Below are 57,184 nucleotides of genomic sequence, written 5' to 3'. Positions count from 1 at the left end.
GGCCATGACCCGCGAGCGGGTCGCGGCGTTGCCCGCCGACGACTGGCGCAAGGAGAAGAACCGCCACTACCAGGAGCCGCTGCTGACGCGCAACCTGAACCTCGTGGACATGCTGAAGGCGATCGGCGCCCGGCACGGGCACGGGCCGGGTGCGGTGGCGATCGCCTGGGTTCTGCGGCACCCGGCTGTTACTGCGGCGATCGTGGGGGCGCGCCGGCCGGGCCAGTTGAAAGAACTGCTCGGCGCCGCCGACTGGCGGTTGACGCCCGCCGAGATTGGTGAGATAGATGTGTTCCTGAAGGCGAACCCGACCTGACCCGCGGAGGCGAACATGACGGTCGTGACGCTCACGGAGGCCCGCGAGCACCTTCCCGATTTAATCCGGCGCGCCGCCGCGGGCGAGCAGATCGTGATCGCGGACAACGGCACGTGGCTCGCTTCGCTCGGCGCGGCTCCGCAGGCGGCGCCCGTAATGGACGAAACCGAGCGCCAGCGCGTCCTGGACGAGTTCGAACGCAACATCGCCCGATGGCACGCGGAAGAAGGGCTGCCTTACCCACCCGAACCGCTCTCGCAAGGGCGGCCGCTGCCGGAGTCGCCCGCCGCATGATTTTCCCGACGTCCGCTCCGGCGAGCGCTCCGCCGGCGTTTGTTCTCCACACGTCCGTCGCCGCGGACTGGGGCATCCCGGCGCGGTACACCGTCTACTCCCACCGCGTTCGTTTTCGATTGGCCGCCGGAACGGCAGCGGTCGTGGCCACGAGCTGGCCGCTTGAATTAGCCGAGGAACTACTGGCCGCGGTCCGTCGGAACGACACGAACTGGCTCCGGACGGACGGCGTTTTTGTGGCGCTGCCGGCCTACCGGATCTACCTCGACGAACGCGCCCCGCACCTAGCTTGGCCCGAAGTGCTTGATCTCGCTCGCACCTACGGCCTTCCGGTTCACGAGGCGGCGAGCCTCGAACTCGCCGTGCGCACCGCTCTCCCGCTCGCGACAACCTCTCCCGCCCTCCTCTCCGCCGCGGCGTCGGCCGCGGTTCCGGTCTTCACCCCCTGACCCGTTCCCCGGTGCCTCATGCCCCGCTGGTTCGCACTCGCGCTCGCACTGGCCTTCGCCCCGCAACCGCTGTTCGCACAGCCCGCGGCCCCGCCGAAGCCCCTCGCGGGGGCGGAACTCAAGGACCACATCCGCGCCAACTACACGAAGTACGAGTACCAGATCCCGATGCGCGACGGGGTCAAGCTGTTCACCGCCGTTTACGTTCCGAAGGACGACGCCAAAACGTACCCCATGATCCTGACCCGCACGCCGTACAGCGTGGCGCCCTACGGCCCGGACAAGTACCCCGACGCGCTCCGACCCGGGGCGCTGTTCGTCCAGAGCGGCTACATCTTCGTGCAGCAGGACGTGCGCGGGCGGTGGATGTCCGAGGGCGAGTACGTGAACGTGCGCCCGCACAACCCCGCCAAGAAGGGCAAGGACATCGACGAGTCCAGCGACACCTACGACACCGTCGAGTGGCTCACCCGGAACGTGAAGGGGCACAACGGGCGCGTGGGGATCACGGGCATCTCGTACCCCGGCTTCTACACCGTGTGCGGGATGATCGACGCCCACCCGGCGGTGAAGGCCGTCTCCCCACAGGCGCCGGTGAGCGAGTGGTTCATCGGCGACGACTTCCACCACAACGGCTGTCTGTTCCTGCCGCACTGCTTCAACTTCATGTCCGGGTTCGGCAAGGCGCGGCCGGAGCCGACCAGGAAGTTCAACCGCGACCGGTTCGACCACGAGACCCCCGACGGGTACAAGTTCTTCCTCGAAATGGGGCCGCTCAAGAACGCCGACGCCAAGTACTACAAGGGCGAGATCGCGTTCTGGAACGAGGTGATGGAGCACGGCACCTACGACGGGTTCTGGAAGGCCCGCAACATCCGCCAGCACGTCAAGAACATTAAGCCAGCCGTGCTGACGGTCGGGGGCTGGTTCGACGCCGAGAACCTGTTCGGGGCGCTGGAAGTCTACAAGCACGCGGAGGCCAACAGCCCGCCGCCGAACAACCACCTCGTGATGGGGCCGTGGGACCACGGCGGCTGGAGCCGCGGCACCGGCGACCACCTGGGCGACGTGCGGTTCAACTCCAACACGAGCGAGTTCTACCGCGAGAAGATCGAGTTCCCGTTCTTCGAGCAGCACCTGAAGGGCGACGGCAAGAGCACGCACCCGAAGGCGTGGGTGTTCGAGACCGGGACCAACGTGTGGCGCAAGTTCGATGCCTGGCCGCCGAAGGCCGCCGAGCCGGTGAAATTCTACTTCGGCGCGGAGCGCCTGCGCCCCGAACCGGGACCGGACGCGAAGGTCGTGTTCGCCGGCACCGGCGAGGAAAAGTTCGACGAGTTCGTCAGTGATCCGGCGAAGCCGGTGCCGTTCGTCAACAAGACCGATGTCGGCATGGTGCGCGAGTACATGACCGCCGACCAGCGGTTCGCGGCCACGCGGCCGGACGTGCTCGTGTACCAGACCGAGGCGCTGAAGTCCGATCTCACCCTCGCCGGGCCGGTCGAGGTGGAACTGTACGCCTCCACGACCGGCACCGACGCCGACTGGGTGGTCAAGGTGATCGACGTGTACCCGGACGACTTCCCCGATCTCGACCCGAACCCCACCGGCGTGAGAATGGGCGGCTACCAGCAGCTCATCCGGGGCGAGCCGTTCCGCGGCAAGTTCCGCAACAGCTTCGAGACGCCCGAGCCGTTCAAGCCCGGCGAGGTCACGAAGGTCAAGTTCACGATGCCCGACGTGTTCCACACCCTGCGCCCCGGGCACCGCCTCATGGTGCAGGTGCAGAGCACGTGGTTCCCGCTCGTGGACCGCAACCCGCAAACGTTCTGCGACATCTATAAGGCCGACGCGAAGGACTTCAAGAAGCAGACGCACCGCGTGTACCGCGACGCCGAGCACCCTTCACGGGTCACCGTGGGCGTGATAAAGTGACCCGCGTTCCGCACAACCAAACCCGGGAGTGAAACTCGCCCATGATCATCATTTTCGGTGAGAAGTCGTACGGGAAGGTCGATCGGGTGCCCGGGGTCTGTTACGTCGTCACCACCTTCGCGCACCTGAACTACCTTCCCCTGTTCCCGCTCCGCTCGTACATCGTGATCGAGGGCACGGAGAGCGGGGGCGAGTTCCGCGGGAAGCAGATCGGCATCAGCTTGAAGTCGATGATCGCCGGCTACGCGCGGGTGTGGATCGGGGCGCTGACGATACTTGCCGGGATCGGCGCCGGGGTTGAACTGAACCAGGCGCTGCGGGCGCGGCAAATGGACGGCGCGCTGATCGGGCTGATCGCGGCCGGCGTACTCGGGCTGCTATCGTTCTTCGTCAACGGAAAAGTCGGAGCCGGGTTCCAGGTGGCCGCCCACGCCGTTTCGGCGGTGATGTGGTTTGTCCTGAGCGGCGGCGCCCCGAACCGTCAGGCCGCGAACGCGACGAACTTCGGGCTGTTCTTACTGTTCGTGGCGAACGTCGGCTTGCTCCTGTTTGGCCTGACGCGGCTCTTCGATCACGCCGGCGCTGAGCGGAAGCGCGAACTGTTCAACCAGCTCGGCGTCGAGGTTCCGGACGATGACGACGACGAGCCTCGCGAGAGCAAGTGGGAGGAGTGGGACGCGAGCGAGGACCGCCGGCGTCGTTAACGCATACGTGCGGCTACGCTGTGTGATGAAGGTCGTGTTTTGAGTGTGGTCCGCTCGCTCCGCGAGCGGTTGCCACATCGCGCAAGGGCCATTGGATGTGGTTAATTGCATGCGCGAAGCACCGCTCGCGGAGCGAGCGGACCACACTCAAAACACCGCACGACGCGAGGGCCGTGCCCGTAACTTGTCGGCTCACGCCAGCACGCCCCTGACCACCTCGCCGTGAACGTTGGTGAGCCGGCGGTTGATGCCGTTGTGGTAGAACGTCAGCTTCTCGTGATCGATGCCCAACAGGTGCAGCACGGTGGCGTGGAAGTCGTGCCACGCCACCGGATGTTCGCTCGCCTTCCAGCCGATGTCGTCGGTCGAGCCGAACGCGGTGCCGGCCTTGCACCCGGCACCCGCGAGCCAGCAGGTGAAGCCGTACTTGTTGTGGTCGCGGCCGGTGCCCACCACGTTGCCGGCGCTCTGCGTGAACGGCGTGCGGCCGAACTCCGTGGTGAAGAGCACGAGCGTGTCCTTCAGCATGTCTTTCTGCTTCAGGTCTTGGATCAGCGCCGCCACGGGCCGGTCGATGCGCGCCGCCTCGGCGCCGTGGTTTTCCCGCACGTTCTCGTGCGCGTCCCAGCTCGTTCGCGGCGTGCCCGCGATCGGCCCGCCGCTGTAGACCTGCACGAACCGCACGCCCTTTTCCAACAGCCGCCGGGCGAGCAGGCATCGCCGGCCGCAGTCCGCGGTTTTCGGGTCGTCGAGGCCGTACTGCGCTTTCAACTTCGCGGGCTCCTTTGAGAGATCCGCGATCGCGGGCACCGCGAGTTGCATCTTGGCGGCCAGGGCGTAGCTCTGCATCCGCGCCGCGAGCGCGTCTTCGTTGCCGCTCCTCTGAAGGTGAAGCGCGTTCAGAGCGTCGAGCGTGGCGCGTGAGGCGCGTTCTTCGCCCACCGGCACCGGCTTTTCGGGGAAGAGGTCACGCACGGGCGCGTCGCCGCCGCGAAAAATGACGCCCTGGTGCTGGGCCGGCAGGAACCCGCTCGACCAGTTCGACGCGGCCCCGTTCGCGTCGCCGCGGCCGTCGGGCAGCACGACGAACGCGGGCAGGTCTTCGGCCTCGCTCCCGAGCCCGTAGGAGAGCCACGCGCCGAGCGCCGGGTAGCCGTTGAACTGGAACCCGCTGTTGAGCACGAACAGCGCGGGGGTGTGGTTCGCGCTGTCCGCGGTCATCGAGTTGATGACCGTGAGTTCGTCGGCAACGCCGGCGAGGTGCGGGAACAGTTCGGACACCCACAGCCCGCTCTTCCCGCGCCGCTTGAACTCCCAGTCGGGCTTGCGCAGGAGCCCGACCTGTCCGAAGAACACGTCCGGTTTGGTGTCGCTCGCGAGCGCCTTCCCGTGCAGCCGCGTGAGATCGGGCTTATAGTCGAACGAGTCGAGGTGGCTCAACCCGCCGACGAGCGAAATTTGGATCGCGCGCTTGGCCTTCGGCGCGTGGTGCGGTTTCGCACCCGCGAGTAGGTGAAGCGCCGCGGTTGCCCCAAGGGCCGACGCGGAGCAGAAGAAGTCGCGGCGGTTCGGAAGCATGGCTATTCTCGCTTCGCAGTGAGGCGCACAGCGTTTCGCTTGGCGGGACTGACTGCCCCCGCAAGGGCACCAGGAGCGTCACTCAATGGTCACAAATTCGTTGCTGTTGAACAGCACGCGGCACAGTGCCTTTAATCCGTGATCGCCGACGAGCTTCGTGGCGAGCTTCAACTCTTCGGGGGTTGGGGCACGTTGGTAGGTTAGCGTCCACGCGCGGCGTGCTTGGCCCTCGGTTCCGTTCGCCTCTTTGGCCACACGATCCGCAAGCGCACCGGCGGCCCGGAGTGCGAACCCGTTGTTCCACAGTGCCAGTGCCTGGAGCGGGGTGGTTGTGGTCGCGCGGCGCGGCGCCGCTGCGGCCGGATCGGGACAATCGAACGTGTCGAGCAGCCCCAGGTTCGCCCCGCGGGGCGTGAACCGGTAAACGCTGCGCCGGTGGAACTCCGGCCCCGCCGGGTCGAACGGGTCGAAGTACGCGGTGCCGTTAAAATCGCGCGTCTTGTAGTCGCTGAACCCCTTCCCGCCCACCGCCGGGTTCAAGAGCCCGCTGGTCGCGAGCATCGCGTCGCGGACCGCTTCGCCTTCCATTCGGTGCGGGCGATAGCGCCACAGCAAGCGGTTGTCCGCGTCCTTCGCGATGGCGTCCTTGCGGGGCGCGCTCGCCTGCCGGTACGCGGTCGATGTCACGATCAGTTTGTGTAGCGCCTTGAGGCTCCACGCGGCGCCGCTCTTGCGGTCGGGGGCTGCCAAATACGCCGCGAGCCAGTCGAGCAACTCCGGGTGCGACGGGCGACCGCCGTTGAACCCGAAGTCGTTGGGGGTTTCGACGAGCCCCGTTCCGAAGTGGTAGTGCCAGATCCGGTTCGCGATGACTCGGGCGAACAGTGGGTTACTCGGGTGTGTGATCCACTCCGCGAGCTTCTTGCGGCGCTCGGCGTCGGGGGCGTCGGGAGGGAGGCCGAAGTCGGCGCTGGCGCCGAGCGCGGGCAGCCCTCCGGGGGGCACGATCGCGCCGGGGCTCGTCACGTCGCCCCGGGCCAGGAACCGCGTCGTGCCCGGCGGTTGGGGCACGTTGGTGTACACGTTGGCGTTCACCACCCGCGTTTTGAGTTGCGCGAGGTCCGTCGCGAGCCGGTCGCGCAACCGGGCCGCCTCGGCGCGGGCGGCCCGTTGTTCGGTCGTGAGTTTCGCTTCGATTTCGGCGGCTGTGGCGAACACGGCCCCAGCGCCGAACGACGCGGCGACTTCTTCCGCGGACAGCGCCCGGTCGTAGAGCCGGGCCGCACTGACCGCGCCCGCGAGCATCCGGTTCCCGCCCGCCGGTTCGTGTCGGCACCCGAACACGATTACGGCCTTATCGGCCTTGAACGTGACCGGCTCTCGCGAGACGTAGCCTTTGCCGTACCGTTTCCCGTTGCGGTAACCCGTGACGGTGCCGTCGGCGGCGAACGTGATGGCGACGTGAACCGGCTCTTTTGTGGCGTCGGTTTCTTCCGTGCCGCCGAACGACTTGTACCGCACGAACCCGTTGCTCCCGGCCATCCAGCGCCCGGGCTCGTTCTCGCCGAACACGATCGCGTCGAACTCCGCCCCGTCGGGCGTTTCAACGGTCATGACGCCCCCGCCGCGCTGAGCGAGTGAGTCCAGCCGCACCCAGGCTTCGATCGTTTTGGCGCGCAGCTCGAATGGGATCGGCGGCGTGCGCAGCAGCCCCGTCTTGCCGTCGAAGGCCGCGCCGGCGGGCGCGAGCGTTGTCCCGCCAACGGGTTTTGCGTGGAGCGTCCCGATGAGATCCGCGCCGCCGCTTCGGAAGTCCCACGCCGCGACCGGCGCGGGAGCGGCCCGTCGCCCGGCTCCCTTCGCCGCTAGAACGGCCGTGCGGGCCGGTTCTTCGATGGCCGTCACTGTTGCAATGGCATCGGCGAGCTGCTGTTGGAGTCGGGCGATTGCCGCGCGCCCGTTCGGATCGGGCAGGCCGCGCTCGCCGAAACCGACCCCGCCGAGCGCGGCCGCGAGCCGGTAGTAGTCCGCTTGTGCGATGGGGTCGAACTTGTGGTCGTGACACCGCGCGCAGTTCGCCGTTAAGCCCAGGAACGTCTGCGCGACCCCGCCGACGATGTCCTCCAGTTCGTCCTGCCGCGCGACGGCGCGCATCTGATCGTTGCCCAGAACGGTGTTGTGGACCCCGGCGACGAGGTAACCCGTGGCGCGAACCGCGTCCGGGTCGTCGGGGCGGAGTACGTCGCCGGCGAGTTGGAGCTTGGCGAACTGGTCGTAGGGCAGGTCGGCGTTCAGCGCGCGGATGACCCAGTCGCGGTAGTGCCACGCGCTCGGGCGCGGGGTGTTGCGCTCGAACCCGTCGCTCTCGCCGTATCGCACCACATCCAGCCAGTGGCGCGCCCAGCGCTCGCCATAATGCGGCGAGGCGAGCAGCCGGTCGATCAGTTTCTCGTATGCGTCGGGGGCCTCGTCGGCCGCGAACGCGCTCACCTCTTCGGGCGTCGGCGGCAACCCGATGAGATCGAAGGACGCCCGGCGGATCAGCGTCCGGCGGTCCGCTTGTGGCGAGAGGGAAAGCCCCTTCTCGGCCAGCTTTGCGGTCACGAAGTGGTCGATGGCGTTCCGCGCGGCCGGGGTAGAGCCGGCTCGGACCGGTTGCAGCGCCCACCAGTCGCGGCCGGCGCGGGACGAGGTGGTGAAGCGGAACGGGTCGATGGGGTCGGTGCCCCACTTCGCCCCGCCCTCGATCCACTCTTTGAGCAGCTTCTGTTCGGCCTCGGGTAGCGGCTTCTTGGGCGGCATCTCGCCCGCGGCCACCCGTTCCCAGAGGGAACTCGCCGCGGGCTTTCCGGGCACCACCGCCGGCGCCTCGCCGCCGAGCATCGCGCTCTTGCGGGACACGTCGAACCCGCCTTTGGGTTTGTCGCCGCCGTGGCAACTCTGGCAGCGGGACGCCAGCACGGGCGCGATGTGGGTGTCGAAGTCGGGCGGGGCGCTGCGACCGGCGCGCGTCGCGCACAGCAGCAGGCACAGGGAGAGCAGGCAGCGCATGGCGCCTCCGGCAAAGGCGGGGGCGCCATTCTCCCCCACCCGCCGCCCGGAATCAACGCCCCGGTGCCCAACTGGTCCAGCGGGCCGGCGGGTCCCACCCCGGGGCCAGCTTCAGATAGCGGTTCAGGTAGGGGTTCAGCGAGTGGTCCATGAACAGGTCGCGCGGGTACGTCGCCGACGGGCGGGCCGTGCGCGGGTCCAGCAGGCCCGCGTACACGCACGCTTCGGTCACCAGCTCGCTACAGAAGTAGCTGTCGTGATCGATGCCGTGGGGCTGGCCCACGAAGAACGTGCGCACCGGGCCGCGGGTGCGCAACGGCGTGAGCTGTCGCGCCAGCCGCTTGATGGCGAACTCGCGCCCGTCCACGGCCAGCGCGAACTCGGTCAGCCGGGCCGACTGCTCGGGCGTGAGCGGGCACGCGCGGCGCCGCACCCACACGCGCCCCTCGTTCTCGTAGGAGAGCATGTGCGGGAGGGCCTCCAGCACGCGACACTTCAGCGTGTCGTGCGGCCCGCCCTCAATGATGCCCATTTTCCCGTCGGGCATCTGGAACACGATCATCGAGTGCGTCGGGTGGCTGGTGCCCGCGAGGTTGTGCATCGTCTTCCAGAACAGGGAGCCGTCGGCGCTCAGCACGATGTCGCCCGGCTGCGGGACGTACTCGCGCACCGGTGCGCGGAGGACGTGGTCCTCCTGAAACGCCGGCTGCCACAGGAACGATTGGGCCGGCGCGGGGCGGCCGGCGCCGACGAGCGCCAGTTGCGCGACCCGCTCGCGCATCCGCTTCTCGATCGGCTTCAGGAAAAACGGCACCCGCCGCGCCGCGACGTAGGGCGGGGTCAGCGGGGGGCCGCTCGGGTACGGGTAAGGCGCCGGGTCGGCGCCGATCGCGCAGAGGGTGACCAGACAGAGCGGCGTCATACCAGAAGCTCCTGGGCGCGCGGGGCGCTAGAAGAGTATCGGGCGCCGACCTGCGGCCGTTTCGCACGCTTCACTCCCGCACCCCCAACAGCTTCGCAGCCGTGCCCGATATTCCGGTTGTAGCGACGCGGCCTCGCGCGCTTTTCGACAGGTAGGCCCCGCATTCTTTACCCAGGCGGTAGGATATTCCTAGTTACCCCAACCTGAATCCGGCGGCGCTCCCCTGCGGACCAGGGCCGATGGCGGCCCGCGCGCGTCCGTTGGCCCGCGACGACCGGACCGGCCTATTCTGAGGTTCCCACCCGATGCGCACCCGCCTTGCGAGCGCCGGCTTCGTCGCCGCGCTCGCCCTCCTCACCTCCCGCGCCGACACGGCCGGCGCGAAGCAGCCGGCCCCGCCGCCCCGGAGCGTCTCCAAGCTCGGCGACCTCAAGAAGTACGACGACGTTATTACCAAGGACTTCACGACCTCCCCGGGCGTGTTCGCGGTCCACCGGCACGAGGACAAGCTGTACTTCGAGATCCCGCAGGACAAGCAGGGCCGGCTGCTCCTCTGGCGCGCCGAGGTGGCGAAGGGGCCGGGCGGCGGCATGGGCGGGAGCTGGGGCGGCGCGGACCTCGGGCACACGGTGCTGAAGTTCGAGCGCCGCGGCAACAAGATGTACCTGTGGAAGGTCGGGTTCTCCAAGCGGTCCGACGGCAAGGCCGTGCAGGCGGCCATCGACGCCAGCGCCACCGACGCCATCGTGGCGGTGTTCAACGTCGAGTGCGAGGGCAAGGACCGGGCCGCGGTCGTCAACGTGTCGGACACGTTCATCCTGGGGCTGACGGACCTGCCCATCACCCGCGCGGCCGGGGTGAGCGGGGCCAGCGTGGACTCCTCGCGCTCGTACCTGTCGGAGGTGAAGGCCTTCCCCTCGAACATCGAGGCCCGCGCGACGATCACGTTCCGCGCCAGCGGCGGCGGCTCGCCGTTTGGCGTGCCGGGGCTGGGCGGCGGGGCGCGGAGCGTCACCGCGCTGGTCCACCACAGCCTCGTGCTGCTGCCCGAAACGCCGATGCAGGGGCGGCTGTTCGACCCGCGCGTCGGGTACTTCACCGAGGAGTTCGCGGACTACGCGCACCCGAAGAACTGGGCCGTGTCCCGCGAGTACATCACCCGGTTCCGGCTCGAAAAGAAGAACCCGAACGACGCCGTGAGCGAGGTGGTGAAGCCGATCACCTTCTACCTGTCGAAGGAGATCCCGGAGAAGTGGCGGTCGTACATGAAGCAGGGCGTCGAGGACTGGGCGCCGGCGTTCGAGAAGGCCGGGTTCAAGAACGCGATCGTGTGCCGGGACGTGCCGACCCGCGCCGAGGACCCCAACTTCGACCCCGAGGACGCGCGACACTCGGTGATCCGCTGGGTGGCCGAGCCGGTGCAGAACGCGATGGGGCCGCACGTCCACGACCCGCGCTCCGGCGAGGTGATCTCGGCCCACATCATCTTCTGGCACGACATCGTGAAGACCTGCCAGACGTGGTACTTCGTGCAGTGCTCGGCGGTGGACCCGAAGGCCCGCAAGTTCCCGCTGCCCGACGAGACCACCGGGGCCATGATGCGGTACGTGTGCGCCCACGAGGTCGGGCACACGATCGGGCTACGGCACAACCACCGCGCCAGCCAGGCGTACTCCGTGAGCCAGCTCCGCGACCCGAAGTTCTGCGCCGAGCACGGGAGCGTGGCGTCGATCATGTCCTACGGGCGGTGCAACTACGTCGCGCAGCCCGAGGACAAGGTGGACCCCAAGCACCTGCTGCCCAAGCTCGCGCCGTACGACTACTTCGCCATCGAGTGGGGGTACAAGCCGATCCCGTCCGCGAAGACCCCGGACGAGGAGCGCAAGACGCTCGACGAGTGGGCCGCGAAGCAGCTCACCAACCCGTTCCTGCGGTTCGGCGGCGAGGACGGCCCGTCGTCCGTGGACCCGACGGTGCTGACCGAGAACATCGGCAGCGACCCGGTCCAGGTGACCGCGCTGGGGCTGAAGAACCTCGACCGCGTCGCGGGGCACCTGCTCGCGGCGACCACGGAGAAGGGCGAGGACTACTCGCTGCTTGAGGAAGTGTACGGCGACATGCTCCAGGCCCGGTTGGGGTGGTTCGGAGCGGTGGCGAAGCAGGTGGGCGGGGTGGTCGAGAGCCGGACCCTCGGCGGCCGCGGCGGGGAGGCGTTCTCCCGCGTGCCGAAGGAGAAGCAGAAGGAGGCGGTGAAGTTCCTGCTCGACCACGCGTTCACCACGCCGACCAAGCTGCTGGCCCCGGGGCTGGTGAACCAGTTCAAATTCAGCGGGACCGGTTCGGACATATCGAACCAGCAGCGGCTGCTGCTGCGCAGCCTGCTCAGCCCCGTCCGGCTCGCACGCCTGACGGACGCGGAACTGCTCGCCCCCGAGAAGGCCTACACCGCGGCGGAACTGGTCGCCGACATTCAAGACGGGGTGTTCTCGGAGCTGAAGGCCGACGTGCCCAAGATCGACCCGCTGCGGCGCCAGCTCCAGCGGACCTACCTCGACACGCTGAAGGCGGAGTTCGCGCCCCCGGCTGCGGCGGCCACGCCATCGATCCCGGGGCTCAGCACGGGGCCAGCCGGCCCGCGCCCGGCGAGCGAACTGCGGGCCGTGGCCCGGCAGTCGCTGGCGAAGCTCGGCGAGCAACTGGAAGCGGCCGAGGGCAAGGCGAAGGACCCGCTGACGGTGGCGCACATCGCGGACCTGCGGAGCGAGATCGCCGCCCTGCTGGCCGCGGACAAGAAGAAGTGACCCGGGCGTTCGGCGCGTGAGCCGAGGGGGTGGCGCTGCGCCCGTTGCGCGGCGCCACCGCTTCGCCACCGGCAACAGCGGGCGGGCAATTTGCGGCGCCACGGCGCGCTAAAGCCTTGACGCCCGAACGCACAACCCTTACGTTTACACTTTCCTGAATTTCCACCCCGCTACAGCGTGGGAAGAGTCGAGGGACAACCGTGGCCGGACCTGCAAGCGAACGCATCCGCATCCGTATGGAAGGTTACGACCACGAGGTGCTCGACCGGACGGCGGCCGAGATCGTGAAGACCGCGCGTGACAACGAGGCCACGGTCCACGGGCCGATCCCGCTGCCCACCCGCATCGAGCGGTACACGGTGCTGCGGTCCCCGCACATCGACCGCAAGAGCCGCGAACAGTTCGAGATCCGTACCCACAAGCGGCTCATCGACATCCTGAAGCCGAACCAGAAGACGATCGAAGCGCTGAACAAGGGGCTCAACCTGCCCCCCGGCGTTGACATCAAGATTCGCGTGATCGCGGGTAACTGAGCAAAACTTTCACGGATCGCTGTTGTCGCTTTCGGTACGAGTGCTACAAAGATTAACTCCCGCCCGCGGCGGACGCTTCGATCGAGGCACCATCGCGGGCGGCTTCATGCGAAGAACGCGACCACGCTTCACCGCCGATCGCTGTACCGCCCGAAAGGGTCTGAGCGATCAACACCGCGGTTACGCCGGGCAAACCGGCGCAGGCGAAATGGTCAGGAGTGGCTGAATAATGGCGGAAAATACTGCGGCATCGGCCCCTGAAAATGGGGTTGCGGCTCCCGTTGCTCGTTTGATCGAGGTCACGGGCACCCTGAAGGTGCCGGTCGTGAACCGGTCCGGCGCGGAGGTCGGTACGGTTGACATCAACCCGTCCGAGTTCGGGGGGAAGATCAGCCGCCAGTTGATGCACGACGTGGTGCTGATGTACCTCGCGAACCAGCGCGCCGGTACCCACCACACGCTCCGCCGCGGGCAGGTCGCGGGCAGCACAAAGAAGCTGTTTCGGCAGAAGGGCACCGGTAACGCCCGCGCCGGCACCAAGCGGACCAACAAGCGCCGCGGTGGCGGTACCGCCAAGGGGCCGAAGCCCCGCGACTACGAGTACCACCTGCCGAAGAAGTCGGTGAAGGCGGCAACTCGGATGGCGATCCTGTCCAAGTTCCTGGACGGGCAGGCGGTCATCCTCGACGAGTTCGCCCTCGCGGCCCCGAAGACGAAAGAAGTCGTCGGCGTGCTGAAGGCGATCAAGATCGGCAAAAAGAAGAAGCAGACGGAGCAGGGCGAGAAAGAGATCGAGCTGACGCTGGCGGACACGACGGTACTGATCGGGACCGAGAAGCTCGACCCGAACGTGTACAAGTCGGCCCGCAACATCGAAGGCGTGAAGGTTCTGCCGGCGGCCGAGTTCAACTGTTACACCGTGCTGAAACAGAAGCGGCTCGTGTTGACGAAGGCTGCGTTCGAGGCGCTGCGGGCGGTGGGTGCCGCCAAGTCGTAACGCGTCGGGGACCGCTGGGCACACACACGAGGTACGCTCCGGCCGGCAGGTCGGGCGGAGATGAGGGCGAGAGATGGCGACCACACGACCGCATCCGAAAAAGTACCGGCGCAAGCTGGCCCTGCGTCAGCCCTGCGTTCACGGCGAGAGCGGCATCGAGCTGCGGCCGTACCAGGTGGTACTCCGCCCGCTCGTCACCGAGAAGGGTACGCACCAGAGCACCCGGTACAACGCCTACACGTTCCAGGTGAACCCGCTCGCCACCAAGACGCAGATCAAGGCGGCGATCGAGGAGCTGTTCAGTGTCCGCGTCGAGGCCGTCCGCACCCAGGTGCGTGAGGGCAAAAAGCGGCGGTTCCGGCAGTCGATCGGCCAGCTCCCGACCTGGAAGAAGGCCATCGTCACGCTGAACGCGGAAGACAAGATCGAGTTCTTCTAACAGGTGGATAGTGGTCAGTGGGCTGTGAACGGTTGAACGCAACTGGGCCGCCGGCTGACTGGTTTTGACTGCACACTGAACACCGACCACTGAGAACTGTGCTATGGGCGTTAAGCAATACAAGCCGACTTCCGCGGGCCGCCGGGCCGGGATGGTCTCCGACTTCGCGGACTGCACCAACCCGCGCGAGAACAGCCCCGAAAAGTCGCTCCTCAAGCCCAAGAAGAAAAAGGGCGGGCGCAACAACCAGGGGATCGTGACCTCGCGGTTTCGTGGGGGCGGTCACAAGCAGCGGTACCGCGTCATCGACTTCAAGCGGAAACGCGATGACGTGGCCGCTACTGTCATCAGCGTCGAGTACGATCCGAACCGCACCAGCCGGATCGCGCTGATCGAGTACCCGCGAGACGACAAGCACGATTTCTCCCGGGCGTACATCCTGGCCCCGAACGGTCTGAAGGCCGGGGACAAGGTGATCTCGGGTGAAGGCGACGCGGTCGAGCCGAAGCCGGGGAACTGCATGCCGCTGTGGAAGGTGCCCCTGGGCATGACCGTCCACAACGTCGAGTTGGTGCCGGGCAAGGGCGGGCAGATCTGCCGCTCGGCCGGGTGCGGGGCGGTGCTGACCGCTCGCGAAAAGGACTGGGCGCAGCTCACCATGCCGAGCGGCGAAATCCGCCGCGTGCCGAGCAAGTGCCGCGCAACGATCGGCGTGGTGTCGAACGCCGAGCACATGAACATCAGCATCGGTAAGGCCGGCCGTATGCGGTGGAAGGGGCGTAAGCCCCACAACCGCGGCACCACCATGAACCCGACCGACCACCCGATGGGCGGCGGTGAAGGGCGCACGGCGGGCGGTCGCAACCCGTGCTCGAAGACCGGCGTGCCCGCGAAGGGCGGCAAGACCCGTCACAAGCGGAAGCCGGGTGGCAAGGCGATCATCCGCCGTCGTCCGGCGGGCCGGTTCCAGAACACTGCCTGAGTGCGCTCTGGTTCGGTAGCGAATTGTTTGCCGGGAAGGCCGGTTAGCTAAAAACAACTGGTCTCCCTCTCGAAGCGTTCATATAGTGATTCTTCCCGGTTTGAATGTGCCGGGTTTTTGCTTTGTTCGGGGCGCCGAGTTCACGAGGCGAAAGAAAGCATGAGCCGGTCGCTGAAAAAAGGCCCGCACGTTGACCTCCGCCTCCTGGCGAAGATCGAGAAGCAGGGCGCGGGTCGGGAGCCGATCAAGACGTGGTCGCGGGACTGCACGATTGTCCCCGAGTTCATCGGCGCGACGTTCCTTGTTCACAACGGCAAGACCTTCGTCAAGGTCTACTGCACAGAAGACATGGTCGGGCACAAGCTCGGCGAATTCTCCCCGACGCGGACCTTCAAGGGGCACTCGGGCGGGAAGAAGGCTGCGGCCAAGTAACGGAAAGTGGGCAGAGGTTGGTGGGCAGAGGGCAGTGCCGACCGACCGAGACGTTGTCGCGTGGTGACAACGGCACCCGATGTCGCGAACAGCACTGCCGACGGCACACTGGCCACTGATTGCTATGGACTACAAAGCGATTCACCGGTTCGCCGATGTCGGCCCGCGGAAGATTCGGCTTTTCGCCGACCTGATCCGCGGCAAGAACGTGGACGAGGCGCTCCAGTTGCTGTCCTTCTACCACAACCGTGGGGCCAAGTTGCTCCTGGCCGTGGTGAAGAGCGCGTATGGGAACGCCGACGACCGCGAGTGCCCGGACCCGGACGGCCTGATCGTCTCCGAGTGCCGCGTGGACGGCGCTCCGACGTTCAAGCGGATTCAGCCCCGCGCTCGTGGGACCGCGTTCGGCATTCTGCGCCGGATGTCGCACATTCACGTGACGCTGTCCGATCCGGCTGACAACACGCCGGCTCCGTCCGTCGCGCCGGTCGAGGCTCCGGCTGCTGCCGCTCCGACGACGTGAGCGGTGTAAAAACGTAGTGCCGGGGGCCGGCCGGTCCGGCCCCTCGCTTGTTTCACTCCAGGCGTCGCGCGGTCGGCGAAAGATAGGAAGACACCGGGGTTTTTGATATGGGCCAGAAAGTTCGACCGACGGGGTTCCGGACCGGCATCATGCGGCCGTGGCGGAGTACGTGGTACGCCCCCAAGAACTCCCCGGCCGCCGACGGCAACTCGTTCGCGGACCTGCTGCTGGAAGATGTCGCCATTCGCGCGTTCATCCAGAAGTACCTGACGAACAAGAAGGACCGCAAAGAGCAGCGGCCCGCCATCGCCGACATCCGCATCGAGCGGACGCGGGAACGCGTGACGGTCGTGGTCGCGTCCAGCCGGGTCGGTGCGATCATCGGGAAGAAGGGCGAGAAGATCGAGAAGCTGACGAAGGCGCTCGAGAAGCTCACCCGCCGGCACATCGAGGTGAAGACCGTCGAGGTGACCCGGCCCGAGATCGACGCCCAGCTCATCGCGGAAGACATCGCGGAGCAGCTCGAGAAGCGGGCGAGCTTCCGCCGGACGATGAAGCAGGCCATGCAGCGGGCGATGGAGGGCGGCGCCAAGGGCGTCAAGCTCCAACTGTCGGGCCGCCTTGGTGGCGCCGAAATGGCCCGCTGCGAGAAGGGGATGGAAGGCTCCATTCCGCTGTCGACGCTGCGGGTGAAGGTGGAGTACGGGTTCGCCGAGGCCGTGACGCCGCAAGGCAACATCGGCATCAAGGCCTGGGTGAACCAAGGCGACTACCTGACCGGCGACATCGCGGACACGACCGAAGCCGGCGCGGGCCAGCAGCAGCGCCGCCGGCCCCGTCGCGGCGGCCGTGGCGGTGAGGGCGGCGGCCCCCGCTAAGGGCTTGGTTGAGTGGACCGATCGAAACTGCCAGTGGTCAGCGATCAGAAGGCTAGAGGTCGGAAAGAGCGCTGTGGGCGGGGCGGGGCCGGGTACTCTGGCCCCCTGCCTTCTGACCTCTGACCTCTCTTGTGTGTGAGGGAGAGCGGCGATGCCACAGATGCCCAAACGGGTCAAGTTCCGCAAGGCGCAGCGCGGCGTCGTCCGCGGTCGCACGACCCGTAAGAAGTACAACGGGCCGATCAAGGGCAACGCCCACCGCGGCAACTACGTTGCCTACGGCGACTTCGGGCTCCAGTCGCTCGAGGGCGGCTGGCTGTCCGCCGAGTGCATCGAAAGCGCTCGCGTGACCATGACCCGGTTCGTGTCCGGGGAAGGTCGGTACTACATGCGGGTGTTCCCGCACAAGCCGATCACCTCGATCCCGGCCGAAACTCGTATGGGTAAGGGCAAGGGCGAGCCTGAGTACTGGGCCGCGGTCGTTCGCTCAGGCCAAATCCTGTTCGAGCTGGGCGGCGTCGCCGAGAGCGTTGCGAAAGACTGCTTGGCCCGCGTGGCGTACAAGATGCCGTTTAAGTGCCGCTTCGTGACCCGGCGGCCCAACGTCTAAGGTCGAATGCGAAATGCGGATTTCGGAGCGCGGGACACAAAGCCGAACGCTCACTGTTCCGCCGCTTTCCGTTCCGCGTTCCGGATTCCGCGTTCCGAATTGGTGAGACGATGCCGAACCGCATGAAAGAGTTCCGGGGCATGAGCGACGATCAGTTGTCGCTCGCCCTGAAAGAAACCGAGAAGCACCTGTTCCAGCTCCGCTTCCAGTCGGCCACGGACCGCCTGGAAACGCCGTCGGAGATCCGGAAGGCGCGGCGCGACATTGCCCGCATCCGGACCCTTCAGCGCGAGAAGGAGTTGACCAAGCTCGGCGGGTTGCCGGCCGAACAGCTCGCGACGCGCATCGTGTCGCTCCAGAAGAAGGAAGCCGATGGGCTGCCGGGCAAGCGCATCGCGCACCGGCAGGTCGCCCGGTTGAAGCGGTTCTACGTCGCGAAGGGCGGCACTCTGCCCGTTGTCCCGCCTGCGGCGCCGGCCCCCGTGGCGGTCCCGGCCGCTGCGGCAAAGCCCGAGGCCAAGAACGACAGCGCCCCGAACAAGAAGAACGCCCCGAAGGGGAGTGGTAAGTAATGGCTGAACCGAACACGCCCGCGACCGCTCCCGCCAAGACGACCGGCCGCCGGATTCTCGAAGGCGTTGTCACACGGGACAAGACCTCCAAGACCCGCCGGGTCGAGGTCGAGCGGCTCGTGCGGCACCCGAAGTACGGCAAGTTCGTGAAGCGCCGCACCGTGTGCTACGCCCACGACGAGAGCAACGACTCTCACCTGGGCGACACGGTCGAGATCCAGGAGAGCCGCCCGCTGTCGAAGCTGAAGCGGTGGACCCTGGTGAAGGTCGTCAAGCGGGCGCCGAGCCGGACCCTCTCGAACCTCGAAGGTGCGGTCGCCGGGGCCGACGCGGTGACCACCGGGGCGAAGGGTAAAGACGAGAAGAAGTGAGTAATGCGGGGTGCGGAACGTGGAGCTGAGGCCCCGTTTCGGTTTCGTTCCGCATTCCACGTTCCGCATTCCGCACTGGTGAGCCAATGATCCAGATGTATACTTACCTCGATGTTGCCGACAACACCGGGGCGAAAGAAGTGATGTGCATCCAGGTCCTCGGCGGCAGCAAGCGCCGTGTCGCGTACCTGGGGGACATTGTGCGGGCGAGCGTCAAGAAGGCGCTGCCCGGCGGCGACGTGAAACAGGGCGACGTGATTAAGGGCGTCGTGGTCCGGACCCGCGTTGCGACCCGCCGCGAAGACGGCAGCTACGTCCGCTTCGACCGCAATGCGCTGGTTCTGTTGGACAACGACAACAACCCGCGTGGCACCCGCATCTTCGGGGCCGTGCCCCGCGAGCTGCGTGCGAAGTTCAACAAGATCCTCAGCCTCGCGGCTGAGGTCGTTTGAGGAGCGTGTTGAGTGTTTGGTGCTCTGTGCCCCGCCGGACGCGGTCGCAGCACGTGACACGAGACGCCGAACACACGATACCAAGCACTAAACACGAAACACGGCCATGTACATCTGCAAGAACGACGTTGTTCAGGTGATCGCCGGCGACGACAAGGGCACCCGCGGGAAGGTGATCCGCGTGCTCCGCGCCGAAAACAAGGTGGTCGTCGAGGGCGTCAACCGCGTGTACCGGCACCTGAAGCCGTCGCGCAAGAACCCGCAGGGCGGCCGGCTCTCCAAGGAGATGCCGGTTGATGTCTCGAACGTCATGCTCATCGACCCGGTGCTGAACGTCCCGACCCGCGTCGGCGTGCGCTCGCTGCCGGACGGTACGAAAGAGCTGTACTCCAAGAAGAGCAAGACCCGCCTCCGCGTTCTGAAGAAGCCGAAGGTGGCCGCTGCGAAGCCGTGACCGGTCGGTGCTCTCCGGCCGCCACGACTGCGACGGAGTGGCTCCTGTCAGCGGTTGTCTTTTTTACCCCGATTATTGACCATTACTATCGACCCGTATCGAGCCCGTTGGAATGGGCTCGTCATTAGGTCGCATGAGGCTGATCCACGATGGCTACCGTGACTGCTGGCCCCACGACTGCGCGGCTCCTGGAAAAGTACAACAAGGAGATCGTTCCGACGCTGTCGAAGAAGTTCGGGCGCGAGAACCGGTTGAGCCTGCCGAAGCTCTCAAAAATCGTCCTGAACATGGGTGTCGGTAAGGCGCTCCAGGACAAGGAAAAGATGAAGATCGCGGCCGAACAACTGGGCTTGATCGCGGGCCAGCGCCCGCAGATTACGAAGGCCCGGATGGCGGTCAGCGGTTTCCGGCTCCGCGAAGGCTACGAGATCGGTTGCCGGGTCACGCTCCGCGGCAAGCGGATGTACGAGTTCCTGGACCGTCTCATCAACCTCGCGCTGCCCCGCATCCGCGACTTCCGCGGGATCAACCCGAAGAGCTTCGACGGGAACGGTAACTACAGCATGGGGCTCACGGAACAGCTCGTGTTCCCCGAAATCGATCCGGACAAGGTGACGTTCACGCAGGGTATGGACATCACCTTTGTCACCACGACCAAAAACGACGACGAGGCCCGCGAACTGCTTCGCCAGTTCGGCATGCCGTTCCGCGACGAGAGCAAGTAACTCAAAAGTAGAAGGTGAAGGTCAAAAGTGTGCTTCAGGGCACAGGACAGTAGCTTTTGACCCTTTGTCCTCTATTTTACCTTAAGAAAAATGTGGAACGGCCGACTCCCCGGGGGGTGTAACCCCGGTCCCGAGACGGAACGCCGCACCGAGAAACCCACGCGATGTCAACCAACGCGAAAGAAGCGAAGCACCGTCGCCAACTGGCGGCGGTCGCGAAGCACAAGGCCGAGCTGAAGAAGCCGGAATCTCAGCGGGACGCGAAGAAAGTTCTTCCCGGGCACGTGCTCGTGAGGATCGTCCGCCGCTGCCAGCTCTGTGGCCGCTCCCGCGCGGTGTACCGCAAGTTCGGCTGCTGCCGCATTTGCTTCCGTAAACTTGCCAGCGACGGGCTCATCCCCGGCGTGCGCAAGGCGTCCTGGTAACCACGATTAGGGGAGGATTCTGACCATGATGACCGACCCGATCGCGGACATGCTGACCCGCATCCGGAACGCCAACAGCATCGAACGGCCGCTTGTCGAAATGCCGGCCACGAAGCTGAAGGTTGCGCTCGCCAAGGTACTGCTCGAAGAGGGGTTTATCCTCGGGTACCGCACCGGCAAGCACGTCGACACCGAGACCGAAGACGGCGGTAAGCAGAAGGTGTTTCAGGACGTGGAACAGCTCGGTGAGCCGCACGTCGTGCTCCAGGTGTTCCTGAAGTACGGGCCGGACGGCGAGAAGGTGATCCGGCACATCGAGCGGTACTCGAAGCCGGGCCGCCGCGTGTATCAGGGCTACAAGGACGTGAAGCGGGTGCTCGACGGCCTCGGCATCGCGATCCTTTCGACCAGCCAGGGCGTAATGTCCGACCGCCAGGCCAAACAGAAGAAGGTCGGCGGCGAGATCCTGTGTACGGTGTGGTGAGTTGTTGGTGCTGGACGTTTTGTGGGATTGATGCTTGCGGGCTCCGCCCCGGCCGTCGCACAAAACGTTCGACGCCTGACACCTTAATACTTGTTGCCGTTTACGGCCGCGATTCGGACCCCGTGTCCGGCGAAGCCAGGAGAAATGAACGATGTCGCGTATCGGTAAGCAGCCGATCACCGTCCCCGCCGGGGTGAAGGTGACGATCAGCGGGACGAACGTGAAGGTCGAGGGGCCGAAGGGCAAGCTCGAACTCACCGCCCACCAGAACATGAAGATCGAGTCGGACGGAAAGGCCATCACGGTCGCCCGCCCGGACGACGACCGCCAGAACCGGGCGCTGCACGGGCTCACCCGCGCGCTGATCAACAACATGGTCGTCGGCGTCACCAAGGGCTACGAGAAGAAGCTCAAGGTGGAAGGCGTCGGGTTCCAGGCCGCCGCGAAGGACAAGGGCGTGGAGCTGACGGTCGGGTACGCGAACCGCATCGTCCATCTGCCGCCCGCGGGCATCACGGTTGCGGTCCCCGACCCCACCACCATCGTGGTGAGCGGCGCGGACAAGCAGATGGTCGGCCAGTTCGCCGCCGAGATCCGCGCGAGCCGCAAGCCGGAACCTTATAAGGGTAAAGGCGTTCGTTACGAGAACGAGGTCGTCCGCCGCAAGGAAGGCAAGTCCTTCGCCGCGGGCAAGTAGTGTGGGTGCGGGTGAGGGGCGTGGGCGAGCCGATCGGTTGCCCACACCCCGCCACGCTCCGACCGGTTGTTACTCACTCACACACGCACTCACACTTACACTGTTGCAGCCATGAACACCCAGAAACTCAAGCGGAAGCAGGCCGAGCGGCGCAAGTACCGCGTCCGCAAGGCGATCTACGGCACTCCCGCGAAACCGCGGCTGAGCGTGAGCCGGAGCAACCTGCACATCTCCGCCCAGCTCATCGACGACCTGAACGGCGTCACGCTCGCCGCCGCCACCAGCCAGGGCAAGAACTCGGGGCTGAAGCACGGCGCGAACGTGGCCGCCGCGACGGAGGTCGGGCGCAAACTCGCCGAGGCCGCCAAGGCCAAGGGCATCACGGTCGCGGCGTTCGACCGCGGGCAGTTCCGGTTCCACGGGCGGATCGCGGCTCTGGCCGTGGCCGCGACCGAGGCCGGGCTCTCCTGCACGGATGTCGAAGCGGTGAAGGCGAAGGCCGCCGCGAAGCCGGCCGCACCGGCGGCGCCGGCGGCTGCGAAGCTCGCCAAGCCGAAGGGCGAAGGCAAGCCGAAGGGCGAAGGCAAACCCAAGAAGTAAAGCAGCGGTTCGCGGCGCGAGGTTGAGCGGGCCGTATCGGTTCGCTCCGTTCGCCCTCGGGACTTTTCGCCACCGAAGCCGCGGTTCCCAATACAACAGGCGATATTTCCAGCGGGGGGCGTCCAGTCCCCCAACGAGGGACATACATGGCGCGCGAGCGACGAGACAGGGGCGAGACCGACTCGCGTGACAACGCGTTGGTCGATTTCGTCGTGAAAATCCGCCGGTCCGCCTGCGTGGTGAAGGGCGGGCGTCGGTTCAGCTTCAACGCTCTGGTCGTCGTCGGCGACCGGCGCGGCAAGGTCTCTTACGGTTACGGCAAGGCCAACGAGGTGCCGCCGGCCGTGGAGAAGGCCATCAAGGAAGGCGAAGGTAACGTCGGCCGGTCGAAGAAGGTGTCCGTCCGCGGCAGCACCATTCCGCACCGCGTGATCGGCAAGTACGGCGCGAGCCGCGTTATCCTGGTGCCCGCCGGCCCGGGCACCGGTGTGAAGGCCGGCCCGGGGGTTCGCGAGGTGCTGCAAGCGTGCGGCATCTCGAACATCCTCACCAAGGTTCACGGCAGCACGAACCCGCTGAACCTCGTGAAGGCCACCCTTAACGGGCTGGCCCAACTGCGGACGAAAGAAGACGTGGCCCGTCTCCGGGGGGTGCAACTCTAATGGATCTCTCAACCGTTTGCTCCCCCGGTATCCAGAAGCGCCGCCTGAAGCGGCGGGTCGGCCGCGGGATCGGCTCCGGCCACGGTAAAACGTGCGGCCTCGGTCATAAGGGCCAGTACGCCAGCGCCGGCGCCCGGCTCCCGAGCGGGCTCTTCGAAGGCGGTCAGATGCCGCTGTACCGCCGGTTCCCGAAGCGCGGCTTCAGCCACGCCACCTGGGACAAGACCGCGGCGGTCGTCAACGTCGGGGACCTCGAAGCGTTCGACGTGAACAGCACCGTCGATGTGGCCGCGCTGAAGGGCCGGCGGCTCGTGGTCGGCACCTTCGATCACCTCCGCATCCTCGGCGAAGGGGCGGACAAGTTGACCAAGAAGCTGACCGTCCGGGCCGACCACTTCTCCGCCGCCGCGAAGGCCGCGATCGAGAAGGCCGGCGGTACCTGCGACCTGATCCCGGCGCCCAAGAAGCCGGTCCGCAACAAGATGGGGTCGAAGAAGAAGGCGCTGGAAGCGGCCAAGGCCGCGAAGAAGCCGAAGGCGTGAGGAACGACTTGGCGGGCGGGGGCGTGAGCCCCTTGTTAAACTCCAGGGCGCCGAGCCGCACGGACGTTTAACAGGGGGCTCACGCCCCCGCCCGCCTGAGCGAAAGGATTACCCATGAATTGGCGCTCCATCAGCCTCGTCGCCGGTGTCGGCACGCTCATCGGCGGGGTGGCCACGTTTTCGTACGGCGGGCCGACCCTGTCCTGGCTCGGGTGGACGCTGATCCTGTTCGGCGCCGCGGCCAGCATCCTGGGCTTGGTCCCCGAACAGCTCCTCACGGTCTTCAAGATCCCGGAGCTCCGGAAGAAGATCTTCATCACCCTCATCTTCCTCGCGGTCTACCGCATCGGGTATTACGTCCCGCTGCCGATGATCGACCAGGCGAAGATGGCCGAGAAGATGTCGGCGGCGCAGCGCGGCGCGCTGGGACAGGTGCTTGGGTTCGTGTCGCTGTTCTCCGGCGGTAACCTCTCGAACGCCTGCATCTTCTCGCTCGGCATCATGCCGTACATCTCGGCGTCGATCATCATCCAGCTCCTGTCGAGCGGGGTGGTGCCCTCGCTCGAGAAGCTTCGCAAGGAGGGCGAGAGCGGCCGCAAGAAGCTCAACGAGCTGACCCGCTACCTGACGGTACCGATCTGTATCGTGCAGGCGATCATGGTCGTTCAGGCGGTCATGAAGCCGGAGGCGAGTGACGGGAGCGGCATGGGGCTCGCGCCCGAGGGCTACAACGCGGGCTTCGAGTTGTGGTGGTTCGGTTTCACCGCTGTCATCACACTCACCGTCGGCACGGTCTTCCTGATGTGGCTCGGCGAGCAGATCGACGAGTACGGCATCGGGAACGGCATCTCGCTCATCATCATGGCCGGGATCGTGTCGCGCATTCCCGATGCGGTCAACATGCTCCTGATCGACTCCTCGACCGGTAAGATCAAGGACTCGGTGTTCACGCTCGGCGGGGCCGGGGCGGACATCACGTTCGAGAAGCTAATCGTGCTCGCGTTCCTGTTCGTCGTGGTGGTTGTGGGCGTGATCGCGATGACGAAGGCCCAGCGCCGCATCCCGACCCAGAGTGCGAAGCACGTCCGCGGGCGGCGGGTCTACGGCGGCACGCGGCAGTTCCTGCCGATGAAGGTGAACGCGGCCGGCGTGATGCCCGTGATCTTCGCGAGCACCCTGCTCATCGTCCCCGGGTTGCTGTTTAACGCGATCTACAGCTTCTCCGATAGCTCCTGGGCGGGTACGCTGTCGAGCGTGTTCAACAACCACAGCGGCTGGGTGTACAACTTCGGCTACGTGGTGATGATCTACGTGTTCACGTACTTCTGGGTCGCGATCACCTTCAACCCGAAGGAAATCGCGGACAACCTGAAGGACCACGGCAGCTTCATCCCCGGGTACCGGCCCGGCAAGAAGACCGCAGACTACCTCGAGCGGGTTCTCATGCGGGTGACGTTCGTGGGGGCCGCGTTCCTCGCGATCATCGCCATCATTCCCAACGTGATCTCGAACGAGATGGGCGTTCCGCTGGTGGTCGCGAGCTACTTCGGCGGTACCGGCCTGCTCATCGTGATCAGCGTGGCGCTCGACCTGGTGCAGAAGATTAACAGTCACCTCGTCATGCGGAACTATCCCGGGCTGACCGACGAATCGTGATTTCGTGGCAACGTCGATAAAGTCAGACCTGCGACGGCAAAAGGCGAGAGCTTTTTGCCGTCGTGCCATTTGGAGGGTAGTGGCTTGGCCGTTGGTGAGGTGTGCCGCTGTGACGCGTTTGCCGCCCCCGCACTGTTGAGGTCACAAAGACAACGCCAAACCGCCAAAGCATATGCCCGAGGCTGTTTGTAACGTTTGAAAACGAGCCGCGACTGCCAAGGAGCGGGTGACGTCACCCGCTCCTTGGCAGTCGCGGCTCGTCAAAACGCGCAGCACAGCCGTGGCCTGCTTAGGCCGCGAAGCAGGCCACGGCTTGGAATCGCCTCAGTCCGCAAGGTTGTAACCGTGAGTCACAGCACCCGTCGGTTGACACTCGATGGGTCGATCGCTGGACATTCGCTGGCGTCGGACTGGTCTGGAACTGGTGCTTCGCTGGCTGATCGCTACCCACGAATCACGCACTGGAACTTGCGTGATGCACGTTGCCATGCACCGGATTTGCGACCGCGGATGTTGATGGTCTCTGTCATAAGGTCTTTAAACGAATGTGTTTAAGGCGATGTGGCAGGGCTGGACAGGTTTTACGTCGCAAATGCGAGTGGGTTGCCGATGGTGTCGTTCATCGCAAAAAGTGGAACGAATCGGATTCCTGGGACTGCCCGCGGGGTACAGGATGGCGGCGTGAGCGATCGGCACAGAGGCGATTTTCACGGTCCTCTTGCTGATGTCCGTAGCGTAGACGACAATACAGTGGTTGTGAAGGATTGGTGTCCGCCACGCCCGCCCCGCGAACTCGGTTCGCAGATGTCGTCAGGCCCGCCGGCGGCGGCGGACATTTGAAGGTAACGGTTCATGCGACTGGTGCTCGTCGGACCTCCGGGCAGCGGCAAAGGTACGCAGGCCGACCGGCTCGTAAGGCGGTTCGGACTGACCGTCATCGGCACCGGCGCAATGTTCCGCGACGCGATCAAACGTAACACGGAGACCGGCCGGATCGTCGGGCCGCTGATCAAGCAAGGGTTGCTGGCGCCGGACACGATCGTGAACGAGGTGGTGGCCGAACTGTTCCGCGGCAAGAGCCGGCCCGAACGGTTCGTGATGGACGGCTACCCGCGGACCTACTCCCAGGCGGTCGCGTTCGACGCCCTGCTGCGACAGGAGTTTCTTCGGATCGACGCCGTTGTGAACCTGCGCATCGACGACGACGAGGTCGTTCGGCGGATCAGCGGGCGGCGGTGCTGCTCGAACGCGGCGTGCGGCGTGTGCTTTCACGTGACTGCTCAGCCGCCGAAAGTGCCGGGCGTTTGTACCGCGTGCGGGGCCAAACTGGTTCTTCGCGACGACGACAAAGAGGAAACGGTCCGGCGGCGGCTCGGCGAGTTCCACAAAAACACGGACCTGTTGCTAGAACATTACCGGCGGCAGGGGCTGGTGGACGACATCGACGCCTCGCAGGCGCCGGAAAAGATCTTTGCTGACATCCTGGCGGGGCTGTTGACGCGCCGGCCGGACGAAACTGGGAACGCGGTTCTGACCGCAGAAGGGAGGGCGCCGTGATACGCGATGGCATACGTCGGAGCGGTTCGCACGCCTCCCGTAACTCAGCGGCAGAGTGCCGATCTTATAAATCGGCTGTCGCGGGTTCGACTCCCGCCGGGAGGACTCGGCCGTGACGCGACCGCGGAACTCGGCTCCGGTCAGGAAATCGTTGTCGCCGTTGTTTTGAACCCGTGTTCCGAATTCCGCACCACGCGCTACCCCGATGATCCGACCCAACGCGAACCGGCCGCCGGAACTGAAATCCGCCCGCGAGATCGCGCTCATGCGCGAGGCCGGGAAACTCGTCGCCCGGGCGCTCCGCATTTGTCGCGAGATGGCGAAACCGGGCGTCAAGACCATCGAGATGGACCAGGCGGTCGAGGCCTTCTACGCCAAGCACAACGCGATCCCGCTGTTCAAGGGGTACCCGGGGAAGACCCCTTTCCCCGCGGTCACGTGCCTGAGCGTCAACGAGCAGGTGGTTCACGGCGTGCCCGGCCAGCGGGTGCTGAAAGAGGGCGACCTACTGAAGGTTGATACCGCCTGCAAGTTAAACGGCTGGTGCGCCGACCGGGCGATCACCATTCCGATCGGGCCGGTGTCGGCCGAAAAGGCCCGGCTCCTGAAGGTCGGCGAGGAGACGCTCCAGATCGCGATCGACCTCCTGCCGAAGCGGAAGTGGTGGAGTCAAGTTGCGAGCGAGATGCAGCGGCACGTCGAACAGGCCGGGTTCAGTGTCGTGACATCGTATGTGGGGCACGGCATCGGGCGAATCATGCACGAGAACCCGCAGGTGCCCAACTATGTCGATCGCGAGACTCGTAAAGCCGACTTCAAACTCGAGCCGGGGCTGACGCTGGCCGTCGAGCCGATGGTGAACATGCGGCGTGCGGAGGTGGATACGCTCGGCGACCAGTGGACCGTGGTGACCCGGGACCGGTTGGCGAGCGTTCACGTCGAGCACACGCTCGCGCTTACGGCGAGTGGGGTGGTGGTCATCACCGCCGACGAGGGGGCGTTCGACGACGAGCCGCAGTCGGTGCCGGGCGCTCCGGCGCCGGCACAATAATTTGGCGGTGCGGCCTTGTCGGTTTTTCAAGCCCGGGTAGATTGAAGGTTTACCCGGCGTGTACGGGCTTTCGGAATTTGGAACAGCCGCGGCGCCAGGCGTTGTGGCACAGGTCTGGCGAATGGGTGCCCCATGAAGGTGCGTGCGAGCGTGCGGCGGATCTGCGACAAGTGCAAGATGATCAAGCGTAAGGGCGTCGTTCGCGTGATCTGCGAAGACCCCCGGCACAAGCAACGGCAAGGTTAACCACCAGAAGACAGACGCCAGAAGACAGAGGTCGGAACCGACTCTGGTCTTTGCTCGCTGTCCTCTGTCCTTTGTTCTCTGACCTCTGGTAGCTGATATGCCCCGTATTCAAGGCGTTGACATCCCACCGGACAAGCCGACCCACATCTCGCTGCGGTACATCCGCGGGCTCGGGCCGACCACCGCGCTGGAAGTGTGCGAGAAGCTCAACCTCGACCCGCAGCGGCGGGCGAAAGAGTTGAACGACAAGGAGATCGCCGAGATCGCGGTGCTCCTCGACAAGGAGTACCTCGTCGAAGGTCCGCTCCGCCGGGTCGAAGGCTCCAACATCGCGCGGCTGAAGGAAATCAAGTGCTACCGCGGCGAGCGGCACCGGAAGAACCTCCCGGTGCGCGGCCAGCGGTCGAAGACCAACGCCCGTACCCGCAAGGGCGTTCGCAAGACGGTCGCCGGCAAGAAGGGCGTCAAGGACATGCGGTAACGTTAGTGTTTGGTGTTTCGTGTTGAGTTGAACACGGTTCGCGAACTGTGGCGAAACACCATGACCGCACGGGTCGGCACTAAACACTGAACACCAACCACCGAACACCACGAACATGGCGAAGAGCAAGAAGAAGAAGACACGGCGTAACGTAAGCCGCGGCGTCGCCCACGTGCAGAGCACGTTCAACAACACGATCGTCACCATCACCGACACGAACGGCGACACGCTGTGCCACTCGTCGGGCGGGGCGGTCGGGTTCAAGGGCAGTCGCAAGAGCACGCCGTTCGCGGCGCAGCGGGCGGCCGAAGAGTGCGCCTCGAAGGCGTCCAAGTTCGGCGTCAAGGAGGTCGAGGTGCGGGTGAAGGGGCCGGGCGCCGGCCGCGAGTCCGCGATCACCGCTCTTCAGGCGTCGGGCCTCAACGTCAAGGCCATCGAAGACGTAACCCCGCTCCCGCACAACGGCTGCCGCCCGCCCAAGAAGCGCCGCGTCTAACCGTTCAAAACGACAAGATGTGATCGGCCACCTGCGGTCAGTGGGGTGTTGCTCCGGCAGCCCCCGCTGACCACACTGTTGTTAGCACGACGCCTGTTCCGACTCTGGGGTTCGCCGGGCGTGCGACTGACGGCCGAGGCCGGTCACTGAAACCGGTTCCGCTCTGCGGGGCCAACTTGACCCCTGGTTCGAGCCCTCACAGGCGACATGGCACGTAACACCGATCCCGTCTGCAAGATGTGCAGGCGGGACCAGATGAAGCTGTACCTCAAGGGCGACCGGTGCTTCGGGCCGAAGTGCCCGATCGACAAGCAAAAGCCGCCGCCCGGTATGCACGGGCTGCGACGCAGCAAGACCTCCGAGTACGGCATCCGGCTCCGCGAGAAGCAGAAGCTCAAGCGGTTCTACGGCGTGCTCGAGGCCCAGTTCCGCCGCTACTACGGCCTCGCGACGAAGGCCGTCGGGAACACCGGCGAGCAACTGCTGTCGATCCTCGAGCGGCGGCTGGACAACGTCGTTCACCGGCTGGGGTTTGCGGTGAACCGCACCAGCGCGCGCCAGATGGTGTCCCACGGACACATCCTGGTGAACGGGGTGAAGTGTGACATCGCGAGCATGCTGGTCAAGCCCGGCGATGTCATCAAGGTGAAGACCCGGGACAGCAGCCTGAAAATGGCCCGCGACACCCTGGCGAAGGGGACCGTTCGCATCCCCGACTTCCTCGAACTGACCGGCACGCAAGACCAGCCCGAAGGGCGGATGAACCGCACGCCGACCCGGCAGGACGTGGACGAGCGGATCACCGACATCCGCGAACAACTGATCATCGAAATCGCCACACGGTAGTGGCGAGAAGACCGTCTTCATCGCAGGCGGTGCGAGAGGACGCAGGGAGAGTTCAGAACAGTTTTTTTCTCTGCGTCCTCTCGTACCGTCTGCGGTGAATGCTCTTTTGCTTTCCGGCCGCGACCGCCGGTGTTGTTCGACACGTCGCCGTCTGGTTCGCTCCCAACTCGGTCGCGCGTGGGGTAGCGGAAAGCCGACGGCAGGAGAATTGAGAATGCGCGTTCGCTGGCGTGGGCTGGAGTTGCCGAACCGGGTTCAGGCTGACCGCTCCAACCTTTCTGACACCTACGGCAAGTTCTACGCCGAGCCCTTCGAGAAGGGCTTCGGGATGACGATCGGCAACAGCATCCGCCGCATCCTGCTGTCGTCGCTTGAAGGTAGCGCGATCACGCGGGTCAAGATCCAGGGCGTGCAGCACGAGATCTCGACCATCACCGGCGTGGTCGAAGACGTCACGGACATCATCCTGAACGTCAAGAGTTTGGTCGTTAAGAACCTGTCCGACCAGCCGAAAACGATCCGCATCCAGAAGCACGAAGCCGGCGCGGTCCGCGGTGTGGACGTGCAGCACGACGAAACGATCCAGATCATCAACCCCGAGCACCACATCGCGACCCTCACGAGCGACGTGCCGTTCGTGATGGAGATGACGGTCGAAAACGGCCGCGGGTACCGCACCGCCGACGACAACGCCGGCAAGGACCGCGAGGTCGGTGTGATCCCGGTCGATTCGAGCTTCTCGCCGGTCGTCCGGGTGAAGTACGACATCGAAGAGACCCGCGTCGGTCAGAAGACGAACTACGACCGGCTCGTGATGGAGATCTGGACCAACGGCACGCTCGCCCCGCAAATGGCGATCGTCGAGGCGGCGAAGATCCTCCGCAAGCACCTGAACCCGTTCGTGCAGTACACGGAGCCGGGGCCGGAGCTGCAACTGGACGACGGCCCCATCGAGATCGGGCCGAACGCGTCGGTGCGCGACCAGCAGGACGCCGAGCTCGAACGCAAGCTCAACATGAGCCTTGCGGAACTTGATCTGTCGGTGCGGGCAACCAACTGCCTGGAGACCGAAGGCATCCAGACCGTCCGCGACCTGGTGATTCGGACGTCCGAGGAGCTGCTCGAAGTGCGCAACTTCGGCGAAACGACGCTCCGAGAAGTGAAGTCGAAGCTGGAAGAGCGGGGGCTGGCGCTTGGAATGCGCCTGCCGCCGCGCCGGTCGTAACTGCGGCCGATGCCGCACGTTTGATTCGAGAGGTCAGCGGACTGAGGGCCGGAAGTTAACGCCGCCCTGGGTTCTGTCACCTCCACCTTCCTTGGCACGGGGTGGGGTTCTTGCTTCTGACCTCTGTTTTCTAACCTCTTTTGATTTGAGGATGAGCCATGCGTCACCGTAAGCGCGGTCGTCACCTGAACCGCAACGCCGCCCACCGGCGCAGCCTGTTCCGCAACCTGACCCGCGCGCTGATCACGCACGAGCGGATCGTCACCACGCTGCCGAAGGCCAAAGAGCTGCGGCCGTTCGTCGAGAAGATCGTGACCCTGGCCAAGAAGGCGAACGTGGTCATCGCCGCCGCCGCCGGCAAGGGCGAGGTCGAAGAGAAGGCGGCTCGCATCAAGGCCCTGCACTACCGCCGGCAGGCGATGGCGCTGCTCGGCCCGACGCACGGCACCGAGATCTGGGACAAGAAGGACGAGAGCACCGGGGATACGGTGCTGAAGAAGCTGTTCCGCGAGATCGGTCCGCGGTTCTCCGAGCGCCCGGGCGGGTACACCCGCATTCTGAAGCAACACTATCGGCGGCTCGGCGACGGCGGTGCGACCGCGGTCATCGAGTTCCTGAAGTCCGGTGAGACGAAGGTTCAGAAGAAGGGACCGGCCCCGGTCGCACCGGCCCCGGTTGTTGCGGAAACGCCCGCATCGACCGAAACGCCCGCCAGCTAAACTGGTACACGAAACGAGCGAGCCTCCCGACACGTGTCGGGAGGCTCGCTCGTTTCGCGTACCAGGGCCAGTTAGGGGATTGTTTCCGGTGAGCGGGAGCCGGTCGGGAAGTTGCTCAGGGCGTCTTGGGTGACTCACCAATAAGGTAGTAATCGAGCGACCAATCCCCGATTGCTTTCATCTGGGATGAGGTTCCGAAGTACAAGCCGCCGAACGGTTTGCCGGACCGGTCATACACGGTCAGGTGCAGCACACCGCGGTGTTTGATCGTCGTCTTCAATTCGAACTCGGTGGCCCCTCGTTTTAAGTCGATCGTTTGGAACGGGTCGATTTCTTCGAGACCGTTGCCCTGGGTTTGGGTGAGGTAAAGCCCAAGTTGGGCACTCGCCCGGCTCGCCAGCCGGGCACGGCCACGCACAGTAACAGAATCGCCCTGTTCGAGTTTGGGGGATGTCGCCCGGACGTCGGTGATCTCGATCACGTCTCCGTTCCAGAACGCTTTGGGGCCGAGGACAGTTGGGACCGGCTTTTGAGTCGGTGGCTCCGAGGGCGTGTTGTGCTCGGCACTGGTCCGTGACACCGGAACCGGTTTCTGAACCAATGGCTTGTCGGGTTGTTCTGCACGGGGGGCTCCTGAGACATGAGGGGCAATACTCGTTCCGGTGACAAGCAACCCAAGCACGAACAGGCCCGCGGTTGCGGCGTTGAGCTTCGTCAGCAGCATGGGTTTCACCATATCTTCAGTGAGATTGAGGGCTCCAGGTGCTGCGGCCCCGCGGGCTGAGTAACCGGCGGCGATACGGGTCGCAGCTCGGACTGTTGAAGTGGCCAGTTGCGGTGGTAGTGCCGGGGCGACACAGTCGGAGAGTAAGGCGGTGGCGAGCACCCCGGACCCGAAGATGCCGCGCCGCCGGAGGCGCCGGCCCAGCGCCGTTCGCGCGTCGTCGAGCCTGTTCCGAAGGGTGCCCTTGCTCCAGCCCAGTTGGCGGGCGGCTTCGTCTTGGGTCCGGCCCTCCAGATGGCACAAAATTAGGGGCAGCCGCCACTTATCGGGGAGCAGACTCAGTTCGGTGTTGAGGATCGCACACGCCTCCCCTCGATCCAGGTCCTCGGGGTACCGCACTTCGGCGGTTGCAACCCCATGCTCGGACCGTTGGCGAGCCGAATTTCGGTCGCGGATGCGGAGCGAGACGCGGTGTGCGACGCCGTGTAGCCAACTGGCCAGTGATGCACGTTTACGCACCGATCTGAGCTTTTCGGCGAGGATGAGAAAGGTCGCCTGGAAGGCATCTTCCGTATCCTGATCGTGCCGGAGAATCTGCTGGCACACGCAGTGGACCATTGCCCCGTGACGGCGGACCAGCGTCCGGAAGACCGTCTCGTCGGGGGGGGCAGGGCCGCGTCCACGAGTTGTTGGTCCGACAGCGACTCGGTTTCCGCGTGTCGCGCGAGTGCGTGCAGGAACGTGTTGAGTTGTGCCGTGCCCATTCCACGCCTCGCAACGGTTCCGGTCCTCCCGAAAGTAGTCCGGCTAGCGAGGAGAAGTGCCAAACAATTTTCAGCAGTGTTCGTGAACGGACCGGGTGAAACGTGGCGCACGCCCACCCCGCCGGATGCGAGGTAGCGAATCACCTTCTCGCAACGGACGCTTCGGGGTTAGAATACGCACCCATGAGCGACGAGGACGCACTGCTGTCCGCCATTGCGGCACATCCGAGCGAGGACACCCCGCGCCTCGCCTACGCCGACTGGCTCGACGAGCACGACCGGCCCATCCGGGCCGAGTTCATTCGCCTCCAGTGCGGGTGGGGGCAGACCGCCGAAGTGCCTGGCGCGGACCAACGGAAGCGCTCGGAACGAGTGCAGTTCTTCATCAAGAACCACCGGCGCGATTTGATTCCCGGCCCGCTGGGGCGCGACCTTACCGTTCCAGATATCGCTTTCGACCGCGGTTTCCTGAGCAAACTCCAGGTCACGGCACTCCAGTTCGTTCAGCAGCCCGGCGAGTTCGTGCGGTTGTGCCCGCCCCCGCAGGTCAGCATCCGGCACCTGACCGCCACTTGGTTCGCGCGGTTTATTGTGCGCCCCGAACTGGTTTGCGTGACTTCGATCGCCGTCAACTCGCCCGGGGTGAACGCCGCGCGGGCGCTCGCGGCGTGTCCGCACCTCGAACGGCTCGAAGCAGGTGCGGCATCGGTGATAGCGGTCTGGGAGCGCTCGCCGGCTCCGGGCCGTTGCGCAAGCTCATTCATCTTGAGGTTCCTCGCAACGAGATCAGCGACGCCGGGATCGAGCGCCTCGTATCGTCCCCGCTCTGGCGGCGTTTGAAACGCCTGAACCTCGCGCACAACGACTTGACCGCTGCGAGCGCGGATCACCTCGTGAATGCCCCGGCCGACCAGCTTGAAGTCCTCGTCCTGCACGGCATCAACTTCGGCTCCTCCGGGGGCCGCCGCTTGGCGGGACGGTTCGGTGCGCGGATCCAGTTTTGATGAGCGGTTGGGACGAGTGGGTTGAGTTTGATGCCTCCGCTGTGGGCGAGGCACGGGCGCGAGAAGCAAGGACCGGAAATGAAGGGGTACCGGAGTCGGCCCGCGTGCCCTTCCACTTTCGGCTAAGGATTGTTCCCTGGTCAAGATCGCATGGGACGCACGTCCCGGTGGAATCCGGGGTTACAGCCCCGAGCACCGTCATGACTGTTCGCGACGGGCGAAAACCCATATCCCATAAGCTGTACCGTCCGCCGCTAACACCGCGTAACCGCACCCGATGACCCACTCGGCCGGCCCGACGAACCGCCCACCCGCGATCGGGTATTGGGCTCCCGATGGGACCCTCCCGTCCGGCTCGTCCGAGGAGTTCCGGACCGCGATCGGCGCGCTCCGCACGCCGGTTGTGGTGCTCCGCGACCGCGACGGGTTTCAAATCGCCCCAGGCGGTGTCGTTTCACTTTCTCTCCCCACCAACCAACCCCCGGCCGGTGCTCGGGAAGTGGTCGCGTACTTGCCCCCGCTGCCGCCGGAACAACTCGGCGATCCCACCTTCCTGCAAGAGCACGGGCTCAAGTACCCGTACATGACCGGGGCGATGGCCAACGGCATCGCCTCGTGCGAGATCGTCGAGGCGATCAGTAAGGCCGGAATGCTGGGGAGCTTCGGCGCCGCGGGGCAGTCGCTGGAGCGCATCGGCGCCGCGGTCGATCGGCTGAAGGCGAACTTGGGCGACGCTCCGTACTGCGTGAACCTGATTCACAGCCCGGGCGAACCGGCGCACGAAATGGCGACCGCGGAGCTGCTCCTTAACAAAGGGGTCACGCACGTCGAGGCCAGCGCGTACCTAGACCTGACGCCCGCGATCGTGAGGTACCGCGTCGCCGGGTTCCGCGGGGGCGTGGGCGGGCTCGTTATCCCGCTGAACCGGATTGTGGCGAAGGTGTCCCGGGTTGAGGTGGCGACCAAATTCCTGTCCCCGCCGCCCGAGAAAATGCTGCGCGAGCTGGTGGCCGCCGGGCACGTCACCGAGCGGCAGGCGGCGCTCGCGGCGAAATTCCCGGTCGCCGACGACGTTACGGTCGAGGCGGATTCCGGCGGGCACACGGACAACCGCCCGGCGATCACCCTTCTGCCAACCATTCTCGCGCTGCGCGACCGGTTGCAGGCACAGTTCCGCTATGACGCCCCGCCGCGCGTAGGATTGGCCGGCGGGATCGCGACCCCGGCGAGCGCCGCCGGCGCGTTCGCGATGGGGGCGGCGTACATCGTTACCGGCAGCGTGAACCAGGCGTGCGTCGAGTCCGGTAGCTCGGACACCGTGCGAAAGATGCTCGCCGAGGCCGGCCAAGCGGACGTAATCATGGCCCCCGCCGCGGACATGTTCGAGCTGGGCGTAAAGCTCCAGGTGCTCAAACGCGGGACCATGTTCGCGATGCGCGCCCAGAAGCTTTACGATCTGTACCGCACGTGCGCCAGTTGGGAAGCGATCCCGGAGGCGGAGCGTGTCCAGATCGAAAAGAACCTGTTCCGCTCGTCGTTTCAGAACATCTGGGATCTGACCCGCGATTTCTGGGCCAAACGGGAGCCGGGGCAGCTCCAACGGGCCGAGGCCGACCCGCGGCACCGCATGGCCCTGGTGTTCCGCTGGTACCTGGGGCTCTCCAGCCGGTGGGCGAACGCGGGCGAGCCGGGCCGCCAGATCGATTACCAGGTGTGGTGCGGCCCCGCGATGGGTGCGTTCAACGAGTGGGCCAAGGGTTCACACCTCGAGGCCCCGCAGAACCGGACGGTCGTCGGGGTGGCCCTGAACCTCTTGTACGGCGCGTGCGTGGTGTCCCGGCGGGCGGCCCTGCGTCAGCAGGGCGTGAACCTGCCGGACGTGTGCTTCCCGCTCGCCCCGCTCGCAACGGACGAACTCGTCCAGCGGATGTCGTAAACGCGCGACGGCTCGGGCCAACCGAGCGGCGCTCGAACGCCCGGACCGGAACCGCCCGACCAACACGAACACGGTGTGATGCAGACTCCCGAATCGAACTCCCCGCTCGCGATCGTCGGCATCGGGTGCCTGTTCCCCAAGGCTTCCGGCCCCGGACTCTTCTGGGCGAACGTCAAGCACGGTGTGGACGGCATCACCGAGGTGCCGCCGACCCACTGGAGCCCGGACGATTATTTCTCGCCGGACCCCAAAGCCCCCGACATGACCTACGCCCGCCGCGGCGGGTTCCTGTCGGCGGTCGAGTTCAACCCCCTCGAGTTCGGCATCGCGCCGCGCGACATCGAGGCCACCGACACCACCCAACTGCTCGGGCTGGTGGCCGCCAAGCAGGCGCTGGTGGACGCGGGCGTTCGGTTCGCCGACGCGAAGCAGCCGGCCAACAGCACCAAGCCCTTTACCGACCGCAACCGCGTGTCGGTGATTCTGGGCGTGACCGGCACGCTGGAACTGGTCATCCCTTTGGGCGCGCGGCTCGGCCACCCGAAGTGGAAGCGCGCGATGCTGGACGCCGGCATCCCGCAGGAGCTGGCCGACGACGCGACCGCGCGGATCGCCGAGAGCTACGTGCCGTGGCAGGAGAACAGCTTCCCCGGCCTGCTCGGGAACGTGGTCGCCGGGCGCATCGCCAACAAGCTCGACCTGGGCGGCACGAACTGCGTCGTGGATGCGGCGTGCGCGAGCTCCCTGTCCGCGGTTCACCTCGCGGCACTGGAGCTGCAAACCGGTCGGTGCGACGTGGCCGTCACCGGCGGGTGCGACACGTTCAACGACATCTTCATGTACATGTGCTTCAGCAAGACCCCGGCGCTCTCGCCGTCCGGGGACGCGAAGCCGTTCAGCGAAGACGGCGACGGCACCATCCTCGGCGAGGGGCTGGGGGTCGTGGTGCTGAAGCGCCTGGCGGACGCCGAGCGCGACGGGGACACCGTGTACGCCGTCCTCAAGGGCGTCGCGTCGTCGAGCGACGGCAAGGGGAACGCGATCTACGCGCCGAGCGCGGCCGGGCAAAAGAAGGCCCTGCTCGGCGCCTACCGGCTGGCCGGCGTGACGCCCGACACGATCGAACTCGTGGAGGCGCACGGGACCGGCACGAAGGTCGGCGACACGGTCGAACTCACGGCCCTGACGGACGTGTACGGCCGCGCGTCGTCGAAGCCGCGCCCGTGGGCCGCGATCGGCTCGGTGAAGTCGCAGATCGGGCACACGAAGTCCGCCGCGGGCGCCGCGTCGCTCATCAAGGCCGCGCTGGCGGTCTACTTCAAGGTGCTGCCGCCGACGCTGAAGGTGTCGCGCCCGGTGGAGCCGCTGCTCGCGCCGGACACGCCGTTCTACGTGAGCGGGGAGATGCGGCCGTGGCTCCCGCGCGCGGAGCACCCGCGGCGCGCGGCGCTGTCCGCGTTCGGGTTCGGCGGGAGCAACTTCCACGCGGTGCTCGAAGAGTACCGGGCGGAGAAGCTCGAGCCCGACTGGGACGGCTCCACGGAGATCGCCGCGTTCGGCGCCGACACCCCGCAGGCGCTGGCCGCCGAACTTGCCAAGCTGCCGACCGAGTGGACCGCGTTCGCCCGCGCGGCGGAGGCGTCCCGGGCCGCGTTCACCCCCGCGGCGAAGTGCCGGCTGTGCTTCGCGGCGCACCGGACGTTGACGGACCTGCCGAAGCTGCTCGCGGGGGCGAAGGAGCGCCTCGGGGCGGAACCGGAGGCCGCGGGCTGGAGCACGCCGGAGGGCGTCCACTACGGACGCGGGGTGGCGCCGGGGCAACTCGCGGTGCTGTTCCCGGGGCAGGGCGCTCAGTCGGTCGGGATGCTTCGCGATCTCGCGTGCCTGTTCCCCGAAACGCTCGGCGCACTCGCCCTGGCGAACGAGGCGGTTGCGGCGCAGGCGCCGGCACGTGCCGACGCGCGCCGGCTGAGCGACTACATTTACCCGCCGACCACGTTCGACCCGGCCCGCAAGAAGGCCAACGAGGCCGACCTGCGAGACACCCGGAACGCGCAGCCCGCGCTCGGCGCCGTGAGCTTCGGCGCCTGGCAGACCCTCGCGAACCGCTTCGGCGTGCGCGCGGACGCGTTCGCGGGGCACAGCTACGGCGAACTCGTGGCGCTGGCCGCGGCCGGCCGGTTGCAGCCCGCGGAACTGTTCGCGCTGTCTCGCGTTCGCGGGGACCTGATGGGCGCCCGGCGCGACGGCGACCCCGGGACGATGCTCGCGGTGCTCGCGCCGCTCCCGGAAATCGAGACCGTTCTCACGCGCGAGCGGCTGAACCTCGTCGTCGCGAACCGGAACTCGCCGCGGCAGTTCGTACTGTCCGGCGCGACGGCCGAGATCGAGCGGGCCGCGAAGGCCCTGTCCGACGCGAAGCTAAAGGCGACCCGCATCCCCGTCGCCGCGGCGTTCCACTCGGATCTGGTCGCCGACGCCGCGGTCCCGTTCCGCGCCGCACTCGAGCCCGCAGCGTTTGCGCCGTCCCCGGCTCGGGTCTTCGCGAACACGACCGCCGCCGAATACCCCTCGGCGCCTGGGGCGGCGAAGGACCTGCTCGCGAGCCAACTCGCAAAACCGGTGGCGTTCGTCGAGCAGATCCGCGCCATGTGCGCCGCCGGCGTGCGCACCTTCGTGGAAGTCGGCCCCGGGTCGGTGCTGACGCGGCTCGTCGAGGCGATCCTGGCGGACTCGCCGGTAACCGGTACGGCCGCGCTCGCGCTGGACGCATCCGGCGGGAAGCGGCCCGGCGTGCTCGATCTGGCACACCTTCTCGCCCGGCTCGCGGCGGCCGGGCACGCCGTAACGCTGGGCGCGTGGGAGCGCGAGAGCCGGTGCCGCCCGTCGGCCGCGCCGACCGGCAAGCCGGGGCTTACGGTAAGCGTGTGCGGGGCCAACTGGGTCGCCCCGCGCGAGAAGCGCCCCGCCCGCCCGCCGCAGCACCTGCACCTGGCGTCCAGCAACGGTAACGGTAACGGTAACGGTAAGTCGCACTCTAGCGCCCCGGCACTCGCCGCCCCGGTACGGTCCAAGGGTTCCGCAATGTCTGACACGAACGCCCCGGGCTCGGGTGACCCGAACGCGCTGGCCCAGGCCCTGCAAATGACCCAGCAGAGCCTCGCCGCGCTCCAGCGCATGCAGGAGCAAACCGCGTCGCTGCACCGGCAGTTCCTCGAATCGCAAGAGACCGCGCAGCGGACGCTGCAAACGCTGGTCGATCAGCAGCAGACGCTCCTGCTGACGGGGCTCGGCGCCGGCACGCCGTTGCCCGCCGCCCCGCGCCCAATACCGGTCAGCACGCCGGCCGTGGCGGCCCCGGTGCTGCCCCCGGTCGTGGCGGCTCCGGTTGCACCCGCACCACGCTACACGCCCCCTGCCACGACGATCCTGCCCGCCTCCGCGCTCCCAAAGGAGGCGTTCAGCCCGCCCGCGCCGAGGCCGGTGCCCGCGCCGGTGCCGCCACCGCCTGCGCCGCGAGCGGAATCGCCCGCGAACGACAAGATCGCCTCGGCGCTGCTGTCGGTGGTGAGCGAGAAGACGGGTTACCCGGCGGACAGCCTGGACCTGTCGATGTCGCTGGACGGCGACCTGGGCGTGGACTCGATCAAGCGGGTGGAGATCCTGTCGGCGCTGCAGGAGCGGCTGCCGGACGCGCCGGCGGTGAAGCCGGAACACCTGGGGGCGCTGCACACGCTCAAGGACGTCGCCGAGTTCCTCGCCGGGCCGCAGGACAACGCTCGGGGAGCGGGTGCGGCCGACGCGGAAGCCGACGACGTGCTGGTGCGCACGATGCAGGTGGAGCAGCTTCACCTGCATCGCGGGGGGAACGGGGTGCCCCTGAACGGTGCGGCGCCCGCGGCCGGCGGGACGTTCCCGGAGGTGGCCTCGGCGCTGCTGTCGGTGGTGAGCGAGAAGACGGGTTACCCGGCGGACAGCCTGGACCTGTCGATGTCGCTGGACGGCGACCTGGGCGTGGACTCGATCAAGCGGGTGGAGATCCTGTCGGCGCTGCAGGAGCGGCTGCCGGACGCGCCGGCGGTGAAGCCGGAGCACCTGGGGGCGCTGCACACGCTCAAGGACGTCGCCGAGTTCCTCGCCGGGCCGCAGGGGCCGGTCACCACCCGCATTTCCCTCAGCGAGGTGAGCGAGAACCTGCTCGCGAAACCGGTCACGCTGTCGGGAGCCGAAGAGGCGAAGCCGGTTCCCGACACCGAGCCGCTTTCGCAAAAGGAGATCGGTGCCGAGGGGCGTTCCGCCGTCATCCCCAAACCGGCCCCGCGCGCCAACGAAACGCTCCGGCAACCGGTCTCGCCGTTCGGCACCGAGCGGGTCGATCGAAGCATCCCGCAAATCGTCGACCTCGACGTGAGCGCGCCGCGCGCCCGGTTGCCGCTGCCCGCCGGCAGCGAGTTCTGGCTGGTCGGGCCGGCCGACGCGCTCACCGCGGCGGTCGCGGACCGGCTCCGCGCGGCCGGCGTGAACCCCCAACTGCTGGGCTGGGGCGACGCCCCCCCCGCTCCACCCGCTAAGGGCCTGTCGGGCCTCGTTCTGCTGGCCCCGGTGGCGCCCGGACCCGATTCGGGTTTCAACCGCCGGGCGTTCAACTGGCTCAAGGCCGCGGGTCCGAAGCTCCGGCAAACCGGGCGCGGCGGCGCCGCCGTGTTCGTCACGGTGGCGCGGCTGGACGGCGCGTTCGGGCTCGCCGAACTGTCCCCGGCGAGCGACCCGACGGCCGGCGGCCTGGCCGGCATGGCCAAGACCGCAAGGCACGAGTGGCCCGAGGTGAGCTGCCGCGCGCTGGACCTGTCGCCCGCGTTCACGGACCCCGTGGCCGCGGCCGCGGCGGTGGCCGAGGAGGTGCTTTCGTCCGGGCCGCCGGAAGTGGGCATCGCCCCGACGCACCGGTGTACGATCGAGCTGGCCCGCACCACCCGCCGGCCGCACAGCCAGCTCATCAAGCTCGGCGCGCGGGACGTGGTGCTGGTCACCGGCGGCGCCCGCGGGGTGACGGCCGAAGCCGCTGTGGCGCTGGCCGAGACGTACCAGCCGACGCTCGTGCTGACGGGCCGCACCCCGCCGCCGGCGCCGGAGCCCGATTACCTCGCGGGGCTGAGCGGCGAGGCGGAGATGAAACGCGCGATCGCCGACGCGCTCGGCGCCGAGGGCACGCCGCGGGCGGTCGGCGACCTGTACAAGAAGGTGGTCGCCCAGCGCGAGGTGCGGCACACGCTCGACCGCGTCCAGCAGACCGGGGCGAAGGTCGCGTACTTCCCGGTGGACATCACCGACGACCGCGCCGTGGCCGACATGCTGCACCAGGTGCGGGTGAAGTTCGGCCCGGTCACCGCGCTGGTCCACGGCGCGGGCGTGCTGGCCGACAAGCGCATCGAGGACCTCACCGGCGAGGGCTTCGACGCGGTGTACGCCACGAAGGTGGACGGGCTGCGCGCCCTGCTCGAGTTGCTCGGCAACGAGGACCTGAAGGCGCTGGTGCTGTTCAGCTCCACGACCGCGCGGCTCGGGCGGGTGGGGCAACTGGCCTACGCCTGCGCCAACGAGGTGCTGAACAAGATCGCGCAGGTGGAGGCCCGCAAGCGCCCCGGGGCGCGGGTCAGCGCGATCAACTGGGGGCCGTGGGACGGCGGGATGGTGACGCCGGCGCTGCGGAAGCTGTTCGAGTCCGAAGGCGTCGGCACCATCCCGCTCGCGGACGGGGCGACGTTCCTGATCCAGGAGCTGAACGCCGCCGGGCGGGCCGTCGAGGTGGTCGCGCTGGCGAAGCCCCCGGGGCGGCCGGGCGGCGGGTCCGGGGTGATCCCGGCCCAGGCGCCGGCGAGCCCGCCCGCCACGGCCGCGGCCCCCGGTACGCCGGTGATGTCCCCGCCGAACCCGCTGCCGTCGGCCGACATGACGGTGGCGTTCGAGCGCGGGGTGGACGTCGCCACCCACTCGGTGCTGAAGTCGCACGTGCTCGACGGGCTCGCGGTGCTGCCGGTCGCCCTGCACCTCGAGTGGCTCGCCCACGCGGCGCTGCACGGCAACCCGGGGTTCCAGTTCCACGGGTTCAACGACCTGCGGGTGACCAGCGGGGTGAAGGTCGAGGCCGGCGCGCAGGTGCCGGTGCGGGCGCTGGCCGGCAAGGCGGTGAAGCAGGACAAGCTGCTCGTGGTGCCGGTCGAGCTGCGCGGGCGGAAGAAGGACGGCCGGGACGTGATCTACTCGCGGGCCGAGATCGTGCTGGCGTCGGCGCTGCCCAAGCCGGGGCTGGCGGACCGGCCGCCGGCCGTGGCCCCGGTCGGGTACGACGCGGCGCGGGCGTACCGCGAGCTGCTGTTCCACGGCCAGGACCTGAGGGGCATCGCGTCGCTCGTGGGGCGCGCCGACCGGGCGTTCGTGGGCACCGCGTACCCGGCCCCGCCGCCGGCCGACTGGTTCGAGTTCCCGCTCCGCTCTGGGTGGGTCGCCGAGCCGCTAGTGCTGGACACCGCGTTCCAGTTGATGATCCTCTGGACGCAGGGCGCCCACGGGTCGGCGTCGCTGCCCAGCTTCGTGGGCCGGTACCGGCAGTTCCGCAAGACGTTCCCGCCGGACCCGACCACGATCGTGATCCGCGTGACGCGGGACGACGCCCGGTTCGCCCGCGCCGACATCGACTTCCTCGCGCCGGACGGCCAAGTGGTGGCCCAGATGCAGGACTACGAGTGCATCATGGACCCGGCGCTCAACGCCTCGTTCCGCAAGAACCAGCTCGCTGTGAAGTAGTCGCACGTCGCAGTCGCGAAGGTCGTAAAGTCGCAACGTCGGAGCCCGAGGAGCCGTCGGCGGGCCTTCGACGTTACGACTTCAGGACCTTTCGACTCGCGACTCGACGATTCGAGGCTTGAGACCTTTTCCCGATGAACGACCGCATCGCCATCGTCTCTGTCGCGGGCCGGTTCCCGGGGGCCGGCGCGGACCTCGGCCGGTACTGGGCCAACGTCGCTTCGGCGACCGACTGCTCGCGCGAGGTGCCCGCCGGGCGCTGGGCGCTGCCGCCCGACCGCTGCACCGACCCGCGGGTCGCGAACCCCGACACGGTGTACTCCGCCCGCGGGTACTACCTCGACCCGTTCGAGCCGGACCTGAGCGGTCTGGACATCGACCCCGGGCTGGTGCGCGAACTCGATCCGCTGTTTCACCTCGTGTTAGATGTCGGCGGCCGGGCGTGGCGCGGGGCCAAAACCGCGGGCCTGGACCCCGCCCGGGTGGGCGTCGTGCTGGGCAACATCTGCCTGCCCACCGACCGCGCCAACGACCTGTGCCGGGCGGTGCTCGGCGGGAAGCTCGGGCTGCCGGCGGGGGCGCCGGTCCACCCGCTGAACCGGTACGTCGCGGGGCTGCCCGCGGGCCTGCTCGCCAGGGGGCTCGGGCTCGGGGGCGGCAGCTTCACCCTGGACGCCGCGTGCGCGTCCTCGCTGTACGCGCTCAAGCTCGCGTGCGACGAACTGGCCGCCGGCCGCGCCGACGCCATGCTCGCGGGCGGGTGCTCGCGCCCCGACTGCCAGTACACACAGATGGGGTTCGCGCAGCTCCGCGCGCTTGCGCCGAGCGGGCGGTGCTCGCCGTTCGACGCCCGGGCCGACGGCCTTGTGGTGGGCGAGGGCGCCGGGGTGTTCGTGCTGAAGCGCCTGGCCGACGCGCTCAAGCACGGCGACACAATTCACGGCGTCATTGCGGGCGCGGGCGTGTCGAACGACATGCACGGCAACTTGCTCGCCCCGGCCAAAGAGGGCCAGCTCCGCGCGATGCGGTCGGCGTACACGCACGCTGGCTGGAGCCCGTGGGACGTGCAACTGATCGAGTGCCACGCGACCGGCACGCCGGTGGGCGATCAGATCGAGTTCGACAGCCTGCGGGAGCTGTGGGGCGGTTCCGGCTGGGCGCCGGGGCAGTGCGCGATCGGCTCGGTGAAATCGACGGTGGGGCACCTGCTCACCGGGGCCGGCGCCGCGGCGCTGACCAAAGTGCTGCTCGCGATGAAGCACGAGCAGCTCCCGCCGCAGGCGAACTTCGCGACCCCGGCGCCGGGGCTGCGGTACGAGGGCGGTCCGTTCCGGGTGCTGCGTGCCGCCGAGCGCTGGGGCCGCTCGTCCGCCACGCAGCCGCGCCGGGCGGCGGTGAGCGGGTTCGGGTTCGGCGGCGTGAACGCGCACCTGCTCGTCGAGGAGTGGACCGGCCTGCCGCCGCGCTCGGGCGCGAGCAAAACGCCGCGCCTCATCGCGGTCGGAGCGCGCGAGGCGGCCGCCCGGTCGCGCGCCAGCGAACCCCACGAGCCGGTCGCGGTGGTGGGGGCGGCGGCGCACGTGGGGCCGTGGGCCGACGCCCGGGCGCTGCAAGAGCAGTTGTTCGGCGTGGGGACGGCCGAGCCCGGTATCAAACTGAACGGCTGGGCGCTGGCTGACGAGCCGTGCCCGCCCGGCTTTTACATCGACGAGCTGGCGCTGCCCATCGACAAATTCCGCGTGCCGCCCAAAGAGCTGGAAGAGACACTGCCGCAGCAGTTGCTGATGCTGCGCGTGGCCGCGGACGCGCTCGCCGATGCGGGGTACACCCCCCGCGCCGACGGCGACCCCGCGACCGGCGTGTTCGTCGGGCTCGGGTTGGACCTGAACACCACCAACTTCCACCTGCGCTGGGCCGCGATCGGGAGCGGTGCCGGCCCCGACGAAGCGTCCCCGCCGCTGACGGCGAACCGGACGATGGGCGCGCTCGGGAGCATCGCCGCGAGCCGCGTCGCGCGGACGTTCCATTTCGGCGGGCCGAGCCACACCGTTTGCAGCGAAGAGGGCTCCGGGGCGCGGGCGCTGGAGCTGGGGGTTCGTGCCCTCCAGGCCAGAGAGCTGGACCGCGTTCTGGTGGGCGGGGTGGATCTGGCCGGCGACCCGCGGCTGGTGCTCCCGGGCGAGGCGTCGCTCCCGGCCGACGGCGCGGTCGCGCTCGTGCTGAAACGCCTCGCCGACGCCGAGCGCGACGGCGACCGCGTGTACGCCGTTATTAAGGGAGTTGGGGTCGCATCGACCGAGGGGGGGGCACAATCTCGCGCCGCGGCCGACGCCGGGCTGCCGCTCGGGTCGGCGGTCGCGTTCGGGGGGACGGCCGAGCGGGTCGGTGAGGTGGGGGCCGCGTCGGGGGCGGTGGCGGTTCTGGATGCGTGCGTCGCGCTGTACCAGGAAGTGCTACCGGGGGGCGTGGCCGGTTCTTTGATCGAGGCGCCCGGCGGCCGGGTAGGCCGCGGCCCCCAGGAGCCGACGTTCTGGTTACGCAACCGGGCCGACGGGCCGCGGCGTGCGTGCGTTCACTCGTCCGGCGCAGACGGGTCGCACTTCGCGTTCCTGCTGGAAGAGCCCGCACAGCGGGTTCCGGCCGAACTCGCGCAGCCGCTCGGGGCGCGGGCCGAAGCGGCGTTCGTGGTCGAGGGCGACACGCCAGCCGAACTGCTCGCGGGACTTGAGGCTCTGTCGGCGTTCGCCCACGACCGCGCCGAGCACAACGTTGAGGCCGTCGCCCGGGGGTGGTTCCGGGCGGCGCCGGGGGCCGGGCGGAAGCTGGCGGTCGGGTTCGCGGCGCGCTCGGGGGCGGAACTCGCCGAACAGATCTCGTTCGCCGCGTCGTCGCTCCACGCGGACCCCGCCAGCCCCTTCCCGGCGACGGCCCGCCCGGCGCTCCGGGACCGCGTGTTCTACAGCCCGAAGCCGCTCGGGGCGCGGGCGAAGGTCGCGCTCGTGTTCCCCGGGTCCGGCAACCAGTTCGACGGCATGGGCCGCGACCTCACCGCCCAGTGGCCCGACGTGGTGCGCCGACAGGACGCCGAGAACCAGCGCCTGCGGGACCAGTTCAGCCCGCAGTTCTTCTGGCACGGGCGCGCGGGCGACGCGCCGGCGCGCGACCTGATGTTCGGGCAGGTGACCGTCGGCTCGCTGGTGGCGGACGTTGTGTCCGCGCTCGGCGTCCGCTGCGACGCGATGATCGGGTTGAGCCTCGGCGAGTCGGCCGGCCTGTTCGGGGTGCGTCTGTGGCGCGAGCGCGACGAAATGTACCGGCGGATGCAGGTTTCGACCCTGTTCGCGTCGGACCTCGCCCCACCGTATGATTCCGCACGGGTGTACTGGGGCGTTCCGGCCGGTGAGCCCGTGGACTGGGTCAGCGGCGTGATTTCCGCCGGGGCCGACGACGTAACGGCCGCGCTGCGCCCGGGCCTGCTCGCGTACCTGTTGATCGTGAACACGCCGAGCGAGTGCGTGATCGGTGGGAAGCGGGCCGACGTGGAGAAGCTCGCGGCGGCGGTCGGGAAGCCCGTGATGCTTCTGGAGGGCGTGACGCTCGCGCACTGCGAGGCCGGGAAGCCCGTGTTCGGGCCGTACCACGACCTGCACATGCTGCCGGTGACGCCGCCCGCCCACGCCCTGACCGTGTACAGCGGCGCCTGGGGCAAGAGCTACCGGCCCGGCGAACTGGCGTGCGCGGACTCGATCACGTCGGGGCTGGTCGGGCTGATCGACGTGCCGCGGGTGATCGAGGCGGCGTACCGCGACGGGGTGCGTGCGTTCATCGAAGTCGGGCCGGGGAACTCGTGTACCCGCATGATTTCGGCGATCCTGGGCGACCGCCGGCACCTCGCCCGGGCCGCCCACGCCGCGAAGCCGGACGCGGTGTCGCAGATCGTTCGCCTCGTGGCGCACCTGGCGGCGGAGCGGCTGCCGGTCGATCTCGCCGCGCTGTACGGCACGGAGACGCGGTGCGTCGCGCACCGGGAGCCCGAACCGGCGCGGCGCAACGTGGTTGTGGTGCCGGTGGGGTTGCGCCCGGTGCCCCCGGCCGTGGTATTGACACCTCTCCCGAAGCGGGAAGCTGCGCCGAGCGCGGGGCCGATCGAGACGGACGGGGAGGAGAGCGTCGCGCCGGTCGTGGCCGCTGGCAGGCCGGAGCCGACTCCACACGTTCCTCCCACCGAGGCGCTTCGTTCATCCCCCGAGCCCTACGTTCGCTTGCGGAGCCAACCTCTCGCTCCGGCGGCTCAGCCCGAAGAGGTGGCGAGCCCGCACATCGTTCCGGTGCTCGCTCCGGAACTGGTGCCGTCGCTTGCCCCGGTCATTGAGTCGGTCGCGAACGTGCAGGTGCTCAACATGCAGGCGCAAGAGGCGTTCCTGCGTGTCAGCGGCAAGTTGATGGAGTCCGCCGCCGGGGTGCAGAGGTTCCAAACCTCGCTGCTCGATGCGTGGACGCGCGGGGGCGGGGGCGCGAGCGAACCGGTCTCGTCGCTCGTGTGGCTGACCCCACCGGCTTCCCCGCTGGAGCCGCCCCGCGCGCTGACCTTCGAGCAGTGCTGCACCTACGCGGCCGGCAAGATCGCCGACGCGCTCGGGCCGCTGTTCGCCGAGGTCGATTCCTACCCGACCCGCGTCCGGTTGCCCGACGGCCCGCTCCAACTCGTTGACAGCATCAGCCTCATTGAGGGCGAGCCGAAGTCCATGACGAGCGGGCGCGTGGTGACGCACCACACCGTCCGCGCGGACCGCTGGTACCTGCAATCGGGCCGCATCCCGACCGCGATCTGCGTCGAGGCGGGGCAGGCCGACCTGTTCCTCTCGGGGTACCTCGGCATCGACTTCGAGACCCGCGGGCTGGCCGTGTACCGGCTGCTCGACGCGGTCGTGTCGTTCCACCGCGGGCTGCCGCAAGTCGGCGAAACGGTGACCTACGACATCCACATCGACAAGTTCGTGAAGCAGGGCGATTCCTGGCTGTTCCACTTCTGGTTCGACGGAACGGTCAACGGCGAGCCGCTCATCACGATGCGCAACGGCGTGGCCGGGTTCTTCACCGCGGAGGCGCTCGCGGCCGGCAAGGGGATCGTTCAGACCGCGCTCGACAAGAAGCGGTTCCCGGGCAAAAAGCCCGACGACTGGGCGGACCTCGTGCCCCAAGCGGTGTGCGCGCTGACCGCGCAACAGGTGGACGCCCTGCGCGGGGGCGACCTCGTGGGGGCGTTCGGGCCGGCGTTCGCCCGGGCGCGGCTGACGCGACCGGCCACCATCCCCGGCGGGATGCTCCGGCTCGTGGACCGGGTGCCGCTGATCGAGCCCGCGGGCGGGCGGTTCGGCACCGGGTTCGTGCGCGCCGAGTTCGACATTCACCCGGACGACTGGTTCCTGACGTGCCACTTCGTGGACGACCAGGTGATGCCGGGGACGCTCATGTACGAGTGCTGCCTGCACACGCTCCGCGTGCTGCTGATGCGCCTCGGCTGGGTGGGCGAGGCCGACGACGTGGTGTGCGAGCCGCTGCCGGGCGTCAACAGCCGGCTGAAGTGCCGCGGGCAGGTGCTCGCGACGACCAAGACCGTCACCTACGAGGTGACGGTGAAGGAACTGGGCTACCGGCCAGAGCCGTTCTGCGTCGCCGACGCGCTGATGTACGCGGACGGCAAGCCGATCGTCGAGATCACCAACATGACGCTGCGCATGTCGGGGCTCTCGCGCGAGAAGCTGGGCGCGATCTGGGCGAGCGGGGGGCGCGAGCCCTCCGCCGGTGTTACGCGCGGCGCCCGGGAGGCCCAGGCTTCTCGGGAGGGTGAACAGGGGGCTCGGGGGGCTCACGCTCCCCGCTCGCCGGTGCTGTACGACTCCGCCAAAATCATGGCGTACTCGAACGGCAACCCGTCCGAAGCGTTCGGGGAGCCCTACAAGGTGTTCGACTCCGACCGGGTGCTCGCGCGCCTGCCGGGGCCGCCGTACCAGTTCCTCGACTGCGTGACCGCCGTGTCCGGCGAGCCGTTCGTGCTGAAGGCCGGCGCGAGCTGCACCGCCCTCTACGCCGTGCCGCCGGACGAGTGGTACTTCGGCGAGAACCGCTGCGAGAACATGCCGTTCAGCGTCCTGTTGGAGATCGCCCTCCAGCCGTGCGGGTGGCTCGCCGCGTACTGCGGGTCGGCGCTCACCAGCACGGACGACCTGAGCTTCCGCAACCTCGGCGGGAAGGGCACCCAGTTCCGCGCGGTGACGCCGGCCACCGGGACGCTCGCGACCACCGTGAAGATGACCGGCGTGTCGAACTCTGCGGGCATGATCATTCAGCACTACGACATGCTCGTCGAGGACGCTCAGGGGCCGGCGTACAAGGGCACCACCTACTTCGGGTTCTTCACGAAGGGGGCGCTGGCGAACCAGGTCGGCATCCGCGAAGCCCGGGTGCCGTGGCCCAACGAGCAGGAACTGATGCGAGCCAGGAGCGACACGCTCCCGCACGAGCCGCCGTTCCCCGGGCCGATGCTGCGCATGGTGGACCGGGTCACCACGTACGTCCCGGACGGCGGCGCGAAGGGGCTCGGGCTCCTGGTGGGGACCATCAAGGTCGATCCGGAGTTCTGGTTCTTCAAGGCGCACTTCTACCAGGACCCGGTGTGGCCCGGGTCGCTGGGGTTGGAGTCGTTCCTCCAGTTGCTGAAGTACGCGGCCTGGAAGCGGTGGGGGGCGCCCGCGAAGCCGTGGCACACGGTGGCCCGAAACGTGCCGCACACGTGGGTGTACCGGGGGCAGGTGCTGCCGAAGGACCACGAGGTCACGGTTGTGCTAGAAATCGTCGCCGCGGACGACGATAATCACCGACTCACCGCCAACGGGTTCCTGACCGTGGACGGGCGGGTTATCTACCAGATGACCGATTTCACCCTAGAATAGCAGCCGGGACTCGCCCCGACGGCCGCGACACCTTGCCGACCCGCGCATGAAATACAACCGCGTTCACCTCGAAGCGATCGGGTACGAACTGCCGCCGGTGGTGGTTTCCACCGCGGAGCTCGAAGCGCGGCTCGCGCCGGTGTACAAATCGCTGAACATGTCGCCCGGGCAGTTGGAACTGCTCACGGGCATCAGCGAGCGCCGGTGGTGGGAGCCCGGCTACCCGCTCTCGAAGGGCGCGGCCGCCGCGGCCCGTAAAGCGCTGGCCGCGGCGGACATGTCCGCGTCGGAGATCGACGTGCTGATCTACGCGGGCGTGTGCCGGGAGAACTTCGAGCCGGCCACCGCGTGCGCCGTGGCCCACGAGCTGAACATCAACCCGAACGCCGCGATCTTCGACCTGAGCAACGCGTGCCTGGGCGTGCTGAACGGCATCGTCGAGGTCGCGAACAAGATCGAACTCGGACAGGCTCAGGCGGGGCTCGTGGTTTCGGCGGAGACGGCGCGGGAGATCAACGAGAACGTGATCGACCGCATGGTGCGGACGAAGTCGGTCGAACTGTTCCGCGAGAGCATCGCGACGCTCACCGGCGGGTCCGGGGCGGTCGCGGTGCTGGTCGTCAGCGCGGAGCTGTCGCGCGAGAAGCGGCGGAAGCTGCTCGGCGGCGCGACCCAGAACGCGCCCCAGTACCACAACCTGTGCCGGTGGGGGCTCCAGTCGCTGCTCCCCTCGGCGGTCGGCACCGTGGAGCGGGTGCTGGGGGCGAACGCCGCGGGGTTGATGCAGAAGGGCGTCGACAACGCCACCGGGTTGATGCAGAAGGGCGTCGATCTCGGGATGCGGCACGTGATGATTCCGTTCATGGAGACGCACGCCGGCGAGGTGCTGAAGTACGGCGTCGAACTCGGTCACCGCACCTGGCAGAAGTTCCTGACCAAGCTGAGCTGGCGCCCGGACTTCCTCGACAAGGTGATTTGTCACCAAGTGGGCGCCGGGCACCGCGACGCGGTGCTGCGGGCGATCGGCGTTTCGCCGGAGAAGGACTTCAGCACGTTCGAGTACCTGGGCAACATCGGCACCGTCTCGCTGCCGATCACCGCGGCCATTGCGGAGGAGCGGGAGTTCCTCCGGCCGGGCGACCGGGTCGGTTTCCTGGGCATCGGCAGCGGGCTGAACTGCCTGATGCTCGGGCTGGAGTGGTAGGCCGCCGGCGGTTGGCGAGCCGAGAGACCCGATACGGCAGAACCAAAAGATCAGGGCACTCGACGGGGAATCGGCGGTTCCGTGCGGCTCGCAGCGGTTTTTTGACAGGATCGATAGTACGAACAGGATCGCAGAGGCGAGACAGACTCCGTTTCGCGTTCTCAATCCTGTTCATCTTGTTAATCTGTCATAACTGCATTGTGTCTGAACGGAGCTGAATTGTTCCCGTCCCGCCCGTTGGTCCGGAAAACTCTTGCGGCCGTGTTTGCGCGGCCGAATCGAACTTCATGAGCAACACCTCGGACCCCGCTTCGCTCCAACTCCGCACGAACGCCCTGCCGGATGACGACGGGCCGCCGTTTCCGAACCCGGCGATGCCGCTGTTCCCCTTCGTCTCGCGCGTGGCGACGCGGCGCGGGCTCCGGATGGCGTACCTCGACGAGGGCCGCGGCGACACGGTCGTGATGCTCCACGGGAACCCCACCTGGGGCTTCTACTACCGCAACCTCGTGCTGTCGCTGCGCGAGTCGTACCGCTGCGTCGTTCCGGACCACATCGGCTGCGGGCTCTCCGACAAGCCGGGAACGGACCGGTACGACTACTCCCTGAAGAGCCGCATCGACGACCTGGAATGGCTTTTGGAGGAGCGCGGGCTGACGCGCGACCTCACGCTGGTGGTACACGACTGGGGCGGAATGATCGGGATGGGGTTCGCCGCCCGGCACCCGGAGCGCGTGAAGCGGATCGTGGCGATGAACACCGGCGGGTTCCCCTTGCCGGCGGGCAAGAAACTGCCGCCGTCGCTGTGGCTCGGGCGGAACACCAAACTCGGCGCGTGGCTCATCACCCGGCGCAACTGGTTCTGCAAGTTCGCCGCGAAGTGGTGTGCCACAAAGCGCCCGCTCCCGGCCGACGTGCGGGCCGGCTACCTCGCGCCTTACGACACCCCGGCGCACCGGGTGGCGGTGCTCAAGTTCGTGCAAACGATCCCGCTGGCGCCGTCCGACCCGGGCTACGACATCGTCAGCGGCGCCGCGGCCTCTCTCGAGAAGTTCCGCGACACCCCGACCTTGCTGCTGTGGGGGATGAAGGACTTCGTGTTCGACCGCCACTTCCTCGAAGAGTGGCAGCGGCACTTCCCGCACGCGGAAGTTCACACCTGGCCCGACTGCGGGCACTACCTGCTCGACGACGCGGGCGAACTGGCCATCACGCGGGTGTGGGAGTTCCTCCAGCGGCACCCGCTGACCTGAGCCGCGGCCCCACATGAACACCTCCCTCAACGTCGCCTCGCATTTGGTCCGGATGGCCGCGGAGCACCCGACGCAGGTGGCGGTTTACGCGCCCCGCGGCCGGGTGCGCCGGGACGGCCCGACCGAACACCGCGCGATCACCTTTCGCGAACTGAACGCCGACTCCGACGCGATCGCCCACGGGCTCGCGTCGGCGGGCGTCGCCCGGGGCACGCGCACGGCCCTGATGGTGCCGCCGTCGCCGGACTTCTTCGCGCTCACCTTTGCCCTCTTCAAAGTCGGCGCGGTCCCCGTCCTAATTGACCCCGGAATGGGCGTCAGGAACCTCGGCAAGTGTCTCGCGGAGGCCGGGCCGGAAGCGTTCGTTGGGGTCGGGAAGGCGCACGCGGCGCGGCGCGTGCTGGGGTGGGCGAAAGGCACCGTTCGCGCCACCGTGAACGTGTCCCGGTGGCGGTTCTTCTGCGACACCTCGCTCGCGCGGGTGCGCGAGGCCGGGTGCGGGAGCGGACCGTACCCGGTGCCGGATTCGCAGGCGACGGAGCCGGCGGCGGTACTGTTCACCAGCGGCAGCACCGGTGTGGCGAAGGGCGTGGTGTACGTCCACGGCATCTTCGACGCGCAAGTGAAACTGCTGAAGGCCACCTACGGCATCGCGCCGGGCGAGATCGACCTGTGTACGTTCCCGCTGTTCGCGCTGTTCGGCCCGGCGCTGGGGATGACGTGCGTGATCCCGGACATGGACGCGAGCCGCCCGGCCCGCCTCGACCCTCATAAGGCCGCGGCGCAGATCAAGCAGTTCGGCGTCACGAGCCTGTTCGGCTCGCCGGCCGTGATCCGCCGGCTGGGGGAACTAACGGTCTCAGGTCGGCGGGTCTCAGGTCCCAAGTCAGAAAACAGTGCGGCCACCGACTTGGGACCTGAGACCCGCCGACTTGAGACGCTCAAAAGGGTTATCTCCGCCGGGGCTCCGGCGTCGGCCGCGTCACTGGAACGCTTCGTTCGCCTTCTTCCCGACGGCGTCGAGGTGTTCACCCCTTATGGGGCCACCGAAGCGCTGCCGGTTGCGAACATCGGTAGCCGCGAGATCCTGGGCGAAACGCGGCACCTGACCGACCAAGGTAAGGGGGTGTGCGTCGGGCGGCCCGTGCAAGGGGTGGAGGTGCGGGTGATCCGCATCAGCGACCAGCCGATCGCCGAGTGGGACGATTCGCTCCTTGTGCCGCAGGGCGAAGTGGGCGAGTTCGTGGTCCGCGGCCCGGTCGTGACGCAACTGTACTACAACCGCCCCGATGCGACCAGGTTGGCGAAGATTCGCGACCCGAAAACCGGCGAAGTTCTGCACCGCATGGGCGATGTCGGGTATGTTGACGCGCAAGGAAGACTCTGGTTCTGCGGGCGCAAATCGCACCGCGTTGTGACGCCGCACGGCACCTTGTTCACGGACATGGTGGAGCCGGTGTTCAACACGGTCCCGGGCGTGGCCAGAACCGCCCTCGTCGGCGTGACGCGGGGCGGTGCGACGCACCCGGTGCTGTGCGTCGAGTTCGTGCTCCCGCAGATGCCACACGAAAGGCGGTTCGACCCGACCGCGGAGCGACAGCTCCGCGCAGCCGGGGCGCGGTCCGCGCACACGCGGGGCGTCGCGACGTTCCTCGAGCACGACAGCTTTCCGATGGACGTGCGGCACAACTCCAAGATCTTCCGCGAGAAGCTTGCGGTGTGGGCCGATAAGTTACTTGGCCCGAACTGGAGCCCCGGGGAACAGGCGTGAAGGCGGTCGTTACGGGCGGCGGCGGGTTTCTCGGTGGGGCGGTCGTGCGACTGCTCCGCCAGAGGGGTGATTCCGTCCGCTCGTTCACGCGCTCGGCGTACCCGTGGCTCGACGAGTTGGGCGTCGAGCAGTCGCTCGGCAACCTCTCGGATCTGGAGTCCGTCGAGCGCGCGGTGTCCGGCTGCGACGTGGTGTTCCACGTCGCGGCGAAGGCCGGTGTGTGGGGTCGCTACTCGGACTACCACAACACCAACGTTGTGGGCACCCAGAACGTGATCGCGGCGTGCAAGACGCACGGCGTCCGGCGCCTCGTGTACACCTCGACGCCGAGCGTCGTTCACGCGGGCGGCGACAACGAGGGGGCGAACGAGTCGCTCCCGTACCCGAAGCACTTCGACGCCGCGTACCCCGAGACGAAGGCGAAGGCCGAGAAGGCCGTGTTGGCCGCGAACGGTTCGGACCTTGCGACGGTGTCGCTCCGGCCGCACCTGATTTTCGGCCCGGGGGACCCGCACCTGATCCCGCGCATCATCGACGCCGCTCGCGCCGGGAAGCTGAAGCGGATCGGCAACCGGCCGGCCAAGGTCGATGTGACGTACATCGACAACGCCGCGCAGTCGCAACTCGACGCCGCGGACCGGCTCGACATCGGCACCGCGCCGGCCGGGAAGGCGTACTTCATCTCGAACGGCGAGCCGGTCGAACTGTGGCCGTTCATCGACCGCGTGTTGGCCGAAGCCGGCTTGCCGCCGGTCGAAGCGCGGGTCTCGGCGTGGAAGGCGCGGCTGGCGGGGCGGGTGCTGGAGTCGGTGTACTGGTTGTTCCGGCTCCCGGGGGAGCCGCCGATGACGCGGTTCGTGGCGAACCAGATGTCCACGTCGCACTGGTACGATATCGGGGCGGCCCGGAGAGACCTCGGTTACGAGCCCACTGTTTCGGTCGAAGAAGGGCTCAGGCGGCTCGGTGAGCGGCTGCGCTTGGGGTGAGCCGCCGAATTGCGGCTGTTCGCGGCCTCTGAGGCGGCGGAGCATGAGCACTTCGGGTCGGTCCGGTTAGGACTTTCGGTCAAAAGTCCGCTTGTCGCAAATTTAACAGGTCCAAAGTCTTGTGACTTTACGACTTGCTGATCTGATGACTTCTGACCGATAGTCTTTACACCTCGGGAATCTCGATGTCGTCGAGCGGGTCGGTCGATGAGGCACCGTCGGCGGTCTTGCGGCCGGGGTTCGCCTGGGCCAAGGCCGCAACCTCGTTCCAATCGACCGCGGCGAAGATCTCCTCCAGGTGCCCGACGACGCCAAGCAGGCTGGCGGCAGCCATTTCGTAGTTGGTGTGTGGCGAGAACTCTCTGAAGTGCGTGTTGAAGTGTTGGGCCGCGCGGCGCAACTTCGGCAGCTTGCCCCGAAGCCGGCGCAGGAAGTCGACGTGGTCGCCGCGCTGGAACGCCGGCTCGACGGCGCGGATGCTGTCGTACAGCGTCCGCGGAACGTCGAGCATGTCCTCGTTGTCCTGGATCTCGTCCGCGTGCTTCAGGAACGTGCGAACCATCCAGGCGTGGGCGAGGACCGTGTTCGACCGGCTGACGGCTTCGGTGGGGCTCATGAACGTCACTGGGGTTTGGCCTGCGCTGCGGCCGATTTCGCGGGCGCAGCGGCCGCTTTCTTCGCCGCCTTCTCCAGCTCGGCCGCTTCCTTGGAGTAAAGCACCAGGAACGTTCCGATGGCGACCAGCACGATGCCCAGCGGTAAGTGCCAGGACGGCATGTCGAACCCGAAGTGCCACGGCGCGCCCGGCTTCGGGTGCCACACCAAACTGAGAACCGTGTTGATGAACGGAGCGAGCGAGAAGATGAGCGGCGCAATCAGGATGCGGTACTGGGCCGCGTACTTGGTCATGTCTTCTTTTGCGGCCTGGAGCTCTTGCCGCGAAGTCGCGTCGTCGGGGTTGGCTTCCAGCTTCGCGGACGCCGTATCGGCTCTGGTCTTGATTTCGACGTAGCCGGGTTCCGTTTGCGCCGCCTTCACCGCGCCGTTGCTGGCGAAAATGACGCAGATGGCACCGACCGCGCCCATCACCCCGGCGATGCCACTGAAGATCAGCCCGTTCGTTTTCCATTCCGGCTTGGTGACATCGCCGCCGAGGGACATCATCAGCACCGGGACCACCACTGCCATCACGAAGTACGCGATGCCGACGCACAGGATGGACGCGAGGCGCCCGCCCATCGTGCCCGGTTTGGTGGTCAGCTCGGTCCCGCCGTAGAAAATGATCGGGACGTAAGTGCCCCACGCCAGCCCGGCGAGAATCACATACCCCCACCACGGGATCTTATCCATCGTGTATCCAAAAGCGGAACGCGGGACGCGGAATACGGAGTTCGGAGGAAGCTTGGGCTTCGCTCCGCGTTCCGAACTCCGCGCCCCGCGCTGGAAAGAGTGACCCTATGGGGATTCGAACCCCAGTTCCTGCCTTGAAAGGGCAGTGTCCTAGGCCACTAGACGATAGGGCCACTGTCGGCTGCGACGCCAAGGACACAACAGTTCTAGGGCGAAACGGGGGGGCGGGGCAAGGGCCGCGCGGCCTGATTGCCGAGAAACACCTAAACCCGCCTCGACCGCCCCTACGACCACGTAACGTAAGAGCCCAACTGTTGGTGCGGTACAATAAGGCGAGTACAATGTGAGTCACCCCGCGGGGCGCGGACACTCCACATTTCTTTTTCAAGGGTCACTGACTATGGCCAGCCCAAACGTGATTGAACTGACCGAGGGTAACTGGAACGAGCACGTGACCAGCGGCACCCTGGTGGTCGCGGACTTCTGGGCGCCGTGGTGCGGCCCGTGCCGCCGGCTCTCGTCCACCATTGACGCGGTCGCCGACCAGTTCGCCGGCAAGGTCAAGGTGGGCAAGTTGAACGTGGACGAGAACCCGAGCTTGGCCGTCAAATACGACGTGATGACGATCCCGCGCATCCTGTTTTTTAAGGGAAGTGACAGCCCCGTTCACACCGAGAGCGGCGTGCTCTCGCAGGACGACCTCGCCAAACTGATCGGGCAGTACGCCTGA

General features: G+C 67.5%; 48 protein-coding genes, 2 tRNA genes and 1 pseudogene (1 of these 51 cut by a window edge). 44 read left to right on the top strand and 7 right to left on the bottom strand.

The window, feature by feature from the left end; genetic code table 11:
• The 5 genes in view from R5W23_RS14355 to R5W23_RS14335 are tightly spaced (at most 41 nt apart) and all read left to right on the top strand, a layout consistent with a single transcriptional unit that may run on beyond the window.
• On the top strand, positions 1-316 hold the final stretch of the coding sequence (locus R5W23_RS14355; protein ID WP_320686882.1) for an aldo/keto reductase. 647 nt of this gene lie to the left of the window's left edge; only the last 316 of its 963 coding nucleotides appear in the window; the start codon falls outside the window, past its left edge; its stop codon occupies positions 314-316.
• A gap of 15 nt (positions 317-331) precedes the next feature.
• Positions 332-610, top strand: coding sequence for a type II toxin-antitoxin system Phd/YefM family antitoxin (locus tag R5W23_RS14350; protein WP_320686881.1), 279 nt, complete (start codon positions 332-334; stop codon positions 608-610).
• Positions 607-1,059 carry a PIN domain-containing protein gene (locus tag R5W23_RS14345; protein ID WP_320686880.1) on the top strand — a complete coding sequence of 151 codons (453 nt, stop codon included), beginning with the start codon at positions 607-609 and terminating at the stop codon, positions 1,057-1,059. The genes R5W23_RS14350 and R5W23_RS14345 overlap by 4 nt, the downstream gene beginning before the upstream one ends.
• Positions 1,060-1,077: 18 nt before the next feature.
• Positions 1,078-2,994 (top strand): CocE/NonD family hydrolase, encoded by a 1,917-nt coding sequence (locus tag R5W23_RS14340; RefSeq protein ID WP_320686879.1) that lies wholly within the window; start codon positions 1,078-1,080, stop codon positions 2,992-2,994.
• 41 nt (positions 2,995-3,035) lie between these two features.
• A complete protein-coding gene (locus R5W23_RS14335) occupies positions 3,036-3,698 on the top strand; it encodes a hypothetical protein (RefSeq protein WP_320686878.1) in 663 nt (220 codons plus the stop codon).
• Positions 3,699-3,890: 192 nt separating this feature from the next.
• Here R5W23_RS14335 and R5W23_RS14330 read toward each other — a convergent pair whose 3' ends face one another.
• From R5W23_RS14330 to R5W23_RS14320, 3 genes are all read right to left on the bottom strand, one after another.
• Complete coding sequence (locus R5W23_RS14330; RefSeq protein WP_320686877.1) at positions 3,891-5,276, bottom strand: DUF1501 domain-containing protein; 1,386 nt, start codon at positions 5,274-5,276, stop codon at positions 3,891-3,893.
• A gap of 78 nt (positions 5,277-5,354) precedes the next feature.
• Complete coding sequence (locus R5W23_RS14325; protein WP_320686876.1) at positions 5,355-8,327, bottom strand: DUF1549 domain-containing protein; 2,973 nt, start codon at positions 8,325-8,327, stop codon at positions 5,355-5,357.
• A 52-nt stretch (positions 8,328-8,379) separates the two neighbouring features.
• Complete coding sequence (locus R5W23_RS14320) at positions 8,380-9,249, bottom strand: C40 family peptidase (RefSeq protein ID WP_320686875.1); 870 nt, start codon at positions 9,247-9,249, stop codon at positions 8,380-8,382.
• A gap of 305 nt (positions 9,250-9,554) precedes the next feature.
• On the opposite strand from R5W23_RS14320, the gene R5W23_RS14315 reads away from it, so the two are divergent.
• From R5W23_RS14315 to rplQ, 30 genes and pseudogenes are all read left to right on the top strand, one after another.
• Entirely contained in the window at positions 9,555-12,050 is a 2,496-nt protein-coding gene (locus R5W23_RS14315) for a zinc-dependent metalloprotease (protein ID WP_320686874.1), read from the top strand.
• Between the two features lie 200 nt (positions 12,051-12,250).
• Positions 12,251-12,583: a 30S ribosomal protein S10 gene (rpsJ, locus tag R5W23_RS14310; protein ID WP_320686873.1), complete on the top strand. Its 333-nt coding sequence runs from the start codon at positions 12,251-12,253 to the stop codon at positions 12,581-12,583.
• 289 nt (positions 12,584-12,872) lie between these two features.
• Positions 12,873-13,580: a 50S ribosomal protein L4 gene (rplD, locus tag R5W23_RS14305; protein WP_261184006.1), complete on the top strand. Its 708-nt coding sequence runs from the start codon at positions 12,873-12,875 to the stop codon at positions 13,578-13,580.
• A 73-nt stretch (positions 13,581-13,653) separates the two neighbouring features.
• Positions 13,654-14,019, top strand: a complete 366-nt coding sequence (rplW, locus tag R5W23_RS14300) for a 50S ribosomal protein L23 (protein ID WP_010043966.1) — start codon at positions 13,654-13,656, stop codon at positions 14,017-14,019.
• A 103-nt stretch (positions 14,020-14,122) separates the two neighbouring features.
• Positions 14,123-15,001 (top strand): 50S ribosomal protein L2, encoded by an 879-nt coding sequence (rplB, locus tag R5W23_RS14295; protein ID WP_320686872.1) that lies wholly within the window; start codon positions 14,123-14,125, stop codon positions 14,999-15,001.
• Between the two features lie 159 nt (positions 15,002-15,160).
• Complete coding sequence (gene rpsS, locus R5W23_RS14290; protein WP_261184004.1) at positions 15,161-15,433, top strand: 30S ribosomal protein S19; 273 nt, start codon at positions 15,161-15,163, stop codon at positions 15,431-15,433.
• 79 nt (positions 15,434-15,512) lie between these two features.
• Entirely contained in the window at positions 15,513-15,956 is a 444-nt protein-coding gene (gene rplV / locus R5W23_RS14285) for a 50S ribosomal protein L22 (protein ID WP_320686871.1), read from the top strand.
• 107 nt (positions 15,957-16,063) lie between these two features.
• A complete protein-coding gene (gene rpsC, locus R5W23_RS14280; RefSeq protein WP_320686870.1) occupies positions 16,064-16,834 on the top strand; it encodes a 30S ribosomal protein S3 in 771 nt (256 codons plus the stop codon).
• A 151-nt stretch (positions 16,835-16,985) separates the two neighbouring features.
• A complete protein-coding gene (gene rplP, locus R5W23_RS14275; RefSeq protein WP_407936128.1) occupies positions 16,986-17,444 on the top strand; it encodes a 50S ribosomal protein L16 in 459 nt (152 codons plus the stop codon).
• A 110-nt stretch (positions 17,445-17,554) separates the two neighbouring features.
• Positions 17,555-18,016 carry a 50S ribosomal protein L29 gene (gene rpmC / locus R5W23_RS14270; protein ID WP_320686869.1) on the top strand — a complete coding sequence of 154 codons (462 nt, stop codon included), beginning with the start codon at positions 17,555-17,557 and terminating at the stop codon, positions 18,014-18,016.
• Positions 18,016-18,387: a 30S ribosomal protein S17 gene (rpsQ, locus tag R5W23_RS14265; RefSeq protein WP_261184001.1), complete on the top strand. Its 372-nt coding sequence runs from the start codon at positions 18,016-18,018 to the stop codon at positions 18,385-18,387. The genes rpmC and rpsQ overlap by 1 nt, the downstream gene beginning before the upstream one ends.
• Before the next feature lie 86 nt (positions 18,388-18,473).
• A complete protein-coding gene (gene rplN, locus R5W23_RS14260) occupies positions 18,474-18,839 on the top strand; it encodes a 50S ribosomal protein L14 (protein ID WP_010043947.1) in 366 nt (121 codons plus the stop codon).
• A gap of 106 nt (positions 18,840-18,945) precedes the next feature.
• Entirely contained in the window at positions 18,946-19,293 is a 348-nt protein-coding gene (gene rplX / locus R5W23_RS14255) for a 50S ribosomal protein L24 (RefSeq protein ID WP_261184000.1), read from the top strand.
• A gap of 149 nt (positions 19,294-19,442) precedes the next feature.
• Positions 19,443-20,018, top strand: a complete 576-nt coding sequence (gene rplE / locus R5W23_RS14250) for a 50S ribosomal protein L5 (protein ID WP_261183999.1) — start codon at positions 19,443-19,445, stop codon at positions 20,016-20,018.
• Positions 20,019-20,221: 203 nt separating this feature from the next.
• The gene (locus R5W23_RS14245) at positions 20,222-20,443 is read left to right on the top strand and encodes a 30S ribosomal protein S14 (RefSeq protein ID WP_407936129.1); all 222 of its coding nucleotides are present in this window, start codon (positions 20,222-20,224) and stop codon (positions 20,441-20,443) included.
• Between the two features lie 25 nt (positions 20,444-20,468).
• Entirely contained in the window at positions 20,469-20,927 is a 459-nt protein-coding gene (gene rpsH, locus R5W23_RS14240; RefSeq protein ID WP_010043939.1) for a 30S ribosomal protein S8, read from the top strand.
• A gap of 151 nt (positions 20,928-21,078) precedes the next feature.
• Complete coding sequence (rplF, locus tag R5W23_RS14235; protein ID WP_320686867.1) at positions 21,079-21,624, top strand: 50S ribosomal protein L6; 546 nt, start codon at positions 21,079-21,081, stop codon at positions 21,622-21,624.
• Between the two features lie 111 nt (positions 21,625-21,735).
• Positions 21,736-22,089: pseudogene (gene rplR, locus R5W23_RS14230) on the top strand (50S ribosomal protein L18); the annotation flags it as partial.
• A 281-nt stretch (positions 22,090-22,370) separates the two neighbouring features.
• Positions 22,371-22,886, top strand: a complete 516-nt coding sequence (gene rpsE / locus R5W23_RS14225; protein ID WP_010043935.1) for a 30S ribosomal protein S5 — start codon at positions 22,371-22,373, stop codon at positions 22,884-22,886.
• Positions 22,886-23,428, top strand: coding sequence for a 50S ribosomal protein L15 (rplO, locus tag R5W23_RS14220; protein ID WP_261183996.1), 543 nt, complete (start codon positions 22,886-22,888; stop codon positions 23,426-23,428). Before rpsE ends, rplO begins: the two co-directional genes overlap by 1 nt.
• 114 nt (positions 23,429-23,542) lie before the next feature.
• Entirely contained in the window at positions 23,543-25,084 is a 1,542-nt protein-coding gene (gene secY, locus R5W23_RS14215) for a preprotein translocase subunit SecY (protein ID WP_261183995.1), read from the top strand.
• 852 nt (positions 25,085-25,936) lie between these two features.
• Positions 25,937-26,641, top strand: coding sequence for an adenylate kinase family protein (locus tag R5W23_RS14210; RefSeq protein ID WP_261183994.1), 705 nt, complete (start codon positions 25,937-25,939; stop codon positions 26,639-26,641).
• Between the two features lie 33 nt (positions 26,642-26,674).
• A tRNA-Ile gene (locus R5W23_RS14205) sits at positions 26,675-26,746 on the top strand.
• A gap of 100 nt (positions 26,747-26,846) precedes the next feature.
• Positions 26,847-27,692, top strand: coding sequence for a type I methionyl aminopeptidase (gene map, locus R5W23_RS14200; RefSeq protein ID WP_261183993.1), 846 nt, complete (start codon positions 26,847-26,849; stop codon positions 27,690-27,692).
• 132 nt (positions 27,693-27,824) lie between these two features.
• Positions 27,825-27,938 (top strand): 50S ribosomal protein L36, encoded by a 114-nt coding sequence (gene rpmJ, locus R5W23_RS14195; protein ID WP_010049776.1) that lies wholly within the window; start codon positions 27,825-27,827, stop codon positions 27,936-27,938.
• A gap of 97 nt (positions 27,939-28,035) precedes the next feature.
• Entirely contained in the window at positions 28,036-28,419 is a 384-nt protein-coding gene (gene rpsM / locus R5W23_RS14190) for a 30S ribosomal protein S13 (protein WP_261183992.1), read from the top strand.
• A 115-nt stretch (positions 28,420-28,534) separates the two neighbouring features.
• Positions 28,535-28,915: a 30S ribosomal protein S11 gene (rpsK, locus tag R5W23_RS14185; RefSeq protein WP_010049780.1), complete on the top strand. Its 381-nt coding sequence runs from the start codon at positions 28,535-28,537 to the stop codon at positions 28,913-28,915.
• A gap of 207 nt (positions 28,916-29,122) precedes the next feature.
• Positions 29,123-29,761 (top strand): 30S ribosomal protein S4, encoded by a 639-nt coding sequence (gene rpsD, locus R5W23_RS14180; RefSeq protein WP_029601282.1) that lies wholly within the window; start codon positions 29,123-29,125, stop codon positions 29,759-29,761.
• Positions 29,762-29,975: 214 nt separating this feature from the next.
• On the top strand, positions 29,976-30,986 hold the full coding sequence (locus tag R5W23_RS14175) for a DNA-directed RNA polymerase subunit alpha (protein WP_261183991.1): 1,011 nt from the start codon (positions 29,976-29,978) through the stop codon (positions 30,984-30,986).
• A 158-nt stretch (positions 30,987-31,144) separates the two neighbouring features.
• A complete protein-coding gene (gene rplQ / locus R5W23_RS14170; RefSeq protein WP_320686865.1) occupies positions 31,145-31,705 on the top strand; it encodes a 50S ribosomal protein L17 in 561 nt (186 codons plus the stop codon).
• A 115-nt stretch (positions 31,706-31,820) separates the two neighbouring features.
• Here the strand turns inward: rplQ and R5W23_RS14165 are convergent, their stop codons facing one another.
• On the bottom strand, positions 31,821-33,068 hold the full coding sequence (locus R5W23_RS14165; protein WP_320686900.1) for an RNA polymerase sigma factor: 1,248 nt from the start codon (positions 33,066-33,068) through the stop codon (positions 31,821-31,823).
• Positions 33,069-33,376: 308 nt separating this feature from the next.
• Between R5W23_RS14165 and R5W23_RS14160 the strand changes: the two genes are divergently transcribed.
• The 8 genes from R5W23_RS14160 to R5W23_RS14125 all read left to right on the top strand — a co-directional run bounded on the left by R5W23_RS14160 (position 33,377) and on the right by R5W23_RS14125 (position 55,104).
• Positions 33,377-34,033 (top strand): TIGR02996 domain-containing protein, encoded by a 657-nt coding sequence (locus R5W23_RS14160; RefSeq protein ID WP_320686864.1) that lies wholly within the window; start codon positions 33,377-33,379, stop codon positions 34,031-34,033.
• Between the two features lie 441 nt (positions 34,034-34,474).
• Positions 34,475-36,133: a PfaD family polyunsaturated fatty acid/polyketide biosynthesis protein gene (locus tag R5W23_RS14155; protein ID WP_261183988.1), complete on the top strand. Its 1,659-nt coding sequence runs from the start codon at positions 34,475-34,477 to the stop codon at positions 36,131-36,133.
• 78 nt (positions 36,134-36,211) lie between these two features.
• Positions 36,212-42,937, top strand: coding sequence for an SDR family NAD(P)-dependent oxidoreductase (locus R5W23_RS14150; protein WP_320686863.1), 6,726 nt, complete (start codon positions 36,212-36,214; stop codon positions 42,935-42,937).
• Positions 42,938-43,071: 134 nt separating this feature from the next.
• Entirely contained in the window at positions 43,072-49,890 is a 6,819-nt protein-coding gene (locus tag R5W23_RS14145; protein ID WP_320686862.1) for a beta-ketoacyl synthase N-terminal-like domain-containing protein, read from the top strand.
• Positions 49,891-49,936: 46 nt separating this feature from the next.
• Positions 49,937-51,094: a 3-oxoacyl-ACP synthase III gene (locus tag R5W23_RS14140; RefSeq protein WP_261183985.1), complete on the top strand. Its 1,158-nt coding sequence runs from the start codon at positions 49,937-49,939 to the stop codon at positions 51,092-51,094.
• Positions 51,095-51,381: 287 nt separating this feature from the next.
• On the top strand, positions 51,382-52,347 hold the full coding sequence (locus R5W23_RS14135; RefSeq protein ID WP_320686861.1) for an alpha/beta fold hydrolase: 966 nt from the start codon (positions 51,382-51,384) through the stop codon (positions 52,345-52,347).
• A gap of 13 nt (positions 52,348-52,360) precedes the next feature.
• Positions 52,361-54,118, top strand: a complete 1,758-nt coding sequence (locus R5W23_RS14130) for a fatty acid CoA ligase family protein (protein WP_320686860.1) — start codon at positions 52,361-52,363, stop codon at positions 54,116-54,118.
• Entirely contained in the window at positions 54,115-55,104 is a 990-nt protein-coding gene (locus R5W23_RS14125) for an NAD-dependent epimerase/dehydratase family protein (protein WP_320686859.1), read from the top strand. The genes R5W23_RS14130 and R5W23_RS14125 overlap by 4 nt, the downstream gene beginning before the upstream one ends.
• 166 nt (positions 55,105-55,270) lie before the next feature.
• Here the strand turns inward: R5W23_RS14125 and R5W23_RS14120 are convergent, their stop codons facing one another.
• The 3 genes from R5W23_RS14120 to R5W23_RS14110 all read right to left on the bottom strand — a co-directional run bounded on the left by R5W23_RS14120 (position 55,271) and on the right by R5W23_RS14110 (position 56,627).
• Positions 55,271-55,720 carry a hypothetical protein gene (locus R5W23_RS14120; protein ID WP_320686858.1) on the bottom strand — a complete coding sequence of 150 codons (450 nt, stop codon included), beginning with the start codon at positions 55,718-55,720 and terminating at the stop codon, positions 55,271-55,273.
• 5 nt (positions 55,721-55,725) lie between these two features.
• The gene (locus R5W23_RS14115; protein ID WP_320686857.1) at positions 55,726-56,454 is read right to left on the bottom strand and encodes a hypothetical protein; all 729 of its coding nucleotides are present in this window, start codon (positions 56,452-56,454) and stop codon (positions 55,726-55,728) included.
• Between the two features lie 100 nt (positions 56,455-56,554).
• Positions 56,555-56,627: transfer RNA gene (locus R5W23_RS14110), tRNA-Glu, on the bottom strand.
• A gap of 227 nt (positions 56,628-56,854) precedes the next feature.
• Between R5W23_RS14110 and R5W23_RS14105 the strand changes: the two genes are divergently transcribed.
• Positions 56,855-57,184 (top strand): thioredoxin family protein, encoded by a 330-nt coding sequence (locus R5W23_RS14105; RefSeq protein WP_261183979.1) that lies wholly within the window; start codon positions 56,855-56,857, stop codon positions 57,182-57,184.

It is taken from the genome of Gemmata algarum (genome assembly GCF_034097035.1).
Lineage (GTDB): Bacteria > Planctomycetota > Planctomycetia > Gemmatales > Gemmataceae > Gemmata > Gemmata algarum.
Note: the sequence above shows the minus strand (reverse complement) of the source record. Positions and strands in the feature narration are given on the sequence as shown.

What these genes read in the sequence shown, in the direction of transcription:
- R5W23_RS14150 (WP_320686863.1), top strand. Translation starts at nt 36,212, where the DNA reads ATGCAGACTCCCGAATCGAACTCCCCGCTCGCGATCGTCGGCATCGGG.
- R5W23_RS14340 (WP_320686879.1), top strand. Translation starts at nt 1,078, where the DNA reads ATGCCCCGCTGGTTCGCACTCGCGCTCGCACTGGCCTTCGCCCCGCAA.
- R5W23_RS14175 (WP_261183991.1), top strand. Translation starts at nt 29,976, where the DNA reads ATGCGCGTTCGCTGGCGTGGGCTGGAGTTGCCGAACCGGGTTCAGGCT.
- rplE (WP_261183999.1), top strand. Translation starts at nt 19,443, where the DNA reads ATGGCTACCGTGACTGCTGGCCCCACGACTGCGCGGCTCCTGGAAAAG.
- R5W23_RS14325 (WP_320686876.1), bottom strand. Translation starts at nt 8,327, where the DNA reads ATGCGCTGCCTGCTCTCCCTGTGCCTGCTGCTGTGCGCGACGCGCGCC.
- R5W23_RS14315 (WP_320686874.1), top strand. Translation starts at nt 9,555, where the DNA reads ATGCGCACCCGCCTTGCGAGCGCCGGCTTCGTCGCCGCGCTCGCCCTC.
- rpsH (WP_010043939.1), top strand. Translation starts at nt 20,469, where the DNA reads ATGATGACCGACCCGATCGCGGACATGCTGACCCGCATCCGGAACGCC.
- rplQ (WP_320686865.1), top strand. Translation starts at nt 31,145, where the DNA reads ATGCGTCACCGTAAGCGCGGTCGTCACCTGAACCGCAACGCCGCCCAC.
- R5W23_RS14145 (WP_320686862.1), top strand. Translation starts at nt 43,072, where the DNA reads ATGAACGACCGCATCGCCATCGTCTCTGTCGCGGGCCGGTTCCCGGGG.
- rplN (WP_010043947.1), top strand. Translation starts at nt 18,474, where the DNA reads ATGATCCAGATGTATACTTACCTCGATGTTGCCGACAACACCGGGGCG.
- rpsQ (WP_261184001.1), top strand. Translation starts at nt 18,016, where the DNA reads ATGGCTGAACCGAACACGCCCGCGACCGCTCCCGCCAAGACGACCGGC.
- rplO (WP_261183996.1), top strand. Translation starts at nt 22,886, where the DNA reads ATGGATCTCTCAACCGTTTGCTCCCCCGGTATCCAGAAGCGCCGCCTG.
- R5W23_RS14350 (WP_320686881.1), top strand. Translation starts at nt 332, where the DNA reads ATGACGGTCGTGACGCTCACGGAGGCCCGCGAGCACCTTCCCGATTTA.
- R5W23_RS14105 (WP_261183979.1), top strand. Translation starts at nt 56,855, where the DNA reads ATGGCCAGCCCAAACGTGATTGAACTGACCGAGGGTAACTGGAACGAG.
- R5W23_RS14330 (WP_320686877.1), bottom strand. Translation starts at nt 5,276, where the DNA reads ATGCTTCCGAACCGCCGCGACTTCTTCTGCTCCGCGTCGGCCCTTGGG.
- secY (WP_261183995.1), top strand. Translation starts at nt 23,543, where the DNA reads ATGAATTGGCGCTCCATCAGCCTCGTCGCCGGTGTCGGCACGCTCATC.
- rplX (WP_261184000.1), top strand. Translation starts at nt 18,946, where the DNA reads ATGTACATCTGCAAGAACGACGTTGTTCAGGTGATCGCCGGCGACGAC.
- R5W23_RS14120 (WP_320686858.1), bottom strand. Translation starts at nt 55,720, where the DNA reads ATGAGCCCCACCGAAGCCGTCAGCCGGTCGAACACGGTCCTCGCCCAC.
- R5W23_RS14115 (WP_320686857.1), bottom strand. Translation starts at nt 56,454, where the DNA reads ATGGATAAGATCCCGTGGTGGGGGTATGTGATTCTCGCCGGGCTGGCG.
- R5W23_RS14135 (WP_320686861.1), top strand. Translation starts at nt 51,382, where the DNA reads ATGAGCAACACCTCGGACCCCGCTTCGCTCCAACTCCGCACGAACGCC.
- rpsM (WP_261183992.1), top strand. Translation starts at nt 28,036, where the DNA reads ATGCCCCGTATTCAAGGCGTTGACATCCCACCGGACAAGCCGACCCAC.
- rplP (WP_407936128.1), top strand. Translation starts at nt 16,986, where the DNA reads ATGCCACAGATGCCCAAACGGGTCAAGTTCCGCAAGGCGCAGCGCGGC.
- rplV (WP_320686871.1), top strand. Translation starts at nt 15,513, where the DNA reads ATGTCGCGAACAGCACTGCCGACGGCACACTGGCCACTGATTGCTATG.
- rpmC (WP_320686869.1), top strand. Translation starts at nt 17,555, where the DNA reads ATGCCGAACCGCATGAAAGAGTTCCGGGGCATGAGCGACGATCAGTTG.
- rpsK (WP_010049780.1), top strand. Translation starts at nt 28,535, where the DNA reads ATGGCGAAGAGCAAGAAGAAGAAGACACGGCGTAACGTAAGCCGCGGC.
- rplW (WP_010043966.1), top strand. Translation starts at nt 13,654, where the DNA reads ATGGCGACCACACGACCGCATCCGAAAAAGTACCGGCGCAAGCTGGCC.
- R5W23_RS14210 (WP_261183994.1), top strand. Translation starts at nt 25,937, where the DNA reads ATGCGACTGGTGCTCGTCGGACCTCCGGGCAGCGGCAAAGGTACGCAG.
- rplB (WP_320686872.1), top strand. Translation starts at nt 14,123, where the DNA reads ATGGGCGTTAAGCAATACAAGCCGACTTCCGCGGGCCGCCGGGCCGGG.
- map (WP_261183993.1), top strand. Translation starts at nt 26,847, where the DNA reads ATGATCCGACCCAACGCGAACCGGCCGCCGGAACTGAAATCCGCCCGC.
- rpmJ (WP_010049776.1), top strand. Translation starts at nt 27,825, where the DNA reads ATGAAGGTGCGTGCGAGCGTGCGGCGGATCTGCGACAAGTGCAAGATG.
- R5W23_RS14345 (WP_320686880.1), top strand. Translation starts at nt 607, where the DNA reads ATGATTTTCCCGACGTCCGCTCCGGCGAGCGCTCCGCCGGCGTTTGTT.
- rpsS (WP_261184004.1), top strand. Translation starts at nt 15,161, where the DNA reads ATGAGCCGGTCGCTGAAAAAAGGCCCGCACGTTGACCTCCGCCTCCTG.
- rpsE (WP_010043935.1), top strand. Translation starts at nt 22,371, where the DNA reads ATGGCGCGCGAGCGACGAGACAGGGGCGAGACCGACTCGCGTGACAAC.
- R5W23_RS14130 (WP_320686860.1), top strand. Translation starts at nt 52,361, where the DNA reads ATGAACACCTCCCTCAACGTCGCCTCGCATTTGGTCCGGATGGCCGCG.
- rplF (WP_320686867.1), top strand. Translation starts at nt 21,079, where the DNA reads ATGTCGCGTATCGGTAAGCAGCCGATCACCGTCCCCGCCGGGGTGAAG.
- R5W23_RS14320 (WP_320686875.1), bottom strand. Translation starts at nt 9,249, where the DNA reads ATGACGCCGCTCTGTCTGGTCACCCTCTGCGCGATCGGCGCCGACCCG.
- rpsC (WP_320686870.1), top strand. Translation starts at nt 16,064, where the DNA reads ATGGGCCAGAAAGTTCGACCGACGGGGTTCCGGACCGGCATCATGCGG.
- R5W23_RS14160 (WP_320686864.1), top strand. Translation starts at nt 33,377, where the DNA reads ATGAGCGACGAGGACGCACTGCTGTCCGCCATTGCGGCACATCCGAGC.
- rpsD (WP_029601282.1), top strand. Translation starts at nt 29,123, where the DNA reads ATGGCACGTAACACCGATCCCGTCTGCAAGATGTGCAGGCGGGACCAG.
- R5W23_RS14140 (WP_261183985.1), top strand. Translation starts at nt 49,937, where the DNA reads ATGAAATACAACCGCGTTCACCTCGAAGCGATCGGGTACGAACTGCCG.
- R5W23_RS14155 (WP_261183988.1), top strand. Translation starts at nt 34,475, where the DNA reads ATGACCCACTCGGCCGGCCCGACGAACCGCCCACCCGCGATCGGGTAT.
- R5W23_RS14335 (WP_320686878.1), top strand. Translation starts at nt 3,036, where the DNA reads ATGATCATCATTTTCGGTGAGAAGTCGTACGGGAAGGTCGATCGGGTG.